We start from the raw sequence: 57,671 nt of genomic DNA on the forward strand, positions 1-57,671 counted from the left end.
TTGACAGCACCACAACGCGATGCCCCTGCTCCCTCAGCTTATGCATGATCTCAATAACTTCCGGGCGCAGCGCAACAAAGACAGCCTGCCAGCCGTGCGAGAACTGCTCGTAGCTCAGCGGTAGATCCATTTCACGACATAACGCCTCGGCGAAAGCCTCATCGGTGATCTCGCCCCGCTCATGCTGATGGAACGTGTCGCCCATCGCAAACGTCTGCTTCAACGTTGCCAGCGGTACACGGCTAAAATCGCTCCATGCCCCCAGCACACGGTTGAAGTCGATATCGACAATCACATTACCCAAATCAAAGATATAGAGCATTTTTGTCTCCTTTCGCGCCGTGGAGGAATAACTGTAGCGGGAAAGGCGAGGTTTGACTATGGGGTTATAAGGATTTGTAAACGCCCACAAACATGTGGGCGCGCCACGAAAAATCAGCAGGAAGGCTCCGCGTTAAACGCCCACCGACTTTCAATTACTAACGGCTTATCCGGGCTCACAAAGTGCGGATCGCGGTTAATAGCATTCGGCGCCTGAGAAAGCGGGTTGACGCAGGTTGCATCAGGCTGTTTATCAAAGACGACTAATGAAGGGGCTGGAGACGTCATTTCCATCCTCAGTTTGCCGGGCCAGTTCAGCGTGGCATGAACGCCACGAGTGAAACCGAAACAGTCATCCCACGGGCCTGGTTGCGGCGCGATTTTTTTGCCAGTGGGGAGTTCGTCATCCCCCGGCTCTTCCTGCCAGTCCGCCGTAAACGCAACGCAGAGTTCCTGTTCATCGCGATCTGGACCAAGCTTTTTGTTAAACCAGGGATGCCATCCAGCCGAGGCCGGAAAAGTCGCTTTTGCCGAATGGATTTCCAGTCTGAGGAGGATCGTGTCGCCCTCAAGCGTGATTATCTGGCAGACATCTCCCTGCCACGGCCAGGGGCTATCCAGTTGTGACCGAAGTATAACGCTATTGTTTGTCTGTTTTAGCACCTCCCATGAGGAATAGCAGGCCATGCCGTGTAACGCATGAGGCGGTTTATTGGCTGGTAACGCGTACTGGTTGTTGCCTACCGTCAGTGTCGCATTACCGAGACGGCCCGCCCACGGCACCATGGGAAAGCAGCCGTACTGAAAGGCCCGTCGCTCGGGGTGCCACGGCCTGAGGACATCAAAACCAAACGCGCAAAGCGACACAATGCGCGCACCATCCTGCGGATCGATCAGCAGGCGCAGATTGTCATTTTTGAGGATGACCGACTCACCGGAAGGCCCGGGCCATGGAGTATCAAATGCCTGCTGCAGTGCCAGTCGGTGCGCATTATTCCTTTCAATGTTCATTAGATTGCTCCCTGATAAAGCGATAAGAATGTTGTACGTTCTCTTGCGGTTGATGCGGCTCAATAAACCAGACGCAGATAAATGAAATGGTTGAAATAGCGAATAAAAAAGAGGCGACATACCACGGTTTTCCGTCGCCCAGCGCCAGCAGACTTGAGGCAATAAGAGGACTTAATCCTCCAAGAATGGCGGAAAACTGATAAGCAAAAGAGAGGCCGGTATAGCGCACCTGCGTTCCAAACATGCGCGTAAATAGCGTTGGCTGGACGGCAAACATCATGGTAGGGCCGAGGTTGTAGCCGAGGATCATGCTGCACCAGATGATGAGTGTGCTTTTCGTTCCCAGCAGCAGAAAAAAGGGAAATGCAAACAGCATGCAAAATCCGGCACCTAATAAGTATATTTTTCGTTGTCCGACGCGATCTGAAATCCACCCCATTAAAGGGCAACAAAAAATACCGATGGCCGACGCAATCAACATCCCGGTCAGGGGGATATCACGGGAGAGTATAAGCTGACTGGAAATATACACAATGCCAAACGCGTTAATGATATTGGAGGAGACGCTTTCTGCCAGTCTGGCTCCCAGCGCCAGAAAGGTATTGCGCGGGTGGTTACGAAACAGCTCAAACAAAGGGAGCGGCGCTTTTTTCGGCTTTCCTGCCTGACGCTGTTTTTTGAAATCGAGCGTTTCCTCTGTATGCAGCCGTATAAACATACCGACAATCAGCATGACCGCAGAGAGCCAGAAGGGAATACGCCAGCCCCATGAGAGAAATTGCTCCTGGGTCAGAAAATGGTTACAAAGTGCAAACACGCCGGTCGCCAGCATGATGCCCACCGACGCCGCCGTCTGCGGCAACGCGCCAAGAAAACCTCGTTTTGCTTCTGGCGCTGACTCAATGGTCATCAGCGCCGCGCCACCATACTCACCTCCCAGCCCGAATCCCTGAATCAGACGCAGCACCATAAGGATCAGAGGAGCCCAGAGACCAATATCATGATAAACAGGAATAAAGCCGATTAAAAAAGTGGAGGTGCCTACAATTGCCAGTGTCCAGATTAGCGTAATTTTACGACCTACTTTATCGCCAAAATGTCCAAAAACAATGCCGCCTAAGGGCCGTGTCAGGAAGCCAACGCCGAAGGTCGCGAATGAGGCAATCAGCCCTATCCACGGATCGCTGTCCGGAAAAAACAGCGGCGCAAATACAAGGCCGGCGGCAGTACCAAAAATGAAAAAGTCATACCATTCCAGCAGTGCGCCAGCAAAACTGCCTATTATTACGCGGCGCATTGCTTTACCAGATAATGTTTCACTCGGTTCACGTAATCTTTCAGACATAATTTCTTCTCCATTACGGTGAGAAGGTTTACTTTGCGCGTCGATACGTGCCGACGCGCATTATTTTATTTTTCCAGTTCCGTCAGTACCTGAGCATCCTCAGCGTCCACATTGGCACCGAGAGGTTCCCACTTGATCAGCACACAGGTGATGAATCCCAGGAAGGGAACGATGGCCAGCCAGAAGAAGGCGTCTGTTTTTAACGCCCCCCATAACATCGGCCAGAAGATAAGACCTGCAATGGCACCGGTGCGCATTATTGCCCTCGCGAATCCCACGCCGGTGGGACGAATAACCGGAGGATATGAAAGTGTTGCAATGGTCATCCCCAGCCCACCCGGTCCTGCCGAATGGAAGAAAATAATCGCCCCCAGTAACCCCAGAGACAGCCAGGGATTGGTGGTCGCCAGCGCGCCCAGTGCTAATAGCGCCAGCGTAACGAAAGCAAAGCCATACATGGATTGCAGGCGCGTGCCAAAACGCTGGAGAATAAGCGAACCAATCAAACCGCCGGAGATTCCGCACAGCGCATTGACGACGGCCGATCCTGAAAGCGCTCCCGCCAGCCCACCACTCAATATACCCGCGAGCGTTAGCGGCAGATAAACCCCCACCGCATTGTATTGCCAGGCCTGCATCGTCGCGACAACGCAGCCAAGCACGGTACGTCTGCGATAACGAGAATTAAACAGGATGCCGTAACCGCCGTGAAATTTATGTTCCTGTTTTTCAGCGGATTGCACAGAAGAGGGTGATACCACGCTGGCATCCACCCCATAACGCTTTTTAAGGATATGGCAGGCTTCCTCATAACGGCCCACGCGCGCCGCCCACATCGCAGATTCACCAATAAAGAAGTAGCGCAGGATCATGATGATGACGGCAAACACAGCGCCAATGAAAATGCCATAGCGCCAGAGCTGCTCTTCCGCAATACCGGACAGGAGGAGCGGTAACAACACCAGATAGACCACGGTTGTCGATACATACCACGCCATTTGCCAGAGGTTAACCGATGAACCGGTTTTCTTTGAGGTTGAACCGCGCAGTTCGGCTACCGCATTTGTCGCCAACGGGAAATCGATACCTAATCCGAATCCCATGATGACGCGGCAGACCAGGACCCACCAGATATCGGGCGCAACCGCCACCAGCGCAGCGCCGAGAGTACATAATGTCATACCTATCAGGAACGCATAACGCTGACCAAAACGGTTAATTACGCGGTTAGCCAGTAAGCCGCCAATCAATGCCGCCACCAGCACGGAGGCATTGACGGTCGCCGCGAGACCGGGAGAAATACCAAACTGGGCGGCAATGTATTTATTACCAAACCCCACCATCGCGGCCTGATAAGCATCAATCAGAATGCCGCCCAGAGCGATAAAGATGACGCCAACGTTAGCGTTCAACGCGGCATTTTTATTAACGATGTCGATAACATCCTGGGGACGACCTATCGTGTAGGGTGCAGGACTGGTGATGTCGCTCATCGCAGTATCCTTTTTCATTGTTGTAGAGCGGCGCTGCCAGGCAGCGCCAGACAGAGGTTGTTTACGCTTACACTTCTGAAAATTGCAGCATGACTTTTATTGAGTCATTTTGCTGCGCACGTTCAAAGGCGGCGGCGGCGTCGCTAACGGGATAGAGATCCGTTACCAGCTCGCGGGTATCAAAGCGTCCATCGGCCAGCCACTGGATGACCTCATCAAAATCCTCAGGGATATACATGCCGGAGTTGAGTAAATCACGTTCAAAGCGCTGCATCATTGGCAGAGGAATTTCACGCGGGCCACCGGGAACGCCCATGCAGACTACCGTTCCACCCGCATAGACGCGTGTACATGCCTCGTTGAGCGTTACCTGCGCGGCCACAACGTCAATCACGCCGGTAAATCTCGCCTCTTCTGACAGTTCACCTGGCGCAAAAACGGCCCCTGCTCCCAGTTTCAACGCTAAGTCGCGTTTTGCCTTGTCGGGTTCAATGACTGTGATCTTGCCCGCGCCCATAATGCGCAGCGCCTGAACGATAGACAAACCGATGGTCCCGGCACCAATGACCAGAACCTCTTCCAGCGAGGCTTCTGGCATCCGGTTAACACAATGCCTGGCGCAGGCGGCAGGCTCTGCAAATGCCAGCACTTTCAGCGGTAGCGAGGCGGGTGCCACATGACAGTTGCGGGCAGGGACGATGTGCTGCGAACGGGCAAAGCCCGGTGCGCGGAAGCCCGCCACCTGCGGTGGTTCACAAAGATTAAAGCGTCCGGCTTTGCATGCGCGGCACTCCATACACGCCATAATCGGATCGACAACAACGTGATCGCCGACCTTAACCGTGGTGACCTCGCTTCCCACTTCTGTTACGCGAGCGGCAATTTCATGTCCCGGTACAACCGGTGGTTTTGCAAAAGGATGCCCGCCTTTCAGAACGTGCAGATCGGAGCCGCAAATGCCAAAAAAGGCGGGGGCGATTCGGACTTCGTGCGCGTTAAGCGCCTGATGCGGCTGTTCAAGATATTGCGTGGTCACTTTGCCAATATCTGAAAATAAAACTTGGGTGATTTTATCCATCACTGTTCTCCGGATAGGTTTTATCAGCCATTAACGCTGAGCAATGCCTTCGTCGACAATTTCCGCCAGCCGCTGAAGACGCGGAACAGAAACATCGCGCAACATGGTCTGTGGATCCTGGGCACCGATGACGGAAGCCCATACGGCGCGCCCGGCAAGAAAACCAGAAGCCCCGCCTTTCATCGCAATGCGTACCGCGCGACCGAAAATATCGGCGTCCACGCCAGAGGAGAGGATCACCCACGGCATCTTCATCTGATCGTTAAGCTTCTGGCACGCTGCCAGCAGCGTTTTCTCATCACCTTTGCCGCCGTGAGGCATTTCGGCTTTGTACAGATCGGCTTGCGTATTACCCAATTCAGCCGCTGCCGCGACAATAGCCGCTTCACGATCGAACGCCCATCCACGGCGAGGCGGCCTGACCACCGGTTCAATAATGCTGACCAGCCCCGCGCTGCGGCAACGCTCAACGAATGACCTGACCATCGCCAGACGTTGCTCTGCCGGTTCGTCTTCACGCCATAGCACAAGAAGTTTCATTGCCTTAGCGCCCATCGCCCGTGCTTTATGGGGATCAACAGAGGTGTCAATTTCAACGCTGTCTACCGGGATGCCATTGCCCGGCACAAAAAGGTCGGCAGCAACAATCAGTCCGCAGGTATCAGCCACAGCGCGCTGCTCGACAATCTGGTCCAGGCAGAATTGTTTATCGGCAAGAACCGCCGAGGCATAGGGCGAAAGAATACGGGTGGCTGCAACTTTAAACCCGGTGAGTACATTGTCCGCTACCGGCTTTGGCTGGCCCGCCGCCATAAACATCAACCGCATTGCTTCACGCTGATCGACCGCCAGCATGGCAAAACCACCGGACGGACGGGCGATATCTTTCAGGGTATAAGGGGTATTCATAATTGCTCCTGTCACTATTTACTTGTTTACGGTTTCAACCAGACCGGCCTGCTGACGCATGTCGAGTAGTAATGCGCTCCAGTCCTGTCGGCCACGTCCACTGTCACTGGCTGACTGGTAATAGGTTTCCGCAACCTGCCCCATACCCAGTGGAACACCGGTTTGCTGTGCCACATCAACCGCGATACGCAGATCTTTCAGGGCCAGATCGACCATAAAGGCGGGTGAGACATCGCCTTTCAGCACCTTGCCCGGCCAGGAGGTGGTGAAATGGCCTTTTCCCGCCGCCGTGCCGCTCATGACGTTAATCGCCACCGCTAAATCCAGGCCAAGCGATTCACACAGCACTGCGGCTTCGCCAGAGAGCGCGTTCAGTGCAATGCTCATATAGTTATTAATCAGCTTCACGCGGATCCCCATACCCGGACCGCCCGCCTCAACCAGTTCCGAGCCCATGCACATCAGTACTGGCCGCGCACGCTCAACGTGTTCTGGGGTCCCGCCCGCCAGAATCAGCAAGGTGCCGTCTTTTGCGTTATCAGACGTTCTGCCGACCGGGGCATCCATCATGGCAAACCCTTTTTGCTGCATTTCCTTGATCAATGCATCAGTCTGTAAGGGATGGATGGTAGACATATCAATCACCAGCGCCGCCGGAGAAAGGGTTTCAGTCACGCCGTTTTCACCCATAAGCACCTGACGAACAATGTCTCCATTGGGCAGCATGGTAATAACAATGTCTGCTCCCCTGGCCGCGTCTGCTGGCGTTTTAGCGGCGGTGGCCCCTTTATCGACAAGCCGATTGACGGCATCGGCACTCACATCGAAAACGTGCAGTTGATGGCCCTTTAAAAGTAAGTTAGTGGCCATAGGGCTTCCCATTTGACCAAGGCCAAGAAAAGCGATAGTTGTCATGACTGTCTCCTGCATCCTCTGGATGGCTATAAAGTTACACATCAAAAATCATTTCCGTCTGTTTTTGAGCATATTTGTAATTTAAGGTTAAAAACTCGACACAGATCACTAATTAGATCATTTGTGTCATTAAAATGAGCATATGATGACAAACACAAAGGGAATAGACGGATATGACCAAAATCGCCTGTGTGGGAATTGCTGTTCAGGATCGGATTTACGCAATCAATGCGCTTCCTGAAGGGGGAGGAAAATATCAGTCAGAAGGCTATATCGAGGTGGGCGGCGGCCCGGCAGCAACGGCTGCGGTCGCGATTGCCCGGCTGGGCGGCGAGGTCGATTTTATCGGGCGCGTTGGCGATGACAGCTGCGGTACTGCCTTATTGGCAGAGCTTCAGTCGTGGGGCGTGAATACGCAATACTGTCGCCAGTATCCGGAGGCGCGTTCATCACAGTCGGCTATTTTAGTTGATAAGCAGGGCGAAAGAATAATTATCAATTATCCAAGCCCGGATTTACCGGACGACGCACAGTGGCTTGAAACAATTGATTTTTCGCAATATGACATGGTGCTGGCCGATGTACGCTGGCATGACGGCACGTTAAAAGCATTTAAGCTGGCTCGCGCCGTAAACGTCCCTACTTTGCTGGATGCTGACATGACACCGCAGGACATCACGCCACTGGTAGCGCTCGCCAGCCATGCCGTTTTCTCGGCCCCGGGGTTGCAAAAGATGACGGGACGAAATGATGATACTCTGGCACAGCTTAAAAGCGCCGCATCTTGTACCGATGCACAGGTCTATGTGACGCAGGGAAGTGAAGGTTCATACTGGCTTAGTCATGATCGTTTGTGTCATTTCCCTGCCTTTTCTGTTGATGTCGTTGATACCACCGGCGCAGGTGATGTCTTCCACGGTGCAATAGCCTTTGCGCTTGCCAAAAAAATGCCGCAAGATCGCGCTATTCGCTTCGCCAGCGCCGTTGCTGCCCTTAAATGCACTCAACCTGGCGGACGTGCCGGTATTCCTGATAGTGAGCAAACCGAGTCATTTTTGTCACGTTACAGGTAAACCTGAGGCGATAATTTACGGAAAATAACAGGAGAGATCATGAGCGTTATCGAACTGACCGGTAATCCGCGACACGATCAGCTCGTTCAGTATATTGCTGAGCGCGGGTATATGAATATTGATGAGCTGGCGCAGTTACTTGATGTTTCAACGCAAACCGTGCGCCGTGATATTCGTAAATTAAGCGAGCAGGGCCTTATCACTCGCCACCACGGCGGCGCTGGCCGCGTATCCAGCATAATGAACACGTCCTTTGAGCAGCGTGAGTTATCTTTAACGCATGAAAAACGGGCAATGGCTGAGGCCATTGCCGACTACCTGCCCGAACGCTGTACGGTGTTTATTACCATCGGGACGACCGTGGAAGCTGTCGCCAGAGCGCTGGCAGGACGGCGCGATCTGCGTATTATTACTAACAGTTTGCGGGTAGCTCAGATTCTCTATAAGAATCAGGATATTGAAGTCATGGTGCCTGGCGGCACCCTGCGTGCGCACAACGGCGGCATTGTGGGTCCGGCAGCGGTCAGTTTTGTTGAGGGATTCAGAGCGGACTATGCGATCACCAGTATAGGTGCGATCGAAAACGACGGCACGCTACTGGAATTCGATGTTAATGAAGCGACCATAGCCAGAACCATGATGGCCCATTCCCGCCATACGCTACTGGTTGCCGACCATACCAAATTTCATGCTTCAGCGGCCGTTTCCATTGGCAATGCGCGCAGGGTAAAAGCTTTCTTCACGGATACCCAGCCACCTGCCACGTTTAGTCAGCTTCTGGAGCAGGAAAAAGTCGAACTGGTGATTGCAGAAGAGGAAGCCTCCTGAAGGAGGCTTCTTTAAAACGGCAAGCGTGTACTTCCTCGCGGCATGATCTCAAAGCCCACATCAATAATTTCACCAGGATACTGCTTGTCCTGGCTCATTTTGAGCATCATTTCCGCCGTTTTTTCTGCAATTTTATTCGCATTCCAGTTCACACTGGATAGGGAAACCGGTGCCAGCCAGGCGCTGGAGGGAAAATCGCCAAAGCCCAAAATACTCAGTTGATCGGGAACGGTGATCCCTCTCGCCTGTGTTTCCATCAGTAACGCTGTAGCAATGGAATCGCTGGTACAAAAAATGCCGTCAATGTCACGCGCTTTCACCAGCGTCTTGATAAGAATTTCGCGGCTCGCCTGCCAGATATTTTCTGTTTGCGGGATGTCCACCAGCAACGCTTTCTTTCCTGCTTCTTCAAGCGCACGACAAAACCCTGCGTAGCGAATACGAGCGCGAATATCGTCGTGAAAACGCGTCGTAAAATAGGCCAAATGCGAACATCCTGTATCCAGCAAATAACGCGCAGCCGTATAGCCAATATGATCCTGATTATTACCGACCTGGGCGCTAAACACGCTGCCATCCACCTGCCACATTTGAACAACGGGTACCCCGCTGTTCTGTAACATTTTAAGGGTCGCAGGTTTATGATCGGCCCCGGCGATGGCAATAACGGCAGGGGACCACTGTAGAATGGCCCGTATTTGCTCTTCTTCTTTATCCAGACAATGATCGTGGGAGGCTATCGACAACTGGAAACCGTGTTCGCTTACGGTAGATTCTATACGTTGAATAACATGGCTGAAGGTCACATTAGCCAGTGAAGGCAGCACTACCGCCATATTACAGCTTTGCCCCCCGGTAAACTGGCTGGCAATCTTGTTATGGACATACCCTAAATCGTCAATTGCTGTCTGGATTTTTTTACCCGTTTTTGCCGAAACGCGGTCTGGCTGGCGGATATACAGGGATACCGTAGAGGGGGATACCCCGGCCTGCTGTGCAACATCATCAAGTTTTACGATTTGGCGTGACCTCTGGCGCATTCCTCTCCCTTCTGGTGATGACCACGAACTAACCTGACGATCAGTACCACGGCACCGAGCCAAATCAGCGCTAACAGAAGGTAAAAACTATCAGTAATACCCTCTCTGGACGCCAGCGCCAGCGGAGACAATGTGATAAATATACTGATCAAAGCCGCCATCATAATAACACTTGCCGGCGCTGCATATCGCCATTTTTCCATAGGAATATCGGGAGCGTGATGAGCGACAGGTCGTCTGTTCGAAGGTTGCCATAAGCCAATCAGTAGCATCATTGCCACTTCAATAACAAACAGAATGCCCATGACGTGAATGAAATGAAACGGGATCCACGCATCCAGCCCGGCAAAAGTATACAAACCATAAGCAACAATATGAAAAGCCAGTATCCATTTTGCGGCCAGCGCCGGTACAGCGCGAGTTAAAAACCCTACCAGAACAATTGCAATAATGGGGATATTATAAAAACCAGTAAAACGCCGCATTAAGTCAAAGATGCCATTCGGGCTCCATAACAGCAACGGAGCAATCACCACAGAAATGAGGGATATTACCACTGATGCCCTCTTACCTGTCCGCACCAGTTTTTTTTCGTCCTTGCAGCCGGTCAGAGGGGCGTATAAATCAATAACAAACAGCGTTGCGCCAGAGTTGACCACCGAATTGAAATGGCTAATGACCGTACCAAAGATGGCGGCGGCGAACATACCGACCAGCCACCAGGGAACCACGGCTTTCACTAACGCAGGATAGGCATAATCGACATGGGGGAAGACAGGGCCAAACATATTGAAAGCAATCAGACCGGGTAGAACCATTCCCAGCGGCACCAGCAGCTTTATACCGCCTGCCAGTAATACGCCCTTTTGACTTTCTGCAAGCGATTTGGCACCCAGTGTCCGCTGAATAATCATCTGATTGGTGCACCAGTAAAACATATTTGCACATAGCATACCGGTGAAAATAGTACTAAATGGCACGGAGGAGGTTGACGATCCTATCGCATTTAACTGCTCCGGATGTTCCAGTAAGAGAGTGCCACCGGCCAAAAAAGAGCCCTTTCCAAGCGCAAAAAGTCCCAGCACAGGCACCAGCATAGCGGCAACTAACAGAATAAGCCCACTGATGGTATCTGAAATCGCTACGGCTTTCAGGCCGCCTAACGTGGCATACAATCCCCCGGTAATCCCCATTACCAGTGAGAGCGTCCCAATCGCTCCCCAGTCAGAAAAGTGCATTATCTGCTGAAAATCGAACATTTCATTCATGGTGATTGCGCCAAGATAAAGACTGCAGGGATTAGCCATCACCGCATATCCCACCAGCAGCATAATGCTGACGATTCGCCGGGTGCTGCTATCGAAGCGCTCTTCAAGAAATTGCGGCAGAGTGGTAATGCCTCGTTGCAAAAAACGCGGCAGAAAAAAGAGAGCCATCATCACCGTCGCAATCGCGGCGGTACTTTCCCATGCCAGTCCGCTGATGTCGAAGCGGTAAGCGTTACCGTTTAGTCCAACCAGCTGCTCGGCGGACAAGTTAGAAAGCAGGAGCGATCCGGCGATAAAATAACCGCTCAATCCTCTCCCTGCCAGAAAAAAACCCACGACACCAGATTCAGAAACCCCTTTTGTTTTTCGATAGGAATATAGCGCTACGAAAACAAGAAAAAGGAAAAACGTCCCAATAGAAAATAGCATTTCCATATCATAAACCTTCTAAAAAATTGGCAAGGCGTACTATGTCACTGGAGATATGCTGTGATAAGGCCATGTCACTCTGAAACTTGACGTCGCAAACAAAAACCACACTGATGATGGGTGAAATGTGCATCAGATCACATAACGTGTTTCTACCCTCTTGAATATCGTAGCGCTACGATATTACCGTAAAAGCATGTTCAATACAGGATTAACAGTTATGTTTAATCAGGAATGCTTAACACGGCGAGATATCACGGAGCTACGAAGCCAGCGCTGGTACGCCCCACAGACCATCCGGGCATTTGCCCACCGTCAACGTACCCAGCAAATGGGATTTGCGCGCGAAGAGTTCTTAGGCAAACCGGTTATCGGCATTATCAACACCTGGAGCGATATGAGCGCCTGCCATTCACATTTGCGTGAACGGGCAGAAGCGGTAAAACGCGGCGTTTGGGCTGCAGGCGGATTCCCGGTGGAATTACCCGCCCTGTCGATGGGTGAAGTCATGGTGAAACCCACCACCATGCTCTATCGTAATTTTCTCGCCATGGAGACTGAAGAGTTGTTACGCCAGCATCCCATCGATGGTGTGGTCTTGCTGGGCGGTTGCGATAAATCCACGCCAGCCCTGTTGATGGGCGCCCTCTCTATGGATATCCCCACTCTTTTCTGCCCGGCAGGCCCGATGACTACCGGCAAATGGCACGGTCAGGTCACTGGCGCAGGCACACACACGAAAAAATACTGGGATCAGCTACGGCTGGGCGCCATCACTCAGCATGACTGGATTGAACTTGAGGGCGCGATGACACGGTCAATCGGTACCTGCAATACCATGGGTACCGCATCCACGATGACCTCTATTGCCGACGCCATGGGTTTTACCCTCCCCGGCGCCAGTTCCATTCCGGCAGCGGATTGTCGTCACCCGCAGATGGCGGCACAGTGCGGCCGTACCATTGTCGATATGGTGTGGTATGACCATAAGCCGTCCCGTTGGCTGACAAAAGAAAATGTGATTAACGGCGTTATCGCTTACATGTCACTCGGTGGGTCAACCAATGCTGCAATCCATCTTATTGCGATGGCTAACCGCGCCTCTATTTCACTCACGCTGAAAGAAATGGAAGCCATTGCCCGCAAGATACCGGTACTGGCAAATCTTTTTCCTTCCGGCCGGGCGCTTATGGACGATTTCTTCTTTGCCGGCGGCCTGATGGCGCAAATGAAAAAGCTCTCCGGCTTTTTACATCTCAACGCGCGTGGCGTACTCAATACGCCCGTCAGCGACTGGATCGAAAACGCGCAATGTTTCGACGATGACATTATTCGTGACATAGATAACCCGGTGATCCCGCTTTCACAGGGCTGCGCATTGACCGTTTTACACGGCAACCTTTGCCCGAATGGTGCCGTGATGAAATCCTCCGCCGCCAGCCCTCAGTTTCACCGGCATCAGGGGCCTGCGCTGGTATTTGACAACCATCAGGCGCTGTCTGACGCCATTGACGATCCGGATCTAAAGGTAACTAAAGATACCGTAATTATCCTGCGCAATGCGGGGCCGGTGGGCGGGCCGGGAATGCCGGAATGGGGCAATTTGCCTGTTCCTAAAAAACTGTTACAGCAGGGTGTGACGGATATGGTGCGCATTTCCGATGCCCGAATGTCCGGCACCCACTATGGTACCTGTATTCTGCATGTCGCGCCGGAGGCAGCCGTTGGCGGCCCCCTCGCGCTGGTACAAACCGGCGATATCATTGAACTGAATATTGAGGCCGGTACGCTCAATATGCAGGTCGATGACGCTGAATTAAAGCGCCGCCGATCCGCACTACAACCCCGGCATCCCGTTTTTGGCCGTTCCTGGGCCGCACTCTATCAACAACACGTTACGCAGGCTGATGAAGGGTGTGATTTCGACTTCCTCCAGTCCGGCAGCGACGTTCCTGAACCTCCCATTTTTTAAGGTGAAAAATGAATAATTTTAAGCAAGCTATTCTGGCAGGCCAGCGGATGCTGGGTACATGGATGATGACCGGCAGCGATACTGTCGCGGAGGCAATGGCTACGGTTGGATTCGATTTTTTAGTACTGGATCAAGAACATGTCGCCGTCGATACGCTGGAAGCCATTCGCATCGATCGCGCAATTCGTAGCGTTAATCCGCTGACGACGCCCCTTTACCGTCTGGCGGGGAACGAAGTGGTGCTGCTCAAGCGCGCGCTTGATGGTGGAGCGATGTCATTAATGATCCCATTTATTAATACGGTTGAGGATGCGCGTAAAGCCGTGGAGTCTGCTTACTATCCTCCTTATGGCAAGCGCGGTTTTGCCGCCATGCATCGGGCATCGGGCTGGGGAGGTAATGCGCAATTCGTCAGAGAAGCTCGTGAAGATCTGTGCCTGATTTTACAGCTCGAAACACCTGAAGCCATTGCTAACGTCGGAGCGATGGCTGAAATCGAAGGGATAACCGGCTTCTTCATCGGTCCCGGCGATTTATCCTCTGCGATGGGCCATCCGGGTAACCCTTCGCATCCTGACGTGCAGGCCATGATAAAACGCGGCCTGGATGCCTGTAAGCAGCTCGGTAAGCCATGCGGGATCGTTGGCGGTAATCCTGAACTGGTGAACCGCTACCAGCAAATGGGCTTTACATTTGTGGCCCTGGCGTCCGATATGAGTTTTCTGATCTCCCGCGCAAAAGAGCAATTGGGCGCTATTCGTGGAGAAGACGTACAGATTCGTGGCGGCGAGGTCTATTGATATGACCCGGCTTATTGAGCGCACTCTGGGTGCGCTTACCTTCACCGTAGCACCTGAGCTGGGCGGAGCGCTTGCCAGTCTGCGCTGGAAAGGACACGACATTCTCAGACCGCGCGATCCTCATGGCGAACAACGCGCTAACCAGTGCGCCAGCTATCCCTTAATTCCCTGGTCTAACCGTATTGCTGATGGACGTTTCTTCTTTGCCGGAAAAGCGCGGCAGGTGGCAAAAAATTTCGGCGATCATCCTCACGCCATTCACGGTCAGGGCTGGTTATCACCCTGGTCAGTCGCAGAAGAGAGCGATTGCCGGATTGTCCTGACGCTGGATATGCCAGCGTCCCCCGGCTGGCCATGGCCGTGGCGAGGCGTTCAGACATTTGATGCCACACAAGAGCGTTTATCAGTCACCCTTTGTTACCACAATCTTGCGGGGGAAGCCGTACCTGCAGGGCTGGGATTTCATCCCTTCTTCGCTCAGGCAGATGCCTGTGAGCTATTTTTTTCAGCTCCTCGCGTGTGGATCAATAACGAAGAAAGTCTTCCGGTTGAAGAGCTGGCGACACCGCCCGGGTGGAATTATTCGTCTTTCCGTACGCCTGTTGCTGGTTCCGTCGATAATTGTTTTTGCGGCTGGTCTGGCGAAGCAACGGTCCGCTGGCCGCAAAAAAATATCCGCGCGACCCTGACCTGCCACGATACCGAATGCGCCGTGCTTTTTATTCCTGGCGCAGGACGCAATGTCGTTGCAATTGAACCGGTCAGCCATATTAACAATGCCATTAATTTATTTTCCTGTGATGGTGATAAGCGTGCGATGGATATCGTCGCAGCTGGCGATTCTTTATATCTTGGCATGACGATAAGGATGTCGGACGATGAATAATCTCTCGGTATTATTTGATTATCAGGGCGAACTTCCGGAATGCCCGACCTGGGATGCTGACAGCCAGACGCTGTTCTGGACAGATATCCTCCAGAAACAGATCCATAGCTTTCACGTAATCACCCGACGCCACGAAATACTTTCCTTTCCTGAGGAAGTCGGCTGTTTCGCCCTGCGCCATGATGGTGGTTTTATTGTCGCTATGCGCTCAGGAATCTGGCTTACCGATGCAGACGGGACGCTGGTGAAGAAAGTGTGCGACAACCCTAACAATCCCCAACTGGCCCGATTTAACGATGGCGGCACCGATCCCCTCGGTCGCTTTTGGGCGGGGACCTACTGGGGGCCGCGTGATTATAACGGTGCACTGCTCGTCCGCGTGGACAACAACCTGAAGGTTTCAGTGGTACAAAGCGACATTCTGGGCGCTAACGGCCTGGCGTTTTCTCCAGATAATCGCTGGATGTACACCAGCGATACACCTAATCACACGATTTACAAAACGCCCCTCGACATCCGCGGCGAACCAGGACTGCGCGAGAAATGGAAGACCTTCCCTCATGGCCACGGTCGTCCTGATGGCGCGGCAATGGATAGTGAAGGTTGCTACTGGAGCGCTTTATTCGATGGCTTTCGTATTGCCCGCTTTTCCCCCCAGGGCGAGCTACTGGAAGAACACTCGCTTCCTGTTCGTTGCCCGACGATGGTGTGTTTTGGTGGTGACGATATGAAAACATTATTCATCACCACCACCCGAGAAAATATGACGGCGGATGAGATTGCCCTGCGCCCCCTGTCAGGAGCCATTTTTACGCTGCCGGTTACCGTTGCAGGGGTTTCTAAACCACGATTTAAAGAACAACCAAATAAGGATCAATAACATGAATTATAGCCAATCTGTTTCTTATCACTCCCTCAAAAATAAAATCGTTGCAATTACAGGCGGTGCCAGCGGCATCGGTGAAGAACTGGTGCGCGCCTATGTGAATCAGGGCGCAAAGGTCGCTTTTTTAGATTACGATCGGGCGGCGGGTGAAAAACTTGCCGCAGAGCTTAATTGCCGCTTTCTGTTTTGCGATGTCACCGATATTCCACAACTCAAAAACTGTTTTTTAACTATTGAGCAGGAATTAGGGGCTGTCGATATTCTTATTAATAACGCAGGAAGTGACGACCATCATAATATTGATGACTTAAGCGAAGAATATTTTAATAATCGGATTAATGTGAACTTGCGCCACCAGCTATTTGCGATTCAGGCCGTTATTCCTGGTATGACTACGAAAGGCGAAGGTAGCATTATTAATATGGGCTCAATCAACTGGATGCGTGGTCGTCCGGGGCGCGTATGTTACTCGCTATCAAAGGCGGCCATTCACGGCTTTACCCGTACACTCTGCCAGGAGCTGGGACCACGAGGTATTCGGGTTAACAGTCTGGTCCCTGGGGCAATAAAAACCGCTAAGCAAGAAGCTATGTGGGCCAAACTCGATCCGTCCGCCGTGAATCAATTTATGGATCTGCAGGCGTTAAAAGTGCGGCTGGATGGAACCCATTGCGCCCGAATGGCGCTGTTCCTCGGTTCAGGGGAATCATGCGGCTGTACCGGTCAGAACTTTATTGTCGATGCCGGGCTATCGGTTAATTAAGGATGCTCCATGGAATTCTTCAATCTCTTTACGCCTGACGGCGCAGCGCTTGATACTACAGCGATGCTTATCGTCATTGCCGTTATGTTTCTCTACACCTTCGTTGGCATCTGCGCGGGATTTGGCGGCGGTTTAACATCCATGCCGCTGATTACCATGGTATTACCACTTAAGATGGCCGCGCCGATGTCGGTTATGGTTGGTACTGCTACCGCCCTGTACGCCACGTGGTTATCGCGCAAGGAAACGGACTGGAAATCAGCGCTGGTTCTCATTCTTTTTTCGTTTGCCGGGATCCCCGTCGGCCTTTATGCGCTGTCATTTTTACCCGACCATATTATGAAAATAGGTCTGGGCGGTTTTATTATTCTGTACTCATTCTATAGCCTGTTCATACCTCGCCTGCCGGTATACGATCGCCGCTGGATTGCCGCACCGATGGGCGCAATTGCAGGAGCGCTGGGGGCTGCATTCTCAACGAATGGACCGCCGGTAGTAATGTACGGAATGTTACGTAACCTCGCGCCCGCCGCATTTCGCGGTACGCTGAATGCTTTTTTTACGGCGAATAATATCGCCATCATCGGTGGGCTTGCGACCAGTGGGATACTCACGATATCTACGGTAAAACTGGTGATATTTTGCGTGCCTACCATGATCTTAGGCTCCATTGTCGGGCAATATGTTCACAAGCGAATTTCCGTCAACGTGTTTCGAATCATGGTTTTTTTACTGCTTATCGCCTCCGGTGCCATGTTGATTAAAGGGGCTACGGGAATTTCTGCCCTGAGCGCATTATTACCGGTATTCGCTATCTTGATCGTTATGCAATTACTATTCGGCAAGAAAGTTGCCGCTATCCGCGCAGCGGATGAAGCGGCAAGAGCACAGTAATCGACATTGTAATTTTCTCAGATATGAAAAAAGCCGCTGAATAATCAGCGGCTTTTATTTATCACTTTTGACGTCAGATCGCGTTAATTACGCTTCTTTCGGACCACGGTTCGCACGTTTACGGTCGTTTTCCGTCAGGTGACGTTTACGAATACGTACGGAAACCGGGGTAACCTCTACCAGTTCGTCGTCATCAATGAACTCCAGAGCTTGCTCCAGGGTCATTTTCTGTGCCGGAACCAGCGTCGTGGCTTCGTCAGTACCGGAAGCACGCATGTTGGTCAGTTTCTTACCGGTCAGGCAGTTTACCGTCAGGTCGTTAGAACGGCTGTGAATACCGATGATCTGGCCTTCATACACTTCCGCACCGTGACCCAGGAACAGCTTACCGCGATCCTGCAGACCGAACAGCGCAAACGCAACCGCTTTACCCTGACCGTTGGAGATCAGTACGCCGTTCTGACGCTGGCCCACATCACCCGCACGAACGTCGTCGTAGTGGCTGAAGGTGGAGTACAGCAGACCGGTACCGGAGGTCATGGTCATGAACTCTGAACGGAAGCCGATCAGACCACGGCTTGGGATCACGTAGTCGAGACGTACGCGGCCTTTGCCATCCGGATTCATGTTTTTCAGGTCGCCTTTACGCTCGCCCAGTGCCTGCATGACAGACCCCTGGTGCTGCTCTTCGACGTCCAGCGTTACGTTTTCGAACGGCTCTTGCTTGCGGCCGTCGATTTCGCGGAAGATAACTTTCGGACGGGAAACCGCCATCTCGAAACCTTCACGACGCATGTTTTCAATCAGAACGGACAGGTGCAGTTCACCACGGCCAGAAACGCGGAATGCATCAGCATCTTCGGTTTCTTCAACGCGCAGCGCCACGTTGTGCACCAGCTCTTTGTTCAGGCGGTCAAGGATCTGACGAGAGGTAACGTACTTACCTTCTTTACCGCAGAACGGAGAGGTGTTAACGCAGAAGAACATGGTTACGGTCGGCTCATCAACAGACAGTGCCGGCAGCGCTTCGACATTCTGCGGATCGCAGATGGTGTCGGAGATGTTCAGCTCGCCCAGACCGGTAATCGCGATGATGTCACCAGCTTCTGCAACGTCGCTTTCAATACGTTCCAGACCCAGGTGGGTCAGCACTTTACCGACTTTACCGTTACGGGTTTTGCCTTCGCTATCAATGATAGTGATCTGCTGGTTCGGCTTCACTTTACCGCGCTTGATACGACCGATGCCGATGACGCCAACGTAGTTGTTGTAATCCAGCTGGGAGATCTGCATCTGCAGCGGACCATCAAGGTCAACGTTCGGTGCCGGTACGCGATCGACGATAGTCTGATACAGCGGCGTCATATCTTCAGCCATATCTTCGTGATCCAGACCCGCGATACCGTTCAGCGCTGACGCGTAAACGATCGGGAAGTCCAGCTGTTCGTCGGTAGCGTCGAGGTTAACGAACAGGTCAAATACCTGATCGACAACCCAGTCAGGACGCGCACCCGGACGGTCAACTTTGTTGATAACAACGATAGGCTTCAGGCCATGAGCAAAGGCTTTTTTGGTCACGAAGCGCGTCTGCGGCATCGGACCATCCATTGCATCAACGACCAGCAGCACGGAGTCTACCATGGACATTACGCGCTCAACTTCACCACCGAAGTCGGCGTGCCCAGGGGTATCAACGATGTTGATACGGTAGTCATTCCATTTGATAGCGGTGTTTTTAGCGAGGATGGTAATCCCACGCTCTTTCTCCAAATCGTTGGAGTCCATCACACGCTCTTGAGTTTCGGCACGCTCACCGAAAGTACCAGATTGTTGCAGCAGCTTATCAACCAGGGTCGTTTTACCATGGTCAACGTGAGCAATGATGGCGATGTTACGCAAATTTTCGATCACAACTTTGCCTCAGGCATTAGAAATAGCGCGTTATTGTACACGGATTAATCGCACTACAAAACAGGATCACAAAGATCCTCCGCAAACAAGTATTGCAGAGTTTGTTTGTGATCGCTTTCACGAAGCGAAATCAGGGCACCCTAACGCAAATTGCACCAATATGGTGCTTAATGTTTACATAGAAGCACTATACTGGTGCAGCGTGACGTTAATGGTGCAGCCCTTTTGCACTATGGTGCGCATGATAGCGCCTTTTGGGGGGAATTTGAAAGTTGGCACAGATTTCGCTTTATCTTTTTTAACACGATAACGCCAGTCAGGCCGTTTGAATACCTCGTTACCACGACGACAATGACCGAATCCGGGGAGAGTTAAAGTATGTCCGCTGAACACGTTTTGACGATGCTGAATGAACATGAAGTGAAGTTTGTCGATCTGCGCTTCACCGATACCAAAGGTAAAGAACAGCACGTCACGATTCCTGCGCATCAGGTAAATGCCGAATTCTTTGAAGAAGGCAAAATGTTTGATGGCTCCTCGATTGGTGGCTGGAAAGGCATTAACGAATCAGACATGGTGCTGATGCCGGATTCCTCTACCGCGCTCATTGACCCGTTCTACGAAGAATCCACCCTGATTATTCGCTGCGATATTCTGGAGCCGGGCACGCTGCAAGGTTATGACCGCGACCCGCGTTCCATCGCCAAACGCGCGGAAGAGTACCTGCGCTCTACCGGCATCGCAGATACCGTGCTGTTTGGGCCAGAACCTGAGTTCTTCCTGTTTGATGACATCCGCTTTGGCGCGTCGATTTCCGGTTCCCACGTCGCTATCGATGATATCGAAGGCGCATGGAACTCCACCACCAAATACGAAGGTGGTAACAAAGGCCATCGTCCTGGCGTGAAAGGCGGCTATTTCCCGGTTCCTCCAGTAGATTCTTCACAGGACATCCGCTCTACCATGTGTTTGATCATGGAAGAGCTGGGTCTGGTGGTTGAAGCGCATCACCACGAAGTGGCTACCGCTGGTCAGAACGAAATCGCCACCCGCTTTAACACCATGACCAAAAAAGCGGACGAAATTCAGATCTACAAATACGTTGTGCATAACGTCGCGCACCGTTTCGGTAAAACCGCGACCTTTATGCCAAAACCGATGTTCGGCGATAACGGTTCCGGTATGCACTGCCACATGTCGCTGTCTAAAAACGGCACCAACCTGTTCTCCGGCGACAAATATGCCGGTCTGTCCGAGCAGGCGCTGTTCTACATCGGTGGCGTAATTAAACACGCGAAAGCGATCAACGCCCTGTCCAACCCGACGACCAACTCCTATAAGCGTCTGGTCCCGGGCTATGAAGCACCGGTTATGCTGGCTTACTCCGCCCGTAACCGTTCTGCTTCTATCCGTATTCCGGTGGTTGCCTCTCCGAAAGCGCGTCGTATCGAAGTGCGTTTCCCGGACCCGGCAGCTAACCCGTACCTGTGCTTCGCTGCCCTGCTGATGGCGGGTCTTGACGGTATCAAGAACAAGATCCACCCTGGCGAAGCCATGGACAAAAACCTGTACGACCTGCCGCCGGAAGAAGCGAAAGAGATCCCACAGGTTGCTGGCTCGCTGGAAGAAGCCCTCAACGAACTGGATCTGGACCGCGAGTTCCTGACCGCCGGTGGTGTTTTCACCGACGAAGCCATCGATGCCTATATCGCGCTGCGCCGTGAAGAAAATGACCGCGTTCGCATGACGCCGCACCCGGTAGAGTTTGAGCTGTACTACAGCGTGTAATCTGACGCTTATTTGTTAGTTGCCGTGGAAACTTTTAGCCCATCTCCAGATGGGCTTTTTTCTCCACCAAAAACACCCGTTTTATCCACTTGTGCTTATACTGCACTCATTTGGTGCATACTAAGGAGACTGCTACATGGCAACTGGCGTGCTGCCCGATGCTGGGCAGATCCTCAACTCATTAATTAATAGCATTCTGCTGGTCGATGACGATCTGGCGGTCCATTACGCCAATCCGGCGGCGCAGCAGCTGCTGGCACAAAGTTCGCGTAAATTATTCGGTACGCCGCTGCCGGAGCTGTTGAGCTATTTTTCTCTCAATGTCGGGCTGATGCAGGAAAGTTTGCATGCCGGGCAGGGTTTTACCGATAACGAAGTGACGCTGGTGATCGACGGACGCTCGCATATTCTCTCGCTGACCGCCCAGCGCCTGCCGGATGGCATGATCCTGCTGGAGATGGCGCCTATGGATAACCAGCGCCGTCTGAGCCAGGAGCAGCTACAGCACGCCCAGCAGGTCGCCGCTCGCGATCTGGTTCGGGGGCTGGCCCATGAGATTAAAAACCCGTTAGGCGGGCTGCGCGGGGCGGCGCAATTGCTGAGTAAAGCGCTGCCCGATCCGTCACTCACGGAATATACCAATGTCATTATTGAGCAGGCCGACCGCCTGCGTAATCTGGTGGATCGTCTGCTGGGGCCGCAGCAGCCTGGATTGCACGTCACTGAAAGCATTCACAAAGTCGCCGAGCGCGTAGTGAAACTGGTCTCAATGGAGCTGCCGGATAACGTCAGGCTGGTGCGTGATTACGATCCCAGCCTGCCGGAGCTGCCGCACGACCCCGACCAGATTGAACAGGTACTTTTGAACGTGGTACGTAACGCGCTACAGGCGCTGGGTCCGCAGGGCGGTGAAATTGTCCTGCGCACGCGTACGGCTTTCCAGTTGACGCTGCACGGCGTGCGTTATCGTCTGGCGGCGCGGATTGATGTGGAAGATAACGGTCCCGGTATTCCCTCGCATCTGCAGGACACGCTGTTTTATCCGATGGTCAGCGGACGTGAGGGCGGAACGGGGCTGGGCTTATCGATTGCCCGCAGTTTGATTGATCAGCATTGTGGAAAAATTGAATTTACCAGTTGGCCGGGTCATACCGAGTTTTCGGTTTACCTGCCGATCAAAAAATAGAGGCGTGAGTTTATGCAACGAGGGATAGTCTGGGTAGTCGATGACGATAGCTCCATCCGTTGGGTGCTTGAACGCGCGCTGACCGGTGCCGGGTTAAGCTGCATCACCTATGAAAGCGGCAGTGAGGTACTGGACGCGCTGGCAACCAAAACGCCGGACGTTCTGCTGTCCGATATCCGCATGCCGGGTATGGACGGGCTGGCGCTGTTAAAACAGATTAAACAGCGCCACCCGATGCTTCCGGTCATCATAATGACCGCTCACTCCGACCTGGACGCTGCGGTGAGTGCCTATCAGCAAGGGGCGTTTGATTACCTGCCCAAACCGTTTGATATTGACGAAGCGGTGGCGCTGGTCGAGCGCGCCATCAGTCATTATCAGGAACAGCAGCAGCCGCGTAACGTGCAGGTGAACGGCCCGACAACCGATATTATCGGCGAAGCCCCGGCGATGCAGGACGTGTTTCGTATTATCGGACGTCTCTCCCGGTCATCAATAAGCGTGCTGATTAATGGCGAGTCGGGGACCGGGAAAGAGCTGGTCGCTCATGCCCTGCATCGCCATAGTCCGAGGGCAAAAGCGCCGTTTATCGCGCTGAATATGGCGGCGATCCCGAAAGATTTGATCGAGTCTGAACTGTTTGGTCACGAAAAAGGCGCGTTTACCGGCGCGAATACTATTCGTCAGGGGCGCTTTGAACAGGCAGACGGCGGGACGTTGTTCCTTGATGAAATCGGCGATATGCCGCTGGATGTACAGACCCGCCTGTTACGCGTGCTGGCGGACGGGCAGTTTTACCGGGTCGGCGGTTACGCGCCGGTAAAAGTGGACGTGCGGATTATCGCGGCGACGCATCAGAACCTGGAACTGCGCGTGCAGGAGGGGAAATTTCGTGAGGATCTGTTCCACCGCCTGAACGTGATCCGCGTGCATCTGCCGCCGCTACGCGAGCGGCGGGAAGATATCCCGCGTCTGGCGCGTCACTTCCTCCAGGTCGCCGCGCGCGAACTGGGGGTAGAGACCAAACAGCTTCATCCGGAAACGGAAGCCGCGCTAACGCGGCTGGCCTGGCAGGGTAACGTGCGCCAGCTGGAAAATACCTGCCGCTGGCTGACCGTCATGGCCGCCGGGCAGGAGGTGCTGATCCAGGATCTGCCGGGTGAACTCTTTGAAACCAGCGTTCCGGATAGCCCGTCACAAACGCACCCGGATAGCTGGGCAACATTGCTGGCGCAGTGGGCCGATCGCGCCCTGCGTTCCGGGCATCAGGATCTGCTTTCCGAAGCGCAGCCTGAACTGGAGCGCACGCTGTTAACGACCGCGCTGCGCCATACGCAGGGGCACAAACAGGAAGCAGCGCGGCTGCTTGGCTGGGGGCGCAATACCCTGACCCGCAAGCTGAAAGAGCTGGGCATGGAATAGTCGCCCGACGCTGTGTAAAAATGCAACATATCGCGCAAATTGCTGCATTTTTGTACTTTACTGTGCTTATGAGTTGAGTATGATCTGACCCGGTAACACGGGAGAGCCATCATGCTGGAATCATTAATTCATATTGTGTCGGGCAGCGTCGAAGCTGGCGCAGCGGCAAGCCATTCGCCCCAGACGGCGATTGCGGCGGTGCTGTGCGCGGCGCTGGTGAATTTCTTAAGTTAATTTCTGAACGCCTTCCTCTTCTCTTTTGAGGAAGGCGTCAGATTGCTGGCAAGCGTCATACCGTGGAATTATGCCAGGCGGCGCTGCGCTTGCACTGGCCTGTGAATTACTGAAGACTCCTCTCGCCCTTCTCTTTGTCTCTCTGCGCAAAATCAATAACGCAAATCATTCTTACTCATATTGGTAATTGCGAAAATTTTTGCGTCTGGTCAAACAACAAATCAATTACTGAACGGATCGTTTACTAATTAGTTTTTGCGCGATAACGTTACCGCCATGAGCCGTTTTCCTGTCGAAAATCGCTCAGCCCTATCACAAGGAGTACAAGGTAATGTTGGATTCAGAACAGCTTAATCAGGGATCTCTCCCCCTCAGTTTTCAGTACGGTAAAGCGCCCGAAGAGGTGACCGACCGCGAAATTAAAGTCACCGGTTCCGCGCGAGCGAAAAAACTACTCGACGATTATTACGAAGCGAAAGTATCGCTGGATACCGAGTTTACGTACTGGTACACCCAGAAATGGATCGAAGCGGAAGGCCATCATCCGATGCTGCGCCGCTCCATGGCGCTGAAGTGCGGCTTCGAGCACCTTACGCCGATGATCACCCGCGGCGAACTGCTGGCGATGCAGAAAACCCGCTACGTGCGCGGGGCCTATATTATGCCGTGGACCTCTAACCGCTACCCGCTCAATAGCGCGGAGCAGATGGAAACCGAATCCGCGAAAGCCGCGACAAAAAGCCTGGAAGAGGTAACTATCGTGGCGGAAGGCGGCGGCAACGTCACCGAAAGCGTGGGCAACGTGCTGTCGATTTCTAAACGCTTTGGCGTACGCCGCGAAGAATATCCGGTCATCGTTGAGCTGTGCCGATACTGGAAAAATAAATCCGTTGAGGACTCATCGTTTATGTGGGCGGCCATGCACCCGCGTTTCGAACAGTACCTCAATATGAAAAAAGCGGTGCTGATGTGTTCCGACCTGGAAACATCGGTGCGCCATGGGCGCAACGTGGTGAACTTCCAGTATCCACTGCAGATCGGTTTCAAAGGCATGCTGGAAAAATGCCGTCGGAAAATTGCTGAAAACACCGGTGGCTCGCCGGACAGCCTCGCCTTCTGGCAGGGCACCATTCTGGTGATTGAAGGCGTGCAGGCATGGATCGCCAGTTACGCCAAAGAAGCGCAGCGTATGGCGGCGATTGAGCAGGACGCCACGGTACGCCAGGAGCTGACCGATATGGCCGCACGGCTGGCGTGGATCGTTGAGAATCCGCCGCGCACCTTCCTCGAAGCCACCCAACTGATGTGGACCTGCCATATCGCGGTGTTAAACGAAATTCAGGGTTCCGGGATCTCGCCGGGGCGTATCGGCCAGATACTCTACCCGTTCTGGGAGAAAGACATTAAAGAGGGCCGCATCACCCGCGAAGAGACGCTGGAAATTCTCGAATGTATGCGCGTCAAATTCACCGGTATCGACCTGGCAATGGCGGTCGGCACCATCGGTCTGTTGGCCGGTAGCACCTTTAACAACGTCGGCATCGGCGGCCTGAAGCCGAACGGCGCTTCCGCAGAGAACGAGCTTGAAGAGCTGATTATGGAAGCAGCGATGCGCTGCTCCACCCCGCAGCCAACGCTGTCCATGCTCTACGATAGCAAGCTCAGCGATAAATTCGTGCTGAAAGCGGTCGAGTGTAATAAGACCGGCTCCGGCTTTCCGGCATGGGTGAATAACCGCGTCGCCATCGAATATCTGATGAAAACCTTCGGCGAGGAAAAAATTTCCCTTGAGGATGCGCGTGCCTGGACCATCGGCGGCTGCCTGGAAATTCAGCCCGGCGCGCTGGTTAACGGCGAGTTCGGCGCAGGCTCTTACAGCTCTACCGGCGTCGGCTTTATCAATATGCCGAAAATCCTCGAGCTGGTGCTGTGGGACGGCGTCGATCCGCGCACCGGAACCCGTGTATTTGAGGCTCACGGTCTGCCGCTGGACAGCTTTGAGCAGGTGATGCGCCAGTTTAAGCACTATTTCCGCGAAGTGGTGGTGCTGTTTGAAGAGATGTTTAACATCAAGTCGGCCTCCACATACGATGTGGACAACCCGATTTTCTACTCCGCGTTAATGGCCGATTGTATTGAGTCCGGCCTGGATATCGACCGCGGCGGCAGCCGTTATAACCGCTGCTTTACCACCTGGATCTCCGGCCAGGTCAATCTGACCAACTCGCTGGCCTCCATTAAGCGCAATATTTTCGACGAGCAGAAATTTACGCTGGGCGATCTGAAAACCGCGCTGGAGCATAACTTTGGCTATCAGAGCGTGGCGGAAACCGGCAACTATTCGATGTTCGATCAAAAACGCGTCAGCAATGAATGGGCCCGTATTCACTCCCTGTGCATGAGCGCGCCGAAGTTCGGTAACGATGAGCCTTATGTCGATGATATCTACCAGGACATCGTGGAATATTTCCGCGATATCGTGCCGGAAGTGAACGATATCTTTGGCCGTCCGTGGGTGCCATGTATGTTGTCCGTCACTACCCACGGTCCGTTGGGGCAAGCCTGTGTCGCCTCGCCGGACGGTCGTCTGACCGGCCTGACGCTGGCCGACGGCGCCCAGTCGCCCTATCCGGGCACCGACGTGAGCGGTCCGTATGCCGTCTTTAACTCGGCGACCTGTATCGATCACTCCGACTTTATGAACACCCAGCTGAATACCAAGATCCATCCGTCGGCGATTAAAGGCGTGCAGGGGTCGAAAAAACTTCAGGAGCTGATCCGTGCCTATATGGACAAGGGCGGCTATCACATCCAGTTCAATATCGTCGATTCGCGGATGCTGAAAGATGCCCAGGAGAACCCCGGCAACTATCGCGATCTGATGGTGCGCGTCGCCGGCTTTACGCAGTACTGGGTTGAGTTATCCAAACCTATTCAGGATGAAATCATTTCCCGCACCGAATATGAGGAAATTTAAATGACCATGGAATATACCTGCAACGACTGCCAGAAATGTGCGCCGTTTGACGTGTTTAAAGGTACCTGCGAACACTCCCAGCAACGCATTCTGCTGGATTCGCCAGTGAATGGCTGTAAAACCTTTGTACGCAAAAATCAGTGCAAATTCTGCCAGAACTACTGCGTGAAAGCCGGAACGGAATTCGTCGGCCAGTGCCATGAGAAAATGGTCTATCCGACGATGAACGCCTGCGAGAAATTCCAGCCGCTGCGCTAAACCCTGTGCGGGGCCGAAAACGGCCCCGCTTGCCACGGACGACCACAGCCATGAAAACCAATGAAGACGTCGCGCTGATTTTTGATATTCAGGGTTTTTCCGTTCACGATGGTCCGGGCGGAAGGACGCTGATTTTTTTTAAAGGTTGCCCGCTGAGCTGTACCTGGTGCAGCAACCCGGAGGGAGAGTGCCGCAACCGGGAGGTGATGTTCCGCGAGGATAGCTGTCAGCGCTGCTATAACTGCGTGGAGCAGTGCCCGGAACAAGCCATTACTCTTGCGCAGGACGGCGCGATAACCTTCGATCGCGCGCGCTGTCAGCAGTGTGAATCGCTGCGTTGCGTGGAGTATTGTTATGACTCTGCGCTGGGTATCGCCGGGAAGTATTACACCCAGCAAGCGCTGATGCGCAAAATCGAACGCGACCGCCGCTTCTGGGGCAGCGGCGGCGGTATCACCCTCGGCGGCGGCGAAATGATGACCCAGTATAAATTCGCCGCCCGCTTTCTTGAACAGTGCCACCGTAACTACATCCACACGGCCATAGAGACCTCCGGCTACGCGTCATGGAGCCATTATCAGGAGGTGCTTAAACACACCGACTGGGTCTTTGTCGATATCAAACATATGGACGACGCCCGCCACCGTGAAGGCACCGGCGTATCCAATACGCTGATCCTCGAAAACATCGTGAAGATGGCGCAGCATCGCGACGCGTTTCGCCTGATCCCACGCGTGCCGGTCATTCCTGGCTTTAACGATGATGACCAGAACATGCAGGCCACCGCGTGTTTTCTGCAACAGGCTGGCCTGACGGAAGTGAATTTATTACCGTTTCATCGACTGGGCGCATCAAAATATACCCAGTTAAGCCGTCAGTATGAGTTTGCGCACACCGGGTCACTCACCCAGAATGCGCTGCTGGCAATGAAAGCGCATTTTGAGGCGAAGGCAATTCGTTGCTACGTGGGCAGCGATACCCCTTTCTGATCCCCTCCCGCTTTCTTATACTCACTGGCAAAACGAAAGCGGGGAAAACGACGTGCAAATAAAACGAGGCCGCAGGCGGGACGACAGCGTGCGGATTTCCATTCTCACTGCCATGCTGGCGCTGGTGGAAGACGGCGTCAGCTTCGCCCGTATCAACGTTGAACAGTTAGCTCGCCAGGCGGGCGTCAGCAAAACCACCATTTACAAATGGTGGCCGGGCAAAGAGGCGATTTTCTGCGAGGCCTTTCTGCGTCACGCCAGCGAAGCGCTTCCGGTGCTGGAATACGATGCCGGGAACCAGCGCGACTTTTACGCGCAGTTTATTGCCCGCGTGATTGAGATGGGAAAATTTCACCGCACCGCCGTCGCCAGAGTGATGATTGGCCTGGCGCTGGAACATCCAGACATTTCCACTCAGCTAAACGAAAAACACCAGCAGCCGCGCTATCAGGCGATGCGCACTATTTTCGAAAGCTGGTTTCTGGAACATGCAACAAAAGAAGACATCGCCTTTTTTCTGGAAATGAGTTTTTCGCTTATCTACAACTTTTCCGCCGCCAGACGTGATGAAGACATCGTGGCGTTAATTCGTCGGTTGTTCCGCACCGTATTCCCTGACTATGCGGAACTCGACTTAAATTACCCGTGAGAATTGCTGCATACGCGCTTTCTGGCGCAGATAAGCGTCAAAGCACATGCAGATATTACGGATCAGCAGGCGGCCCCTGGCGGTGACCTGAATGGCCTTTTCATTAACGTCCACCAGCCCATCCTTCGCCAGCGGGGCCAGCAGCTTAAGGTCTTCGGCAAAGTAGTCGTTAAAGTCGAGATCCCACTGGGCTTCGACGGCTTGCGTATCCAGGCGGAAATTACAAATCAGCGTCTTAATGACATCGCGGCGGATGCAATCATCACGCGTTAAGGCAATGCCGCGCCACAGCGCATTGCCCTGTTCATCGACCTGCTGATAATAGCGTTTCAGCTCTTTCTGGTTCTGCGCGTAGCAGTCGCCGATCATGCTGATGGCCGAAACGCCTATCCCCAGCAAATCGGTATCACCCTGGGTGGTATAGCCCTGGAAGTTACGATGCAGAATGCCCTCACGCTGGGCGACCGCCAGTTCGTTATCGGGACGGGCAAAATGATCCATGCCGATAAACTGGTAGCCGTCATCGGTCAGCGAGGCGATGGTTTCCTGCAAAATATCCAGCTTCTGCTGTGCTGTCGGCAGGTCGGCATCTTTGATTTTGCGCTGGGCAGCAAACAGGGTCGGCAGATGGGCATAGTTAAATACGCTAAGCCGGTCAGGGTTAAGCTCGGCCACACGCTTAAGCGTAAAAGCGAAGCTTTCCGGCGTTTGTTTTGGCAGGCCGTAGATTAAGTCGATATTGGTCGAGGTAAAACCGATATCCCGCGCATGGTTGAGCAGCGCAAAGATAAAATCTTCATCCTGCTCGCGGTTCACCAGCCGCTGAACCTCTTTGTTGAAGTCCTGCACGCCCATGCTCAGACGGTTAAAGCCTTCGGCGCGTAAATGATCGAGCACATCCAGCGCAATTTCACGGGGATCGACTTCGATCGAGATTTCTGCGCCGTTATTGAAGGCAAAATTGGTCCGCAACAGCGTCATCAAACGGCTAATTTGCGCTTTATTCAGGTAAGTTGGCGTGCCGCCGCCCCAGTGCAGCTGACTAACGTGTCGACCGGCGAACAGCGGCGCACGATGCAGAATTTCCTGCTCCAGCGCGTCAAGGTACTGATCGGCTTTATGCTGCTGGCGGGTGACGATTTTATTGCAGCCGCAGAAATAGCAGAGCTTATGGCAAAAAGGGATATGGACATAGAGCGACAGCGGCCGCTCAGGATAGCGCGCCACGGCGCTGAGAAACTCCGCCTCGCCAAAGTCTTCTGAAAACTCCAGCGCGGTGGGATAAGAGGTATAACGCGGCCCGGAATAGTTATATTTTTGGATCAGGGCCAGATCCCAGTCGATTAACTGCTCAGACATGCTCACTCCTTCCGATGATGCCGACGGCGGGTACGGTATACCGGCCGGACACCGTTTTTCGTTACCAGCCGGTTGCGCAGCCAACGTTGACGCCGCGACAACCGCTGTAGTTTAACGAATAACCACCCCAGATAACATATGACCGGAAGGAGTAGAAGCAGGACGGGCAAGCCGACCTGATGCAAACGTTACTTTCCGCCTTTCAGCAGGCGCATCATATCTTCCTGTTTTTCTTCCTCTTCCTCATCTTCGTCGTCATCGTAAGAAAGGCCGAGTTTTTGCATCAGTTCATCAATACGATCCAGTTTGGCATCGACCCAGGATTGCTCTTCAGCAGTCAGGGCTTCTCCCTCTTCAAGACGTTCCAGCAGCGCGTCCAGGCGCTCATCGTTCTCCAGCATATCCAGCTCATCCTGCGGTGAAAGCATAGGTTTCTCGCTCTTCGGTTTGTGCTGCCTGGTGACTGGCGCGTCGGTAACGCCCAGTGGAATCGGTGTTTTACTGCCAATACGCGGATCTTTTTGCTGCTTTTGGCCTTTAGCGCCAGAAGCGCCTTCACTGCCGGACGCACGGCTACCCGCCGAATGGCCGCGGTGCTTTTTCTTGCGCTTGAGCGCACGCGCTTCCTGGTTCAACTCTTCGCGAGTTTTGCGGCGAACTTTACTACGCGGTGCCGATGCTGGTTTTTTCATAATGTGAGATCTTTAAGCCGTTTTCTTTAGTATAGAATTGAGGCGGAATCTATCAGAAAGCAAGCAAAGAAAAAAGGCGACAGATTACTCTGTCGCCTTTTTTCCTGACTCACACCCTCAAGGGGCTCCACTTTCCCTGTTTGCTTACAACCAACCCTGTTTATCCCTTAGCTGGAACAATCCTTGTTGCAGTTCCCTTTCCTTGTAAAACGTCTCCGGACGTTTGTCTTCCTGACAATCCTGCGTCTTCGCCTCCTGGCGCTCCTGACCCTCATCCTGAGTCATCAATCCTGCTGGCGTCCTCGCCTGTGAGTCACACTTTACCGTACTGTGATGGGTATACAAGATATAGCGAGACGCGAAAAAGGGTAATCGGAAAAAGCTTAAAAACTAACCCTATGATTTACGTAGATAAAAAAATTTAGCTTAGGGATACGCGCCAGCAATTTCCCATAAGGATTATGGTCAATGTCTCACAAAGCGTATGGCTTTTACTTACATGACCGCCGTCCAGCCGAAAAAACAGTCTTTTTCCGTTGATCGGGTATAATCGCCGCCAACGCCTGAATTAACGGAGACGGCCATTTTGACAAGTTTTAATTACCAACAAACGCACTTTGTCACCAGTGCACCGGATATTCGCCATCTTCCTGGTGATACCGGCATAGAAGTGGCTTTCGCTGGCCGCTCCAATGCGGGCAAATCGAGCGCCCTGAATACGCTGACCAACCAGAAAAACCTTGCGCGGACGTCCAAAACGCCGGGGCGCACCCAGTTGATTAACCTGTTTGAGGTGGCTGAGGGTAAGCGCCTGGTTGACCTTCCGGGCTATGGCTATGCCGAAGTTCCTGAAGAGATGAAAATTAAGTGGCAGCGCGCGCTCGGCGAATATCTGGAAAAGCGCCAGTGTTTGCAGGGCGTGGTGATCCTGATGGATATCCGCCATCCGCTTAAAGATCTCGATCAGCAGATGATTCAGTGGGCCGTGGAGAGCAATATTCAGGTGCTGGTGCTGCTGACCAAAGCAGATAAACTGGCCAGCGGCGCACGTAAAGCGCAGCTCAATATGGTTCGCGAAGCGGTGCTGGCCTTTAACGGCGATGTGCAGGTTGAAGCGTTTTCGTCGCTGAAGAAGCTGGGCGTGGATAAACTGCGGCAGAAGCTGGATAGCTGGTTTAGCGACCTCCCTCCGGTCACGGAAGAAGAAGACGCTGAATAAAACAGGCGCGGCATAGTCCGCGTTTTTTGTTTCGCCCAATAAAAAACGCCCCGGTCATTACTGACCGGGGCGGCTAAATATTCAGCCAAATCCGATTACGTGAAGTAAAAGGTCTGAAAGATAGAACATCTTACCTCTGTACCCTACGCGAATAACTCTACTCTTTTTTTAGCCACCTGCGAAGCCCTTTTTGTAATTTTTTTTCACTCTTTACATACCGAATTCTAATGTTCATCACAAAACACGATAAGTTATGTTGCTCACTTACGAAAAAGCGCTTATTACAGCCAAATCTTAGTGAGCCTGATCCCAGTTTTCACCGCTATCCACTTCCACCAGCAACGGCACGTCAAGCTGGGTACAGTTTTCCATCAGTTCATGGATTTTTTTCGACACGGTTGCGACGTCATCTTTGTGCACTTCAAACACCAGTTCATCGTGTACCTGCATGATCATCCGCACGCGCGGTTTTTCCGTTTCCAGCCATTCATCGACCGCAATCATCGCCCGTTTAATAATATCCGCCGCGGTACCCTGCATCGGGGCGTTGATGGCCGCACGTTCAGCGCCCGCCCGCCGTGCCGCGTTGCTGGATTTGATATCCGGCAGGTAAAGACGGCGGCCATCCAGGGTTTCCACGTAGCCTTTCTCTTTCGCCTGCGCGCGGGTGCGCTCCATATACTCCATTACGCCAGGGTAGCGCTCGAAGTAGAGGTCCATATATTTCTGCGACTCTTTACGCGGAATATTGAGCTGGCGCGACAGGCCGAAAGCGCTCATCCCGTAGATCAGGCCAAAGTTAATCGCTTTCGCGCTGCGGCGCTGCTCGTTTGTCACGCGATCCAGCGGCAGGCCAAACACCTCCGCCGCCGTAGCGCGGTGAATGTCTTTCCCTTCAGCAAACGCTGTCAGCAGTCCTTTATCACGCGACAGGTGCGCCATGATGCGCAGCTCGATTTGCGAGTAGTCGGCGGAGACGATGACGTAATCCTCCGGCGCGATAAAGGCCTGGCGGATGCGACGGCCTTCGTCATTACGCACCGGAATATTTTGCAGGTTAGGATCGGTTGAAGAAAGCCGTCCCGTGGCCGTGACCGCCTGATGATAGGAAGTATGTACGCGACCGGTTTTCGGGTTAATCATCAGCGGCAGCTTATCGGTATAGGTCGATTTCAGCTTCGCCAGGCCGCGATATTCCAGGATGACTTTCGGCAGCGGATAATCCAGCGCCAGCTCCTCCAGCACCTCTTCCGAGGTAGACGGCGCGCCGCCAGGCGTTTTCTTCAGCGGCTTGATGCCCTGCTTCTCAAACAGGATCGTTTGCAGCTGTTTGGTCGAGGAGAGATTAAACGGCTCGCCCGCGATGTCGTGCGCCTTCTGCTCAAGTTCGGTCAGACGTAGCGCAATTTCACCGGAGTGTTTATGCAATACCGCCGGATCGATTTTAACGCCGTTGCGCTCAATACGGGAAATTACCGGCACCAGCGGCATTTCAATGTTCTGGAAGATATTAAGCGGACCCGCGTGCTGTTGCAGTTCCGGCCACATTTTCAGGTGCAGTTGCAGCGTAACGTCGGCATCTTCCGCCGCATAGTGCCCGGCCTCTTCCAGCGCGATCTGGTTGAAGGTGAGCTGGTTTTTTCCTTTACCGGCAATCTCTTCAAAGGAAACGGTCTTATGCTTCAGCCAGCGATCGGACAGAGAATCCATATCGTGACGGCCCACCACACTGTCCAGGGTGTAGGATTCCAGCATGGTATCAAAGGCGATGCCGCGCAGTTCGATGCCGTAGTTCTGCAGGATACCGCGATCGAACTTCAGGTTTTGCCCAACCTTCAAAAGCGTTTCATCTTCCAGCAGCGGTTTGAGCAATTCGAGCGCTCGCTCGCGGGAAATTTGATCCGGTGCATCAAGGTAGTCATGCGCGACAGGGATATAGGCGGCAACGCCCGGCTCGGTAGCGAAAGAAATGCCAACCAGGTTAGCGCTGATATTATCCAGGCTGTCGGTTTCGGTATCGAACGCAAATACCGGCGTCTTCTTCAGCGTGGCAATCCAGCTTTGCAGGGTTTCTTCATCAAGAATAGTGACGTACTGCTCTGATGACAGGGTGGCAACCGTTGGCGTTACGTCCGCCTCCACCACCAGCGTCTCCTGAGATTTTGCTGCCGGTCTCGCTCCCTTCGCCTGTAGCCATTTGCCCGCTTCAACGTCGGTAAACCAGCGCTTAAATTCGTATTTTTTGAATAGCGCCAGCAGCTCTTCAACCGCAGGCGGCTGTACTTCAAGCTGATCGCAGGTCAGTTCCAGCTCAACGTCCGTTTTGATGGTCGCCAGCTGATAGGAGAGGTAAGCCACCTCTTTATTTTGCTCCAGCTTCGCGGCCATGGTTTTCGCGCCGCGGAAAGAGAGGCCTGCAATTTTTTCCGGCTCGGCATAAAGCGTATCAAGACCGCCCAGCCCCTGTAACAATGCCTGCGCGGTTTTCTCTCCGACGCCCGGCACGCCAGGGATGTTATCCGACGAATCGCCCATCAGGGCGAGGAAATCAATGATCAGTTCTGGCGGCACGCCGTATTTGGTCGCCACTTCTTCCGGCCCCAGAATGGTATTGGTCATGGTGTTGATAAGCGTGATATTTGGCGTCACCAGCTGCGCCATGTCTTTATCGCCGGTACTGATCAGTACCGGACGCCCCGCTTTATCTGCTTCACGCGCCAGCGTACCAATAACGTCATCCGCCTCAACGCCGGACACCGCCGTCAGCGGCAGGCCCATTGCTTTTACCATCGCATGCAGCGGCTCGATCTGCGCACGCAGATCGTCCGGCATTGGCGGGCGGTGGGATTTGTAATGCTCAAACAGCTCGTCGCGGAAAGTTTTGCCTTTAGCGTCAAAGACCACGACCGCATGAGTAGGCTGATACTGCATGATCAGACTACGCAGCATGTTGAGCACGCCGTACATCGCGCCCGTCGGTTCTCCGGCACTATTGGTCAGAGGAGGAAACGCATGATAGGCCCGGTAAAGATAGGATGAGCCATCAACCAGGATGAGTGGGTTTTCTGAGATCTGAACCATAATTTCCATGCCTGTTTATCAGTTTATGGTTAAAGGATGCCACAGACCGGATAAAAACTTGAATTTTTCCCTTAAATTGATCGAAAAGAATCTCCGATCATGAGGATCGCTCGCAGAGTTATCCTGTGGATAACTTTGTGTATAGATTTTTATGCTCGTATAACAAGAAGAAAACGCGGCACATCTACGATCATAAATTTCTTTATATTCATGGAATTATTTAAGATCCGCGATTATTTCAGGATCAATGCTGGTAATTTAACCGATGTGGATATAAGTACTATTTTTTAGTAGCCGGGTGTGGGTATTGTCACATTTTGTGCATTCGCTCAGACTATCCGTGCCCGTAGCCTGAGCGAAGCATTAAAACTGATTAATGAAGAGAGCCAAGCCGACCATATTGCTGGCGGAATTCCTCGACGGTCATTTTCTTACCGTTGAGAGTAATGTAGCCCTGGCTATATCGCACGTCTATTTTAACCGTATTATTTTCCAGGGTAATAAGCTTAAACATGCTGCCCAGCCCCACCAGACCGTTAACGCCCTGAGTTGCCTTAGCTTTCGCACTTTCTTCAGATTTATGATCTGCGATCATTAAACCCTTTTTACCCACTTCAATAGCCATATCCACGGGCAGAACCAGCTTACCCGAAACATATTTCAGCTGACTATCCAGAACCGCCGTTTTACTTGCGCTGTCATCTAATGTCTTATGGGTATCAGCAGCCTGATAATCCAGATTTAACGCGGCTTCGCCTTTCTCATTTTTCCAGCTGATAAGCCACTTCACTTCCGGCTCGCCTTTTTTCAGTTTGCTGGCATGCGCCGCTATCAACGCTTTTAACTTGTTAAGGATATAAATTGAATCTTCTTGCTGAGCAGGCGTACTCGCGACAAATTCTTTACTGAGCTGCTGGTAATCTTTCATGAAATCAGCGAAGGCAACAGCATCTAATGAGGCGAGATCCAAAGTGATTTTACCTCCACCGAAATCCTGCCCCAGAACACTCAGCGAGGCGACTGCATATTCGCCTTTAGCATTCAGCTTTTTATTGTCAGCGGAAAGATCGGCATTAGCACTAAAGCTCAGGCCATCTAATCGGGCGAATGGTTTGCCAGCCGTGGTAATACGTATGCTTTCAAAATCGAGCCGTTGATCGCCCGTCATAAAGTCAAACGGCGTCTTGTTTAGATGACCCGAAAACGTCATGCCCGGTATAACCATTTCAATGTTATTTTTGCCTGAGACAGTGATTTTTTTACTTTTACCCTCATAGCTAAAGGCGTTCATGGATGCATTAGCATCGACATGGTATGACGCGCCTTCGAACGTTAAGGAACTGTTTTGGTACTTATATTTAGCCGGTACCAGGGTAATGTCAGATGAAGTACTACCGTCCCAGGCAAAATTGACGATGGCTTCTACCGGACTTTTCCCTTTTGCACCATCAAATGCCGGTTTGGTCAGTTCATTGTTAACTAATGACAGTTTGGCTGAGGCCATCGCAGGCAGAATATTTCCTGAGCCAAGACGAGCCAGAGGGAAAGGTCCATGATCAACATCGATATTTAATTGTAAGCTCTGGTTAGATTTTATCCCGTCAATGTTGATACCTTTTACTGGCGCGATATCAAGAATAAAATGGCTACTAAACAAACCGCGATGAAAATCTTTAACGGTTGAATGGATTTCGGCACCCAGTTTTTTACTGGTGTCGGCTGTTAACTTGTTAACCACTACGTCAACATTCTTCTCCAGCTGTTTTCCGGTGTACCATGCGCTACCAGTCCATACCACGCCAAGCGCAATAATTACGCCTACGGCGATCGTTGATTTTTTCATATTCATCATCCTTAATAAAATAGCTCCATCAATTCACAGGATTTATAATTAATGCAATAAAAACAGATGGTTACAATTGACAATACTATCGTTTGTTATGCGCACGTTGTCCAGCTTTTGCGCTATTTTTTATTGCAGGCAAAAAAAACGCCTGAGCTATTCACTCAGGCGTTTTTAAGATTTAAAGCAGCGTTATTTTTTCTCAACCAGCTGTTTCACGGTGTTTGCGTACTGCTGGATAAAGACATCCATATTACTGGTGTCCATACCCTGCGGATTAAGCTGGTATTTACCGTTTACATACATTGCCGGTACACCCTGAAGTTGCAGATCGGCAGCCGCTTTTTCCTGCTGAGCGACCAGCGATTTCACTACAAAGCTGTTCCATGCAGCATCGTATTCTTCACCCTTAACGCCTGCATCCACGAATACCTTACGAATATCGGCAACGGACTGCACCGATTGTGTTTTTTGTACTGCATTAAACATCGGAGCGGTGATTTTGTCTTCCACACCCAATGCCACAGCAACTGCCCATGCCTGGGTCATCTCTTTGCCCAAAGGACCAAGGAATTCAACGTGGTATTTTGTCATCTTAGTGCCTTGTGGCAGCTTCTGTTTAACCGTATCAGAAACGTGCAGCACCTGTTCAAACTCATAGCAGTGCGGGCAATAAAATGAGAAAAACTCCAGCACCTGAGGCTCACCGGCGACCGGTTTATCAAGCGTGATATATTCCTTGCCATCAGTGATTTGTGCCGCTGATGCGCTAAATGCCAGAATCATACCTGCCAGTGCCAGCCAAATTTTTTTCATTGGTAACTCTCTCCTGAATATAGTCATTAATACATTGGCGTTAATTGTAGAGGGGGTTCTTGTAGAACCCGAATCTGTTCGGTGAATATTTGTTTTTGTCTGTACCAGTAATCTTCCTCGGCAAGCCAGGGGAAGTTTGCCGGAAAAGCAGGGTCGTCCCAGCGACGGATCAACCATGCCAGATAATAAACCAGCCTCATGGCACGTAAAGGCTCAATCAGTCCTAATTCATCGGAATTAAACTCACTGAATTCCTCATAGGCTTCAATGATGGTCTCCAGTTGCATGCGCTGCTCAGCCTTATCTCCGTTTAGCAGCATCCATAAATCCTGAATGGCCGGGCCACTGCGCGCATCGTCCAAATCCACAAACAGCGGACCGTCGCGCCAGAGAATATTGCCGGCATGACAGTCGCCGTGTAAACGTAGCGACGTAAAGCGATTATGCCATTGACCATTAACAGCGTCGATCAGCGCATCGGTGGTCTGCAAAAACGCCTCTTTTTGCCTGGCAGGGATCAGGGTGCAGTTTTCTAATATCTGCCGTGGTGCGATCAGGTATTCCTGAACACCTATCGCCGGACGGAACTGAAAGGGGTGTTTACGACCTGTCTGGTGCAGACGCCCAAGATAGCGCCCGACCCACTCCATCTGATCAAGATTATCCGCTTCGAACTGACGACCACCCATGCTCGGGAATATCGCATAGAAAAATCCCTGATGAGTCAGCAGGGTCCGATCGTTAAATTTTAGCGGCGCGGCAACGGGGACATCATCATGCTGAAGCTCCAGTGCAAACTGATGCTCTTCCTGTATCTGCTCAGCCGACCAGCGTTCAGGGCGGTAGAACTTAACCACAAAGCGGCGGCGATCTTCATCCTGAAACTGGTAGACACGGTTTTCATAGCTATTGAGCGGCGTAAGCCCGGAATCCACCCGAATACCCTGGTCGAACAGCGCATCCATGATGGTATCCGGATGTAATGTCTGGAATGTGAAAGCCTTGTCGTTCATCCTGGCATCCGAAAAAATACGAATGATTCAGGATATCATTTCATAGCGCTTTCGGAGGCTCCGCTTACAAGGTTTTACTCTTTAATTACGCCGCGTGCGCGAAGGAGCGCGGTTTTAAAGTCCTCTTCATAATCTTTCTGAATCCCTGGAATAACGGCATCTTTTGATGAGCCGCGCATTTTCAGGTGATAGATCAGGATATCGTCAGAAAGGTCGGCGAGATCGCCTTCGTATCCTGACTCCGTAGCCAGTTTCTGTAAAAATTGAATAAGGTTCAGCTCCGGCTCGTTCTGCCAGGCAGGCTGAAGAAGTTCAATCACTTCGTTAAGACGTTTACACTTCATAGCGTGACTCCTTACTTTTCGTTAAGACACGTTAGCAGGGTCAATCCCACAATAAAAGAGGCGATATCAGTGGATCAGGATAGTGCAGTAACGGGCGTCGTGCTGGCTGGAGGGAGATCGACCCGGATGGGGGGCAGAGATAAGGGGCTTATTGAGCTCCACGGGCGACCGTTGTGGAAGTGGGTGGCCGGGACACTGTCTTCTCAGGTAGAGAACGTGGTAATCAGCGCTAATCGTAATCTCGATAGTTATCAGGCCAGCGGACTTCCGGTGATAGAGGATTCGCTGGCGGATTTCCCGGGTCCCCTGGCGGGGATACTTTCCGTGATGCAGCAGGTTAACAGCGAATGGTTTCTTTTTTGCCCCTGCGATACGCCCGCTATCCCGGACGATCTATTATTACGTTTTAAAGCAGAGATAGAGGGAGCCGCCGCTGTATGGGCGCATGATGGCGAACGCGATCATCCGGCAATTGCGCTGCTGCACAGGCGTCTTATTCCATCGCTACAGGATTATCTTCAGGCCGGTGAGCGCCGCGTAATGGTGTTTCTGCGACAGAGCGGGGGGCATTCTGTTGATTTCAGCGATCGCCCGGCGGCGTTTGTGAATGTGAATACGCCTGAACAACTGGCGCACTGGCAGGAGAAACAATGATCCCTGTACTGGCAATTGCGGCATGGAGCGGCACTGGCAAGACAACGCTGCTTAAGAAACTGATCCCGGCACTGTGTGAACGAGGTATCCGGCCCGGCCTGATTAAGCATACGCATCATAATATGGATATCGATAAGCCCGGAAAGGACAGTTATGAATTACGTAAGGCGGGAGCCGCACAAACGGTAGTAGCCAGTCAGCAGCGCTGGGCGCTTATGACGGAAACGCCAGAAGCGAAAACCCTGGATCTGGCTTATCTGGTCAGCCGGATGGATCATTCCACCCTGGATCTGGTGTTGGTAGAAGGATTTAAGCAGGAGAGTATCGCAAAGATCCTGCTTTTCAGAGCCGGTGCGGGGCATGAACCGGGCGAATTAGCGCTGGATACGCATGTGGTTGCTGTTGCCAGCGATGTTCTTCTGACGCTGGATGTACCTGTACTGAATTTGAATGACGTCGGGGAAATAGTGGCGTTTATTGAGATGTGGATGGCGGGGCAGGAGACACTATAGACTTCGTTTTGCCCGGTTGCGCAGCGCTTACCGGGCCAGGAGACGGGGATACCGTATTGCTGGCAGGATCAGGCAGAACGCAAAAAGCCCATCCGTCAGGATGGGCTTCTCACTTGTTTGATGCCTGGCAGTTCCCTACTCTCGCATGGGGAGACCCCACACTACCATCGGCGCTACGGCGTTTCACTTCTGAGTTCGGCATGGGGTCAGGTGGGACCACCGCGCTGTTGCCGCCAGGCAAATTCTGTTTACCAGGGTGCATTCCGCACACTGATTAATCTGGTTCAGGCTGAAAATCTCTCTCAAATCCGCCAAAACAGCTTCGGCGTTGTAAGGTTAAGCCTCACGGTTCATTAGTACCGGTTAGCTCAACGCATCGCTGCGCTTACACACCCGGCCTATCAACGTCGTCGTCTTCAACGTTCCTTCAGGAGACTTAAAGTCTCAGGGAGAACTCATCTCGGGGCAAGTTTCGTGCTTAGATGCTTTCAGCACTTATCTCTTCCGCATTTAGCTACCGGGCAGTGCCATTGGCATGACAACCCGAACACCAGTGATGCGTCCACTCCGGTCCTCTCGTACTAGGAGCAGCCCCCCTCAGTTCTCCAGCGCCCACGGCAGATAGGGACCGAACTGTCTCACGACGTTCTAAACCCAGCTCGCGTACCACTTTAAATGGCGAACAGCCATACCCTTGGGACCTACTTCAGCCCCAGGATGTGATGAGCCGACATCGAGGTGCCAAACACCGCCGTCGATATGAACTCTTGGGCGGTATCAGCCTGTTATCCCCGGAGTACCTTTTATCCGTTGAGCGATGGCCCTTCCATTCAGAACCACCGGATCACTATGACCTGCTTTCGCACCTGCTCGCGCCGTCACGCTCGCAGTCAAGCCAGCTTATGCCATTGCACTAACCTCCTGATGTCCGACCAGGATTAGCTGACCTTCGTGCTCCTCCGTTACGCTTTAGGAGGAGACCGCCCCAGTCAAACTACCCACCAGACACTGTCCGCAACCCGGATTACGGGCCCACGTTAGAACACCAGCCATTAAAGGGTGGTATTTCAAGGACGGCTCCATGCAGACTGGCGTCCACACTTCAAAGCCTCCCACCTATCCTACACATCAAGGACCAGTGTTCAGTGTCAAGCTATAGTAAAGGTTCACGGGGTCTTTCCGTCTTGCCGCGGGTACACTGCATCTTCACAGCGAGTTCAATTTCACTGAGTCCCGGGTGGAGACAGCCTGGCCATCATTACGCCATTCGTGCAGGTCGGAACTTACCCGACAAGGAATTTCGCTACCTTAGGACCGTTATAGTTACGGCCGCCGTTTACCGGGGCTTCGATCAGGAGCTTCTCTTGCGATAACCCCATCAATTAACCTTCCGGCACCGGGCAGGCGTCACACCGTATACGTCCACTTTCGTGTTTGCACAGTGCTGTGTTTTTAATAAACAGTTGCAGCCAGCTGGTATCTTCGACTGGTTTCAGCTCCGTGAGCAAGTCACTTCACCTACGCACCAGCGTGCCTTCTCCCGAAGTTACGGCACCATTTTGCCTAGTTCCTTCACCCGGGTTCTCTCAAGCGCCTTGGTATTCTCTACCTGACCACCTGTGTCGGTTTGGGGTACGATTTCGTGTTACCTGATGCTTAGAGGCTTTTCCTGGAAGCAGGGCATTTGTCACTTCAGCACCGTAGTGCCTCGTCATCACGCCTCAGTGTTAATGCGCAACCGGATTTACCTGGTCGCACCACCTTCACGCTTAAACCGGGACAACCGTCGCCCGGCCGACATAGCCTTCTCCGTCCCCCCTTCGCAGTAACACCAAGTACGGGAATATTAACCCGTTTCCCATCGACTACGCCTTTCGGCCTCGCCTTAGGGGTCGACTCACCCTGCCCCGATTAACGTTGGACAGGAACCCTTGGTCTTCCGGCGTGCGGGTTTTTCACCCGCATTATCGTTACTTATGTCAGCATTCGCACTTCTGATACCTCCAGCAGCCCTCACAGGCCACCTTCAACGGCTTACAGAACGCTCCCCTACCCAACAACGCATAAGCGTCGCTGCCGCAGCTTCGGTGCATGGTTTAGCCCCGTTACATCTTCCGCGCAGGCCGACTCGACCAGTGAGCTATTACGCTTTCTTTAAATGATGGCTGCTTCTAAGCCAACATCCTGGCTGTCTGGGCCTTCCCACATCGTTTCCCACTTAACCATGACTTTGGGACCTTAGCTGGCGGTCTGGGTTGTTTCCCTCTTCACGACGGACGTTAGCACCCGCCGTGTGTCTCCCGTGATAACATTCTTCGGTATTCGCAGTTTGCATCGGATCGGTAAGTCGGGATGACCCCCTGGCCGAAACAGTGCTCTACCCCCGAAGATGAGTTCACGAGGCGCTACCTAAATAGCTTTCGGGGAGAACCAGCTATCTCCCGGTTTGATTGGCCTTTCACCCCCAGCCACAGGTCATCCGCTAATTTTTCAACATTAGTCGGTTCGGTCCTCCAGTTAGTGTTACCCAACCTTCAACCTGCCCATGGCTAGATCACCGGGTTTCGGGTCTATACCCTGCAACTTAACGCCCAATTAAGACTCGGTTTCCCTCCGGCTCCCCTATACGGTTAACCTTGCTACAGAATATAAGTCGCTGACCCATTATACAAAAGGTACGCAGTCACCCCACAAGGAGGCTCCCACTGCTTGTACGTACACGGTTTCAGGTTCTTTTTCACTCCCCTCGCCGGGGTTCTTTTCGCCTTTCCCTCACGGTACTGGTTCACTATCGGTCAGTCAGGAGTATTTAGCCTTGGAGGATGGTCCCCCCATATTCAGACAGGATACCACGTGTCCCGCCCTACTCTTCGAGTTCACAGCATGTGTGATTTTGTGTACGGGACTATCACCCTGTACCGCCGGACTTTCCAGACCGTTCCACTACCACACACGCTGATTCAGACTCCGGGCTCCTCCCCGTTCGCTCGCCGCTACTGGGGGAATCTCGGTTGATTTCTTTTCCTCGGGGTACTTAGATGTTTCAGTTCCCCCGGTTCGCCTCGTTAAGCTATGTATTCACTTAACGATAGTGCAACGGATTGCACTGGGTTTCCCCATTCGGGTATCGCCGGGTATAACGGTTCATATCACCTTACCGGCGCTTATCGCAGATTAGCACGCCCTTCATCGCCTCTGACTGCCAGGGCATCCACCGTGTACGCTTAGTCGCTTAACCTCACAACCCGAAGCTGTTTCACTTCGTGTTGCGAAAATTTGAGAGACCCACGAACAACTCGCGTTGTTCAGTGTTTTTCAATTTTCAGCTTGATCCAGATTTTTAAAGAGCAAATATCTCAAACGTGACTCGTGAGTCAGTTTTGAGATACGTTTGGTTGTGCCTTTCACCCACAGCCAGCAAGTGGCGTCCCCTAGGGGATTCGAACCCCTGTTGCCGCCGTGAAAGGGCGGAGTCCTAACCGCTAGACGAAGGGGACACGGAGTGTCGCGACTTCGCAGCCGTCTTGCTCGTTACTTTTCATCAGACAATCTGTGTGAGCACTTCAAAGGCAGGTTCTTTAAGGTAAGGAGGTGATCCAACCGCAGGTTCCCCTACGGTTACCTTGTTACGACTTCACCCCAGTCATGAATCACAAAGTGGTAAGCGCCCTCCCGAAGGTTAAGCTACCTACTTCTTTTGCAACCCACTCCCATGGTGTGACGGGCGGTGTGTACAAGGCCCGGGAACGTATTCACCGTGGCATTCTGATCCACGATTACTAGCGATTCCGACTTCACGGAGTCGAGTTGCAGACTCCGATCCGGACTACGACATACTTTATGAGGTCCGCTTGCTCTCGCGAGGTCGCTTCTCTTTGTATATGCCATTGTAGCACGTGTGTAGCCCTGGTCGTAAGGGCCATGATGACTTGACGTCATCCCCACCTTCCTCCAGTTTATCACTGGCAGTCTCCTTTGAGTTCCCGGCCGGACCGCTGGCAACAAAGGATAAGGGTTGCGCTCGTTGCGGGACTTAACCCAACATTTCACAACACGAGCTGACGACAGCCATGCAGCACCTGTCTCACGGTTCCCGAAGGCACAAATCCATCTCTGGATTCTTCCGTGGATGTCAAGACCAGGTAAGGTTCTTCGCGTTGCATCGAATTAAACCACATGCTCCACCGCTTGTGCGGGCCCCCGTCAATTCATTTGAGTTTTAACCTTGCGGCCGTACTCCCCAGGCGGTCGACTTAACGCGTTAGCTCCGGAAGCCACGCCTCAAGGGCACAACCTCCAAGTCGACATCGTTTACGGCGTGGACTACCAGGGTATCTAATCCTGTTTGCTCCCCACGCTTTCGCACCTGAGCGTCAGTCTTTGTCCAGGGGGCCGCCTTCGCCACCGGTATTCCTCCAGATCTCTACGCATTTCACCGCTACACCTGGAATTCTACCCCCCTCTACAAGACTCCAGTCTGACAGTTTCGAATGCAGTTCCCGGGTTGAGCCCGGGGATTTCACATCCGACTTGTCAGACCGCCTGCGTGCGCTTTACGCCCAGTAATTCCGATTAACGCTTGCACCCTCCGTATTACCGCGGCTGCTGGCACGGAGTTAGCCGGTGCTTCTTCTGCGGGTAACGTCAATCAACGTGGTTATTAACCACATCGCCTTCCTCCCCGCTGAAAGTACTTTACAACCCGAAGGCCTTCTTCATACACGCGGCATGGCTGCATCAGGCTTGCGCCCATTGTGCAATATTCCCCACTGCTGCCTCCCGTAGGAGTCTGGACCGTGTCTCAGTTCCAGTGTGGCTGGTCATCCTCTCAGACCAGCTAGGGATCGTCGCCTTGGTGAGCCGTTACCCCACCAACCAGCTAATCCCATCTGGGCACATCCGATGGCAAGAGGCCCGAAGGTCCCCCTCTTTGGTCCGAAGACGTTATGCGGTATTAGCTACCGTTTCCAGTAGTTATCCCCCTCCATCAGGCAGTTTCCCAGACATTACTCACCCGTCCGCCACTCGTCAGCGAAGCAGCAAGCTGCTTCCTGTTACCGTTCGACTTGCATGTGTTAGGCCTGCCGCCAGCGTTCAATCTGAGCCATGATCAAACTCTTCAATTTAAGTTTGATGCTCAAAGAATTAAACTTCGTAATGAATTACGTGTTCACTCTGAGACTTGGTATTTCTTTTTGCCTTTCGGCATTTAAGAATCCGTATCTTCGAGTGCCCACACAGATTGTCTGATAAATTGTTAAAGAGCAGTGCCGCTTCGTTTTTCGCTGCGGCGCGGGGTGTGCATATTACGCTTTCCCGCTTCAGAGTCAAGCGTTAATTTCGCTTTTCTCCGCTGAAGTTCCCGGAGGAGCCTCGCTAACCGGTCGGCTTGTTTGCCGTTGTTCCGTGTCAGTGGAGGCGCATTATAGGGAGTTATTCCGGGCTGACAAGCATAAATTTAAAATAATTTACCAGGCGCGCTTTTTTTCACCAAATTGCTGCCAGATACGCCAGATAATCCTTCAAATGCTGTTTTTACCACCGACATCAGCCACAAATGGCATACTAGAACGCGTGAAAAAGATTAAGGAACGGCATTTATGAAGCTAAGCGCACAGCAGCTGGCTGCTCAAAAGAACCTTTCATATGTGCTGGCCGAGAAACTGGCGCAGAAAATCTTGCAGGGTGTGTATGCCCCGGAGAGTATCCTGCCCGGTGAAATAGAGCTGGGCGAACAATACGGCGTAAGTCGTACCGCAGTGCGAGAGGCAATAAAAACCCTGACAGCAAAAGGAATGGTTTTACCCCGTCCGCGCATCGGCACGCGAGTCATGCCGCAAAGCGACTGGAACTTTCTGGATAAAGAGCTGCTCTCGTGGTGGATGACGGAAGATAACTTTCAGGGCGTGGTACAGCACTTCCTTATTATGCGCAGCAGCCTGGAACCTCAGGCGTGCCTGTTGGCAGCAACGCGTGGAAGCGCTGAGCAAAAAGCGCAGTTGAATACCTTGATGGAGGAGATGGTCTTACTGAAGCAGCACTTTCAACGCGAGCGATGGATCGAGGTGGATATGGCCTGGCATGAACACATCTATAAGATGAGCGGTAATCCTTTCCTGACCTCTTTCGCCACCTTGTTTCAGTCGGTCTACCATATTTACTTCACCTCTATTACACACAATGAAGTGATTAAACTCGATTTACATCAGGCTATCGTTGATGCCATTCAGGATAGCAATGGTCATCAGGCGCTGGCAGCCTGTCAGGCACTATTAAACGCGCCGGATCACATGCCAGCAACGAAGGAGTAAGCATGACGAAGAAAAAAGGAATTAGCATGGCCGGTTTGCCGTGGATTGCGGCAATGGCTTTTTTTATGCAGGCGCTGGATGCCACCATACTGAACACCGCTCTCCCCGCCATCGCACAAAGTCTTGATCGTTCCCCCCTGGCCATGCAATCGGCCATTATCAGCTATACCCTGACGGTCGCCATGCTCATCCCGGTCAGCGGCTGGCTGGCGGATCGCTTCGGGACTCGCCTGGTCTTTATGACGGCGGTCAGCCTGTTTACGCTTGGCTCTCTGGCTTGCGCACTTTCCGGCTCTCTCATGGCGCTGGTAATTTTCCGCGTGATTCAGGGTATTGGCGGCGCAATGATGATGCCGGTTGCCCGCCTGGCCTTATTACGCGCCTATCCCCGCAGCGAACTGTTGCCGGTGCTCAACTTTGTGACTATGCCCGGCCTGGTCGGGCCGATACTCGGTCCGCTGCTCGGGGGCGTGCTGGTAACGTGGGCGAGCTGGCACTGGATCTTCCTGATTAATATTCCCATTGGCATTGCGGGGCTGTTATACGCCCGCAAATATATGCCAAACTTCACCACGCCCCGTCGCGGCTTCGATATGAGCGGTTTCCTGCTCTTTGGTCTTGGGCTGGTACTTTTCTCCAGCGGGATGGAATTGTTTGGCGAGAAGATCGTAGCGACGTGGATCGCGCTGGCTATTATTGCGTTAAGCATTGTTTTACTGCTTGGCTATATTCGCCATGCCCGCCGTCATCCGAATCCGCTTATTGCCCTGCCGATGTTTAAAACGCGAACTTTTTCCGTAGGCATCGCCGGAAACCTGGCAACGCGCCTGGGAACCGGCTGCGTTCCCTTTCTGATGCCGCTGATGTTGCAGGTCGGCTTTGGCTACCCGGCGCTGATAGCCGGTTGCATGATGGCCCCGACGGCGATTGGTTCTATTCTGGCGAAGTCGATGGTAACGCAGGTGCTTCGACGACTGGGCTATCGCCGCACGCTGGTTGGCGTTACCGTGTTTATCGGGCTGATGATTGCGCAGTTCTCGCTGCAATCGCCAGCGTATCCCATCTGGTTGATGCTCATTCCGCTATTTATTCTTGGGATGGCCATGTCGACGCAGTTTACCTCAATGAATACCATCACCCTCGCTGACCTGACCGATGAAAACGCCAGTAGCGGCAATAGTATGCTGGCAGTGACCCAGCAATTATCGATCAGTCTGGGGGTCGCCATTAGCGCGGCGGTCCTGCGATTTTATGAAGGTTTTGATAACGCGAATACCGTGGAGCAATTCCACTATACCTTTATTACGATGGGCGCATTAACGGTGCTCTCCGCCGCGGTGTTTATGCTGCTACGACCAAAAGACGGAAGGAACCTGATAAAAGAACGTCATTAACCGCGTGTCGAGCCGCGAACCACCAGCTCCGGCGTCAACTGAACACGCTGCTGTTGCTGATCGGGCTGGGCCATACGATGAATAAGCACATCAATGGCCAGCTCGCCCAGTTCATCTTTCGGTTGATGAACGGTGGTCAGCGGCGGGGTCATATAGCGTGCCAGCTCAATATCATCGTATCCCACGATCCCCATATCCTCAGGAACACGCTTGCCCGCCTGATAAAGCGCCTGATAAGCCCCCACGGCCATCGCATCATTTCCGGCGAATACGGCCTCGGGGGGAACAGAATGTTCAAGCAACTGCTGCATCGCGGCAAAACCACCGCCAAACTCAAAATTTCCGGTAATTTCGTATCCGTCTGGAATGGCAAGGCCAGCCCGGCGCATAGCTTTACGGTATCCCTCAAGACGCAGGCGAGCAGGGGTTTTATCCAGCGGCCCCGTCAGACAGCCAATGCGGGTATAGCCCCGGTCGATCAAATGCTGCGTCGCTAAATCGCCACCCAGTAGCGAGTTATCCTGAATCAGATCGCTGTCACCATCGAAGGGAGCCCAGTCCATCATTACGGTAGGCACGGAAGGATAACGCTGCATAATTTCTTGTGAGGGCTGATGCGTTTCGGTACACAGCAACAGTAGCCCATCGACGCGTTTTTGCATCAGCGTTTCAAGGTTCTGATTCATCCGCTGTTCGTCGCCTTCGGTATTACACAGTACCAGGCTGTAGCCGCGTTCAAAACAGCTGCGCTCAACGCCGCGCACCAGCTCCGAGTAAAACGGGTTGGTACTGGCGGTAATCAGCATTCCGATAGTCCGGGTCTGATTCAGTTTGAGGCTGCGCGCCAGTGCGGATGGCGCATAGTTGAGGGTTTTAATGGCGGCAGCCACTTTGTCAGTGATGGCCTCGCTGACAAAGCGATCTTTATTAATGACGTGAGACACCGTTGAGGTGGAAACGCCCGCCAGGCGGGCAACGTCCTTCATGGTAGCCAATGTTTACCCCTGCTGACGTAAAAACAGGTCGATCTCATCACGCCACGGTACCGACGGCTGCGCGCCTTTCCGGGTGACCGCGATCGCCGCCGCCGCATGGGCAAAACGGATGGCGTCCGCCAGCGGTTTTTCTTCCAGCAGTGCCGTGATCAACGCACCGTTAAAGGTGTCTCCTGCCGCGATGGTATCGACCGCTTCGACGTTGAAACCGGGAACACGCTGGCCTTTACCGTCTACACTGGCCCAGACGCCACGACTGCCCAGCGTAATAATGACCGTTTTGATGCCTTTATTATGCAGCGCCTGCGCCGCTTTTGCCGCATCGTCATCGTTTTTAACCGCGATACCGGTCAGCTTCTCCGCTTCGGTTTCGTTCGGCGTAATAATATCCACCAGCGTCAGCAGTTCATCCGGCAACTCGCGCGCAGGCGCAGGATTTAGCGCAACCATCGTTTGATGCTGATGGGCGATTTTCGCGGCCGCCAGCACGCTCTCAATCGGCGACTCCAGCTGCATCAGCAATGCCGAAGCCTGAGCAATGCGCTCCTGCTGCGCCTCGACCAGTGCAGGAGAAAGCGCGGCGTTAGCGCCAGCATGAATCCCGATCACATTCTCGCCTTCACCGTTAACGAAGATCAGCGCCACACCGGTAGATTCGCCAGCGATGGTGCTGACAGGCTCAACATCAATATTATCGCTGACCAGCTGCTTACGGATACGCTCACCCGTGTCATCATCACCGGTACAGGCAATAAAGGCGATGCTGGCACCGCTGCGCCCGGCTGCTACGGCCTGGTTCGCGCCCTTACCGCCAAATGCAACCTGATACTGATTGCCGGTAACGGTTTCTCCCGGTGCCGGAAAGGCATGGAGATTAAGAATGTGATCGGCATTGATGCTGCCGAGGACGACGAGATAGCCTGCGTTTTTCATATCCAGAGTGTCCCTTTAAGTGCGCCACCGGAACCGGTGGCGCGTGCCCTGCTTTTCTTTTTAATATTACTGTTTAATAACCAGTTTCAGATCAACCGGGTATTTCGCCTGAACTTTCTCGCCTTTCAACACTTTGTCAGCCGTTTCGACACCTTTCGCGCCGATCTGCTCCGGCAACTGAGCAATGGTCGCGGCCAGTTTGCCATCGTTTACCGCTTTTTCGCCATCCGGCGTACCGTCAAATCCGACCACCATCACATCTGTTTTACCGGCGGTTTGCAGCGCGCGCAGTGCACCCAGCGCCATTTCGTCGTTCTGGGCAAAGACAGCTTTAACATCCGGATGGGCCGTGAGCAGGTTCTGCATCACGTTCAGGCCCTTAGTACGATCAAAGTCTGCCGGCTGGCTGGCCAGCACGTTAAATTTGTGAGCCGCCACCGCCTGCTGGAAGCCTTCACCACGTTCACGCGCAGCGGAAGTACCGGCAATACCCTGAAGCTCAATCACTTTCGCGCCTTCACCCGCTTTTTTAGCGATATAGTCGCCAGCAATTTTGCCGCCCAGCACGTTGTCAGACGCGATGTGGCTGACAACGTCGCCTTTCGATGCCTGACGGTCCAGCGTAATCACCGGGATATTGGCCTGGTTCGCCATCTTCACGGCGTTACCCACCGCATCAGAGTCGGTCGGGTTGATCAGCAAGATTTTGGTGCCGCGAACCGTTAAATCCTGAACGTTCGCCAGCTCTTTCGCCGGGTTATTCTGCGAATCCAGAACCACCAGGTTGTAGCCCAGTTTATCCGCTTCTTTTTGCGCGCCGTCCTTCAGGGAAACGAAGAATGGGTTATTGAGCGTGGAAACCACCAGCGCAATGGTGTCTTTCGCCATTGCGTTCGCGCTGACCGTAGCACTCAGTGCAACAGCAGAAACCAGAGTAGCCAGTTTTTTCATGTTCATATTTAAGATGTCCTGTAGTGTCGTTATTACTGCTTTTTGTTGTCTACCAGCACCGCCAGCAAAATCACCACCGCTTTAACGATCATCTGGTAATAGGAGGAAACACCTAACAAATTCAGGCCATTATTCAGGAAGCCGAGAATTAATGCGCCGATCAACGTCCCAACTATGCGACCTTTACCGCCCGCCAGGCTTGTCCCGCCCAGCACTACCGCTGCGATGGCATCCAGTTCATAGCCGGTGCCTGCGGTGGGCTGTGCAGAAGAGAGACGCGCGACTTCGATAATCCCTGCCAGCGACGCCAGCAGGCCGCTCAGGGAATAGACGATAACTTTGATTTTATTAACGCTAATGCCGGACAGACGCGTCGCCGCCTCGTTACCGCCCAGCGCATAGATATAGCGGCCCAGACGGGTGTGGTGCAGCATATACCAGGCAGCGAGGAAGACGATTCCCATGATCCACACCGGCGTTGGTACGCCCAGCGGACGGCCAATACCAAACCAGCCAAACAGATCGGCGTTATCGGTAAAGCCGGTATTCACCGGGCTGCCGTTGGTGTACACCATCGTTACGCCGCGAAGAAGAAGCATCATCACCAGGGTGGCGATAAATGCCTGCACACGGCCTTTTGCAACGATCACTCCCGTAACGCCACCAATGGCCGCCCCTAACGCCAGCGAGGCAGCAACGGCTACCAGCGCGTTAACTTCTACCCCAACGATTGACGCCGCCACTGCGCCCGTAAGCGCCATCAGGGAACCCACGGACAAGTCGATACCTGATGTCAGGATCACCAGCGTCATCCCCACCGCCATAATGGCGTTAACCGAGGTTTGCTGAAGAATGTTGAACAGATTATTAACGGTAAAAAAGTTCGGACTCATGGTGGAGACAATCGCGATCAGCACCAGCAGAGCGATCAGCGATTTTTGTTCCATCAGCCACGCTTTGGTGAAATAACGGCGACCAGAAATAGTCTGGGTAGTCATTGTATTACTCCTGATTCACGCGATTAAGCTTGCCGACGGCGGCAGCCATTAACACTTCCTGAGTGGCCTGCTCGCGAGTGAACTCACCGCCGTTGTGGCCTTCGTGCATAACAATAATGCGATCGCTCATCCCTAAAACCTCTGGCATCTCGGAGGAGACCAGAATGATGCTCAGGCCTTCAGCCTTAAACTGGTTGATGAGCTGATAAATCTCTTTCTTGGCACCGACGTCCACGCCGCGCGTTGGCTCGTCCAGAATCAGGACTTTTGGCCGCGTCATCAGGCCGCGGGCAATCGCCACTTTCTGCTGGTTACCGCCGGAAAGCAGGCCGATTGCCTGTTCCATGGATGGCGTTTTGACGTTAAACAGGCGAATAAAATCGCCTACCGCCTGCTGTTCTTCTTTATGCTTCAGGCTACCGCCCGCCCGGCTAAAGTAGCGCAGTGCGGTGAGAGACATGTTTTCTTTTACCGACATGCCCAGCACCAGGCCGTCGCGTTTGCGGTCTTCGGAGATATAGACGATGCCGTTCGCCAGCCCGTCCTGCGGCGTGCGCGTCACCACTTCACGTCCATCCAGCGTAACGTAGCCGCTGGTGCGCGGCAGCGCGCCGTACAGCACTTTCATTAATTCGGTGCGGCCTGCGCCCATTAGCCCGGCGACGCCAAGGATTTCCCCTTTACGCAGGGTAAAAGACACGCCATTTACGCCGGGACCGCACAGATTATCGACCTTGAGACGAATATCGCCCGCCGCTTTGTCGAGGCGCGGATACTGATCTTCCAGTTTACGTCCGACCATCATCTCAATCAGCGTATCTTCGCTCAGGCTGGCCACTTCGCGCTCGGCGATAAACTGCCCGTCACGAAAGACAGTAACGTCATCGCAAATTTCGAAGATCTCTTTCATACGGTGGGAGATGTAAACAATCCCGCGCCCCTGCGCTTTTAATTCGCGGATCACGCGGAACAGAGATTCTGTTTCGGTATCGGTGAGCGCATCGGTGGGTTCATCCATGATGATGACTTTCGACTCAAAGCTCAGCACCTTAGCGATTTCAACCATCTGCTGATCGCCGATCGACAGTTCGCCCACCAGCCGATCGCTCTTAAAGCGCAGATTAAGCTTTGCCAGCAGCGAGTCCGCCTCGGCATACATTCTTTTCCAGTCAATCTTGCCAAAGCGGTTAACAAATTCACGGCCGAGGAAAATATTTTCCGCGATGCTCAACTGCGGGATCAGATTCAGTTCCTGATGAATAATACCGATGCCCGCATCCTGCGAGGATTTCGGTCCGTTAAACGTCGTTTCCTGGCCCAGCCATAGCAGCGATCCGGCATCGCGGGTATAGATGCCGGTCAGGACTTTCATCATCGTGGATTTGCCCGCGCCGTTTTCCCCTACCAGAGCCATGACGCGGCCCGGATAGACGTTTAGCGCCGCGCCGGAGAGGGCTTTTACGCCAGGGAACGCTTTGTCGATCCCTTTGAGTTGCAGTAATGCGTCCATGATGGCCTCAGAACGTCACGCCAGCACAGAGAATAATATTCGCATACGGGGAACACTCCCCGCTGCGAATCACCGCCTGACTGTCTGCGGTTTGTTTTTTGAAGTCCTCATGCGAGATGTAATGGACTTCTATGGTGTTTCCCTGGTGTTGTTGCAGTTGTTCAATATGATTGAGCAACGTTTCGTGGAGCTGCGGATTATGCTGTTTAATTTCCGTCGCGAGGATCGCCGCTTCGACCTGCATCTCACTGGTGACCACATCCAGTACCTGCATAAAGCCAGGTACACCCTGGGTTAATGCCATATCAATACGCGACGTGCTGGCCGGGATGGGTAAGCCCGCATCACAGACCACCAGCGTATCGGTATGTCCCAGTAGAGAGATCGCCGATGACATTGCAGAATTCAGCACCGTACCTTTTTTCATTTTTTGCTCCACTAGCGAAACGTTTCGCTGATAAGGAGTGTAGCGCGGCGGGTGATGAGAAAACCATCACATCGTTGCAGAAATGTGATCGCCGTCGAAACGTTTCGCTAAGGTAAATGTAGAGGATGTTGTGGCGGGAAACAGACAATAGATACCGGGTGAGCAAACGCGTCACCCGGTATATTCAACGTATTAAATCTCGACCTGCGTCCCCAGCTCAATCACCCGGTTAGGCGGGATCTCAAACTGGTCTGGCGCACGCAGCGCATTGCGCTGAAGCAGCAGGAATAGCTTGCCGCGTAGCCGCAGATAGAGCGGTCGTTTGCCAATGATCAGCGACTCGTGCGACATAAAGAACGAGGTTTCCATCATTCGACAGCTCAGGCCTTCCAGACCACAGCGGTGGAAGACCTCTTCCACATTCGGCGTTTCGCGCCAGCCGTAGCTCGCCACCACCCGCCAGAAAGTCGGCGAAAGCTGCTCGATCTGCACCCGCTTCACGTTATGAACGTAAGGCGCATCTTCCGTGCGCAGAGTCAGCAGGATCACGCGCTCGTGCAGCACCTTGTTATGCTTGAGGTTATGCATCAGCGCAAAGGGGATCACGTTCAGGGCGCGGGACATATAGACCGCGGTGCCCGGTACGCGAACCGGCGGCGATTTCTCTAATGAGGCGATCATCGCCTCCAGCGAATTGCCGTGCTCGTGCATACGGCGCAGCAGACGAAAACGCTCGCTTTTCCAGGTGGTCATGATGGTGAACATGATCAGCCCCAGACTTAACGGCAGCCAGCCGCCGGAGACGATTTTATCCAGGTTCGCCGAGAACAGCGGGATATCGATACACAGGAATGCCACCAGAATGAATGCCACAAGAAACTTATTCCAGTGCCAGTTTTTACGCGCCACGGTCGTGGAGAGGAAAGAGGTTAATACCATCGTCCCGGTGACCGCGATTCCATAAGCCGCCGCCAGATTACTGGAATGCTCGAAGCTGACGATGACAATGACCACCGAGGCATACAGCAGCCAGTTGACGAACGGGATATAAATCTGCCCGGACTCCATTTCAGAGGTATGGATGATCCGCATCGGTGACAGATAGCCGAGCCGTACCGCCTGGCGGGTCAGCGAGAAGACGCCGGAAATCACCGCCTGCGAGGCGATAACCGTCGCCAGCGCGGCAACAATCAGCAGCGGGATCAGCGCCCAGTCCGGTGCCAGCAGAAAGAAGGGGTTTTTAATCGCTTCCGGATGGCGCAGCAACAGTGCGCCCTGGCCGAAATAGTTAAGCACCAGCGATGGCAGCACGACCGAAAACCATGCCAGCCGGATCGGCAGCTTGCCGAAATGCCCCATATCCGCATACAGCGCTTCAACGCCGGTAATGGAAAGTACCACCGCGCCGAGGGCGACAAATGAGATGATTTTATACTCAAGGAAGAAATGCACCGCCCACATCGGATTCAGAGCATGCAGGACGTCCGGGTTGGCAATGATGCTGCGCAGGCCGAGTACCGCCAGAATCAGGAACCAAATCAGCATAATGGGCGCAAAAAGTTTGCCCACCATCCCGGTGCCGTGCTTCTGGATCATAAACAGCAGCGTCAGAACAATAATAGAGAGCGGCACCACCCACGTATCGAGTTGCGGCGCGACGATTTCCAGCCCCTCAATCGCCGACATTACCGAGATCGCAGGCGTGATGACCACTTCCCCATAGAAGAAGCTGCCGCCAATCAGTCCCATGATGACCAGAACCGAGGTCATTCTGGCAGAGGTATTGCGCCCCGCCAGCGACATCAGCGTCAGGATCCCGCCTTCACCGGCGTTGTCCGCCCGCATGACAAAGGTCAGGTACTTAATCGACACGACAAAAATCAGCAGCCAGAAAATCAGCGATAAAAAACCGAACACGGCGTCGCGCTCTACGCCAAAACCGAACTGTCCGGACAGACATTCACGAAGTGTATAAAGTGGGCTGGTGCCAATATCACCGTAGACAACCCCAATGGCTGCGAGCGTTATCGCAGGCAATGATTGCTTATTATCAGTGCTCATAGACAAATCTTACGTTGGAATAAGGAATGTGCGCGTAGTCCCTTGGCCCACAAAAAACGCACAGTATGCATGATAAATGGCAAAATCGTACCCCTAAGTGAACTCGGGTTAACCTGGCTCAAAGAAAGTGAGTCGGCGCTTCAGTCTGGCACAGGCCTTATGTTAAAACGCTATACTCGCTTTTTACCGCCGCAGAAAGGCAAAAGGACGCAACTTGATTATGGCTCAATCACATCTGTTAGCAGAAAGAATTTCCCGCCTGAGCAATGCTCTGGAAAAAGGACTTTATGAGCGTAGCCACGCCATTCGCCTGTGTCTGCTGGCAGCGCTAAGCGGTGAAAGCGTTTTCCTGTTAGGCCCGCCGGGGATTGCCAAAAGCCTGATTGCGCGCCGCTTAAAATATGCGTTTCAACATGCGCGGGCGTTTGAATATTTAATGACCCGTTTTTCTACCCCGGAAGAGGTTTTCGGCCCGCTCTCCATTCAGGCGCTAAAAGATGAAGGGCGCTATGAGCGTCTCACGGCGGGCTACCTACCGGAAGCGGAAATCGTCTTTCTGGATGAGATCTGGAAAGCGGGCCCGGCGATCCTCAATACGCTGCTGACCGCCATCAACGAACGCCATTTTCGCAACGGTGCGCATGAGGAGAAAATCCCCATGCGCCTGCTGGTCGCGGCCTCTAACGAACTGCCAGAGGCGGACAGTAGCCTTGAAGCGCTTTACGACCGTATGTTAATCCGCCTGTGGCTGGATAAAGTTCAGGAAAAAGGCAACTTCCGCGCCATGCTGACCAGCCACCAGGAAGAAGGCGAGAATCCGGTCGCCGCCGGTTTGCAGGTCACTGATGAAGAGTTTGCCCAGTGGCAGATTGATATCGGTAACGTCAAATTGCCGGACGCCGTTTTCGAGCTCATCTACCTGCTGCGCCAGCAGCTTGATAATCTGCCCGCCGCGCCGTATGTCTCCGATCGCCGCTGGAAAAAAGCGATCCGCCTGCTTCAGGCCAGTGCCTTTTTCAGTGGCCGTGACGCCATCGCGCCCATTGATGTGATCCTGCTGAAAGATTGCCTGTGGCACGATGCGGAAAGTAAAAATCTGATGCAGCAGCAGCTCGACATATTGATGACCGGACACGCCTGGCAGCAGCAATCCATGCTGACACGTCTGGGTGCGATTACCCAGCGCCGCATTCAACTACAACAGCAGCAAAGCGATAAAACCGCGCTGAAAGT

47 protein-coding genes, 1 tRNA gene and 3 rRNA genes (2 of these 51 cut by a window edge) are annotated in these 57,671 nt (G+C 53.0%); 22 read left to right on the plus strand and 29 right to left on the minus strand.

Going from position 1 to position 57,671, the window contains the following annotated elements; translation table 11 throughout:
- From yihX to yihU, 7 genes are all read right to left on the minus strand, one after another.
- On the minus strand, positions 1-322 hold the 5' portion of the coding sequence (yihX, locus tag P0H77_RS22725) for a glucose-1-phosphatase (protein ID WP_276160164.1). 275 nt of this gene lie to the left of the window's left edge; only the first 322 of its 597 coding nucleotides appear in the window; the start codon lies at positions 320-322; its stop codon lies off the left edge, out of view.
- 113 nt (positions 323-435) lie between these two features.
- A complete protein-coding gene (locus P0H77_RS22730; RefSeq protein WP_276160165.1) occupies positions 436-1,332 on the minus strand; it encodes an aldose 1-epimerase in 897 nt (298 codons plus the stop codon).
- The gene (locus P0H77_RS22735) at positions 1,322-2,677 is read right to left on the minus strand and encodes an MFS transporter (protein ID WP_276160173.1); all 1,356 of its coding nucleotides are present in this window, start codon (positions 2,675-2,677) and stop codon (positions 1,322-1,324) included. Before P0H77_RS22735 ends, P0H77_RS22730 begins: the two co-directional genes overlap by 11 nt.
- Before the next feature lie 65 nt (positions 2,678-2,742).
- Positions 2,743-4,170, minus strand: coding sequence for an MFS transporter (locus tag P0H77_RS22740; protein WP_276160175.1), 1,428 nt, complete (start codon positions 4,168-4,170; stop codon positions 2,743-2,745).
- 67 nt (positions 4,171-4,237) lie between these two features.
- On the minus strand, positions 4,238-5,248 hold the full coding sequence (locus P0H77_RS22745) for an alcohol dehydrogenase catalytic domain-containing protein (RefSeq protein WP_276160180.1): 1,011 nt from the start codon (positions 5,246-5,248) through the stop codon (positions 4,238-4,240).
- A gap of 30 nt (positions 5,249-5,278) precedes the next feature.
- Complete coding sequence (locus P0H77_RS22750; RefSeq protein WP_276160185.1) at positions 5,279-6,157, minus strand: aldolase; 879 nt, start codon at positions 6,155-6,157, stop codon at positions 5,279-5,281.
- Between the two features lie 18 nt (positions 6,158-6,175).
- On the minus strand, positions 6,176-7,072 hold the full coding sequence (yihU, locus tag P0H77_RS22755; protein WP_276160191.1) for a sulfolactaldehyde 3-reductase: 897 nt from the start codon (positions 7,070-7,072) through the stop codon (positions 6,176-6,178).
- Between the two features lie 173 nt (positions 7,073-7,245).
- On the opposite strand from yihU, the gene P0H77_RS22760 reads away from it, so the two are divergent.
- Together P0H77_RS22760 and P0H77_RS22765 are read left to right on the plus strand one after the other, a co-directional pair.
- Positions 7,246-8,145, plus strand: coding sequence for a sugar kinase (locus tag P0H77_RS22760; protein ID WP_276160196.1), 900 nt, complete (start codon positions 7,246-7,248; stop codon positions 8,143-8,145).
- Between the two features lie 39 nt (positions 8,146-8,184).
- Entirely contained in the window at positions 8,185-8,973 is a 789-nt protein-coding gene (locus tag P0H77_RS22765) for a DeoR/GlpR family DNA-binding transcription regulator (protein WP_276160201.1), read from the plus strand.
- An 11-nt stretch (positions 8,974-8,984) separates the two neighbouring features.
- On the opposite strand, the gene P0H77_RS22770 is transcribed toward P0H77_RS22765, so the two are convergent.
- Complete coding sequence (locus P0H77_RS22770) at positions 8,985-10,013, minus strand: LacI family DNA-binding transcriptional regulator (RefSeq protein ID WP_276160206.1); 1,029 nt, start codon at positions 10,011-10,013, stop codon at positions 8,985-8,987.
- Complete coding sequence (locus P0H77_RS22775; RefSeq protein ID WP_276160213.1) at positions 9,986-11,716, minus strand: solute:sodium symporter family transporter; 1,731 nt, start codon at positions 11,714-11,716, stop codon at positions 9,986-9,988. Before P0H77_RS22775 ends, P0H77_RS22770 begins: the two co-directional genes overlap by 28 nt.
- 214 nt (positions 11,717-11,930) lie before the next feature.
- Here P0H77_RS22775 and araD point away from each other — a divergent pair, with 214 nt between their 5' ends.
- From araD to P0H77_RS22805, 6 genes are read left to right on the plus strand one after another with little or no spacing between them, the layout of a single operon-like run.
- Positions 11,931-13,682 (plus strand): L-arabinonate dehydratase, encoded by a 1,752-nt coding sequence (araD, locus tag P0H77_RS22780; protein WP_276160221.1) that lies wholly within the window; start codon positions 11,931-11,933, stop codon positions 13,680-13,682.
- A gap of 8 nt (positions 13,683-13,690) precedes the next feature.
- Positions 13,691-14,482, plus strand: coding sequence for an aldolase/citrate lyase family protein (locus P0H77_RS22785; protein ID WP_276160238.1), 792 nt, complete (start codon positions 13,691-13,693; stop codon positions 14,480-14,482).
- Position 14,483: 1 nt separating this feature from the next.
- The gene (locus tag P0H77_RS22790; protein WP_276160246.1) at positions 14,484-15,368 is read left to right on the plus strand and encodes an aldose 1-epimerase; all 885 of its coding nucleotides are present in this window, start codon (positions 14,484-14,486) and stop codon (positions 15,366-15,368) included.
- Entirely contained in the window at positions 15,361-16,248 is an 888-nt protein-coding gene (locus P0H77_RS22795; RefSeq protein ID WP_276160253.1) for an SMP-30/gluconolactonase/LRE family protein, read from the plus strand. Before P0H77_RS22790 ends, P0H77_RS22795 begins: the two co-directional genes overlap by 8 nt.
- Entirely contained in the window at positions 16,196-17,017 is an 822-nt protein-coding gene (locus tag P0H77_RS22800; protein WP_276160260.1) for an SDR family oxidoreductase, read from the plus strand. The genes P0H77_RS22795 and P0H77_RS22800 overlap by 53 nt, the downstream gene beginning before the upstream one ends.
- 9 nt (positions 17,018-17,026) lie before the next feature.
- Positions 17,027-17,911 carry a sulfite exporter TauE/SafE family protein gene (locus P0H77_RS22805; RefSeq protein ID WP_276160266.1) on the plus strand — a complete coding sequence of 295 codons (885 nt, stop codon included), beginning with the start codon at positions 17,027-17,029 and terminating at the stop codon, positions 17,909-17,911.
- 87 nt (positions 17,912-17,998) lie between these two features.
- Here the strand turns inward: P0H77_RS22805 and typA are convergent, their stop codons facing one another.
- Positions 17,999-19,822 carry a ribosome-dependent GTPase TypA gene (gene typA / locus P0H77_RS22810; protein ID WP_103676764.1) on the minus strand — a complete coding sequence of 608 codons (1,824 nt, stop codon included), beginning with the start codon at positions 19,820-19,822 and terminating at the stop codon, positions 17,999-18,001.
- Between the two features lie 378 nt (positions 19,823-20,200).
- Between typA and glnA the strand changes: the two genes are divergently transcribed.
- The 8 genes from glnA to P0H77_RS22850 all read left to right on the plus strand — a co-directional run bounded on the left by glnA (position 20,201) and on the right by P0H77_RS22850 (position 29,325).
- Positions 20,201-21,610, plus strand: coding sequence for a glutamate--ammonia ligase (gene glnA / locus P0H77_RS22815; RefSeq protein WP_103750909.1), 1,410 nt, complete (start codon positions 20,201-20,203; stop codon positions 21,608-21,610).
- Positions 21,611-21,746: 136 nt separating this feature from the next.
- Positions 21,747-22,796, plus strand: coding sequence for a nitrogen regulation protein NR(II) (glnL, locus tag P0H77_RS22820; protein WP_276160281.1), 1,050 nt, complete (start codon positions 21,747-21,749; stop codon positions 22,794-22,796).
- A gap of 12 nt (positions 22,797-22,808) precedes the next feature.
- Positions 22,809-24,218 (plus strand): nitrogen regulation protein NR(I), encoded by a 1,410-nt coding sequence (gene glnG, locus P0H77_RS22825; protein ID WP_176919582.1) that lies wholly within the window; start codon positions 22,809-22,811, stop codon positions 24,216-24,218.
- Positions 24,219-24,329: 111 nt separating this feature from the next.
- On the plus strand, positions 24,330-24,452 hold the full coding sequence (locus P0H77_RS22830; RefSeq protein WP_139156240.1) for a YshB family small membrane protein: 123 nt from the start codon (positions 24,330-24,332) through the stop codon (positions 24,450-24,452).
- Between the two features lie 331 nt (positions 24,453-24,783).
- Positions 24,784-27,429: a pyruvate formate lyase family protein gene (locus P0H77_RS22835; protein ID WP_276160286.1), complete on the plus strand. Its 2,646-nt coding sequence runs from the start codon at positions 24,784-24,786 to the stop codon at positions 27,427-27,429.
- On the plus strand, positions 27,430-27,687 hold the full coding sequence (locus tag P0H77_RS22840; protein WP_276160287.1) for a hypothetical protein: 258 nt from the start codon (positions 27,430-27,432) through the stop codon (positions 27,685-27,687).
- A 50-nt stretch (positions 27,688-27,737) separates the two neighbouring features.
- The gene (locus P0H77_RS22845; protein WP_276160292.1) at positions 27,738-28,676 is read left to right on the plus strand and encodes a glycyl-radical enzyme activating protein; all 939 of its coding nucleotides are present in this window, start codon (positions 27,738-27,740) and stop codon (positions 28,674-28,676) included.
- Between the two features lie 52 nt (positions 28,677-28,728).
- Positions 28,729-29,325, plus strand: coding sequence for a TetR/AcrR family transcriptional regulator (locus P0H77_RS22850; RefSeq protein ID WP_276160300.1), 597 nt, complete (start codon positions 28,729-28,731; stop codon positions 29,323-29,325).
- Here P0H77_RS22850 and hemN read toward each other — a convergent pair.
- From hemN to P0H77_RS22865, 3 genes are all read right to left on the minus strand, one after another.
- Entirely contained in the window at positions 29,311-30,684 is a 1,374-nt protein-coding gene (gene hemN, locus P0H77_RS22855) for an oxygen-independent coproporphyrinogen III oxidase (protein ID WP_276160301.1), read from the minus strand. The genes P0H77_RS22850 and hemN overlap by 15 nt on opposite strands.
- A 188-nt stretch (positions 30,685-30,872) precedes the next feature.
- Complete coding sequence (gene yihI, locus P0H77_RS22860) at positions 30,873-31,376, minus strand: Der GTPase-activating protein YihI (RefSeq protein WP_276160302.1); 504 nt, start codon at positions 31,374-31,376, stop codon at positions 30,873-30,875.
- Between the two features lie 144 nt (positions 31,377-31,520).
- Positions 31,521-31,661: a hypothetical protein gene (locus P0H77_RS22865; RefSeq protein WP_276160309.1), complete on the minus strand. Its 141-nt coding sequence runs from the start codon at positions 31,659-31,661 to the stop codon at positions 31,521-31,523.
- A gap of 301 nt (positions 31,662-31,962) precedes the next feature.
- Between P0H77_RS22865 and yihA the strand changes: the two genes are divergently transcribed.
- Positions 31,963-32,595 (plus strand): ribosome biogenesis GTP-binding protein YihA/YsxC, encoded by a 633-nt coding sequence (yihA, locus tag P0H77_RS22870; RefSeq protein WP_176919575.1) that lies wholly within the window; start codon positions 31,963-31,965, stop codon positions 32,593-32,595.
- Between the two features lie 294 nt (positions 32,596-32,889).
- Here yihA and polA read toward each other — a convergent pair whose 3' ends face one another.
- The 5 genes from polA to P0H77_RS22895 form a co-directional block, all read right to left on the minus strand.
- Positions 32,890-35,676 (minus strand): DNA polymerase I, encoded by a 2,787-nt coding sequence (polA, locus tag P0H77_RS22875; RefSeq protein WP_276160327.1) that lies wholly within the window; start codon positions 35,674-35,676, stop codon positions 32,890-32,892.
- Between the two features lie 373 nt (positions 35,677-36,049).
- On the minus strand, positions 36,050-37,519 hold the full coding sequence (locus P0H77_RS22880; RefSeq protein ID WP_276160335.1) for a YdgA family protein: 1,470 nt from the start codon (positions 37,517-37,519) through the stop codon (positions 36,050-36,052).
- A gap of 192 nt (positions 37,520-37,711) precedes the next feature.
- Positions 37,712-38,335 carry a thiol:disulfide interchange protein DsbA gene (dsbA, locus tag P0H77_RS22885; protein ID WP_276160338.1) on the minus strand — a complete coding sequence of 208 codons (624 nt, stop codon included), beginning with the start codon at positions 38,333-38,335 and terminating at the stop codon, positions 37,712-37,714.
- A gap of 26 nt (positions 38,336-38,361) precedes the next feature.
- Entirely contained in the window at positions 38,362-39,348 is a 987-nt protein-coding gene (locus P0H77_RS22890; RefSeq protein ID WP_276160339.1) for a serine/threonine protein kinase, read from the minus strand.
- A gap of 74 nt (positions 39,349-39,422) precedes the next feature.
- On the minus strand, positions 39,423-39,692 hold the full coding sequence (locus P0H77_RS22895) for a YihD family protein (RefSeq protein WP_276160340.1): 270 nt from the start codon (positions 39,690-39,692) through the stop codon (positions 39,423-39,425).
- Between the two features lie 69 nt (positions 39,693-39,761).
- Between P0H77_RS22895 and mobA the strand changes: the two genes are divergently transcribed.
- Complete coding sequence (gene mobA, locus P0H77_RS22900; protein ID WP_276160341.1) at positions 39,762-40,346, plus strand: molybdenum cofactor guanylyltransferase MobA; 585 nt, start codon at positions 39,762-39,764, stop codon at positions 40,344-40,346.
- Complete coding sequence (gene mobB, locus P0H77_RS22905; RefSeq protein WP_276165205.1) at positions 40,328-40,858, plus strand: molybdopterin-guanine dinucleotide biosynthesis protein MobB; 531 nt, start codon at positions 40,328-40,330, stop codon at positions 40,856-40,858. The genes mobA and mobB overlap by 19 nt, the downstream gene beginning before the upstream one ends.
- A gap of 122 nt (positions 40,859-40,980) precedes the next feature.
- On the opposite strand, the gene rrf is transcribed toward mobB, so the two are convergent.
- From rrf to P0H77_RS22925, 4 genes are all read right to left on the minus strand, one after another.
- Positions 40,981-41,096 (minus strand): 5S ribosomal RNA (gene rrf, locus P0H77_RS22910).
- 94 nt (positions 41,097-41,190) lie between these two features.
- A 23S ribosomal RNA gene (locus P0H77_RS22915) occupies positions 41,191-44,096 on the minus strand.
- Between the two features lie 184 nt (positions 44,097-44,280).
- Positions 44,281-44,355, minus strand: a tRNA-Glu gene (locus P0H77_RS22920).
- 87 nt (positions 44,356-44,442) lie between these two features.
- Positions 44,443-45,984: ribosomal RNA gene (locus tag P0H77_RS22925) — 16S ribosomal RNA — on the minus strand.
- Together the 16S, 23S and 5S rRNA genes with 1 tRNA gene alongside form the textbook arrangement of a ribosomal RNA operon.
- A 474-nt stretch (positions 45,985-46,458) precedes the next feature.
- Here P0H77_RS22925 and P0H77_RS22930 point away from each other — a divergent pair.
- Both P0H77_RS22930 and mdtD read left to right on the plus strand, forming a co-directional pair.
- A complete protein-coding gene (locus P0H77_RS22930; protein ID WP_276160342.1) occupies positions 46,459-47,169 on the plus strand; it encodes a FadR/GntR family transcriptional regulator in 711 nt (236 codons plus the stop codon).
- Between the two features lie 2 nt (positions 47,170-47,171).
- The gene (mdtD, locus tag P0H77_RS22935) at positions 47,172-48,563 is read left to right on the plus strand and encodes a multidrug transporter subunit MdtD (protein ID WP_276160343.1); all 1,392 of its coding nucleotides are present in this window, start codon (positions 47,172-47,174) and stop codon (positions 48,561-48,563) included.
- Here the strand turns inward: mdtD and rbsR are convergent.
- From rbsR to kup, 7 genes are all read right to left on the minus strand, one after another.
- Positions 48,560-49,558, minus strand: a complete 999-nt coding sequence (rbsR, locus tag P0H77_RS22940) for a ribose operon transcriptional repressor RbsR (protein ID WP_276160344.1) — start codon at positions 49,556-49,558, stop codon at positions 48,560-48,562. The genes mdtD and rbsR overlap by 4 nt on opposite strands.
- 3 nt (positions 49,559-49,561) lie before the next feature.
- Positions 49,562-50,491 carry a ribokinase gene (gene rbsK, locus P0H77_RS22945; RefSeq protein WP_276160345.1) on the minus strand — a complete coding sequence of 310 codons (930 nt, stop codon included), beginning with the start codon at positions 50,489-50,491 and terminating at the stop codon, positions 49,562-49,564.
- A gap of 66 nt (positions 50,492-50,557) precedes the next feature.
- Positions 50,558-51,448 (minus strand): ribose ABC transporter substrate-binding protein RbsB, encoded by an 891-nt coding sequence (gene rbsB, locus P0H77_RS22950; RefSeq protein ID WP_276160346.1) that lies wholly within the window; start codon positions 51,446-51,448, stop codon positions 50,558-50,560.
- Between the two features lie 26 nt (positions 51,449-51,474).
- Positions 51,475-52,440 (minus strand): ribose ABC transporter permease, encoded by a 966-nt coding sequence (gene rbsC, locus P0H77_RS22955; RefSeq protein ID WP_276160351.1) that lies wholly within the window; start codon positions 52,438-52,440, stop codon positions 51,475-51,477.
- Positions 52,441-52,444: 4 nt separating this feature from the next.
- Entirely contained in the window at positions 52,445-53,950 is a 1,506-nt protein-coding gene (rbsA, locus tag P0H77_RS22960; protein ID WP_276160357.1) for a ribose ABC transporter ATP-binding protein RbsA, read from the minus strand.
- A 7-nt stretch (positions 53,951-53,957) separates the two neighbouring features.
- Entirely contained in the window at positions 53,958-54,377 is a 420-nt protein-coding gene (gene rbsD, locus P0H77_RS22965) for a D-ribose pyranase (protein ID WP_276160361.1), read from the minus strand.
- Positions 54,378-54,569: 192 nt separating this feature from the next.
- Complete coding sequence (gene kup, locus P0H77_RS22970; RefSeq protein WP_276160367.1) at positions 54,570-56,438, minus strand: low affinity potassium transporter Kup; 1,869 nt, start codon at positions 56,436-56,438, stop codon at positions 54,570-54,572.
- 220 nt (positions 56,439-56,658) lie between these two features.
- On the opposite strand from kup, the gene ravA reads away from it, so the two are divergent.
- Positions 56,659-57,671: the 5' portion of an ATPase RavA gene (gene ravA / locus P0H77_RS22975; protein ID WP_276160368.1), read on the plus strand. 484 nt of this gene lie beyond the right edge of the window; only the first 1,013 of its 1,497 coding nucleotides appear in the window; it begins with the start codon at positions 56,659-56,661; its stop codon lies beyond the right edge, outside the window.

Source organism: Superficieibacter sp. HKU1, from assembly GCF_029319185.1.
Classification (GTDB): Bacteria; Pseudomonadota; Gammaproteobacteria; order Enterobacterales; family Enterobacteriaceae; genus Superficieibacter.

Coding starts and splice junctions, on each gene's coding strand:
- P0H77_RS22730 (WP_276160165.1), bottom strand. CDS start 1,332: ATGAACATTGAAAGGAATAATGCGCACCGACTGGCACTGCAGCAGGCA.
- P0H77_RS22735 (WP_276160173.1), bottom strand. CDS start 2,677: ATGTCTGAAAGATTACGTGAACCGAGTGAAACATTATCTGGTAAAGCA.
- P0H77_RS22740 (WP_276160175.1), bottom strand. CDS start 4,170: ATGAGCGACATCACCAGTCCTGCACCCTACACGATAGGTCGTCCCCAG.
- P0H77_RS22745 (WP_276160180.1), bottom strand. CDS start 5,248: ATGGATAAAATCACCCAAGTTTTATTTTCAGATATTGGCAAAGTGACC.
- P0H77_RS22750 (WP_276160185.1), bottom strand. CDS start 6,157: ATGAATACCCCTTATACCCTGAAAGATATCGCCCGTCCGTCCGGTGGT.
- yihU (WP_276160191.1), bottom strand. CDS start 7,072: ATGACAACTATCGCTTTTCTTGGCCTTGGTCAAATGGGAAGCCCTATG.
- P0H77_RS22760 (WP_276160196.1), top strand. CDS start 7,246: ATGACCAAAATCGCCTGTGTGGGAATTGCTGTTCAGGATCGGATTTAC.
- P0H77_RS22765 (WP_276160201.1), top strand. CDS start 8,185: ATGAGCGTTATCGAACTGACCGGTAATCCGCGACACGATCAGCTCGTT.
- P0H77_RS22770 (WP_276160206.1), bottom strand. CDS start 10,013: ATGCGCCAGAGGTCACGCCAAATCGTAAAACTTGATGATGTTGCACAG.
- P0H77_RS22775 (WP_276160213.1), bottom strand. CDS start 11,716: ATGGAAATGCTATTTTCTATTGGGACGTTTTTCCTTTTTCTTGTTTTC.
- araD (WP_276160221.1), top strand. CDS start 11,931: ATGTTTAATCAGGAATGCTTAACACGGCGAGATATCACGGAGCTACGA.
- P0H77_RS22785 (WP_276160238.1), top strand. CDS start 13,691: ATGAATAATTTTAAGCAAGCTATTCTGGCAGGCCAGCGGATGCTGGGT.
- P0H77_RS22790 (WP_276160246.1), top strand. CDS start 14,484: ATGACCCGGCTTATTGAGCGCACTCTGGGTGCGCTTACCTTCACCGTA.
- P0H77_RS22795 (WP_276160253.1), top strand. CDS start 15,361: ATGAATAATCTCTCGGTATTATTTGATTATCAGGGCGAACTTCCGGAA.
- P0H77_RS22805 (WP_276160266.1), top strand. CDS start 17,027: ATGGAATTCTTCAATCTCTTTACGCCTGACGGCGCAGCGCTTGATACT.
- glnA (WP_103750909.1), top strand. CDS start 20,201: ATGTCCGCTGAACACGTTTTGACGATGCTGAATGAACATGAAGTGAAG.
- glnL (WP_276160281.1), top strand. CDS start 21,747: ATGGCAACTGGCGTGCTGCCCGATGCTGGGCAGATCCTCAACTCATTA.
- glnG (WP_176919582.1), top strand. CDS start 22,809: ATGCAACGAGGGATAGTCTGGGTAGTCGATGACGATAGCTCCATCCGT.
- P0H77_RS22830 (WP_139156240.1), top strand. CDS start 24,330: ATGCTGGAATCATTAATTCATATTGTGTCGGGCAGCGTCGAAGCTGGC.
- P0H77_RS22835 (WP_276160286.1), top strand. CDS start 24,784: ATGTTGGATTCAGAACAGCTTAATCAGGGATCTCTCCCCCTCAGTTTT.
- P0H77_RS22840 (WP_276160287.1), top strand. CDS start 27,430: ATGACCATGGAATATACCTGCAACGACTGCCAGAAATGTGCGCCGTTT.
- P0H77_RS22845 (WP_276160292.1), top strand. CDS start 27,738: ATGAAAACCAATGAAGACGTCGCGCTGATTTTTGATATTCAGGGTTTT.
- hemN (WP_276160301.1), bottom strand. CDS start 30,684: ATGTCTGAGCAGTTAATCGACTGGGATCTGGCCCTGATCCAAAAATAT.
- yihI (WP_276160302.1), bottom strand. CDS start 31,376: ATGAAAAAACCAGCATCGGCACCGCGTAGTAAAGTTCGCCGCAAAACT.
- P0H77_RS22865 (WP_276160309.1), bottom strand. CDS start 31,661: ATGACTCAGGATGAGGGTCAGGAGCGCCAGGAGGCGAAGACGCAGGAT.
- polA (WP_276160327.1), bottom strand. CDS start 35,676: ATGGTTCAGATCTCAGAAAACCCACTCATCCTGGTTGATGGCTCATCC.
- P0H77_RS22880 (WP_276160335.1), bottom strand. CDS start 37,519: ATGAAAAAATCAACGATCGCCGTAGGCGTAATTATTGCGCTTGGCGTG.
- dsbA (WP_276160338.1), bottom strand. CDS start 38,335: ATGAAAAAAATTTGGCTGGCACTGGCAGGTATGATTCTGGCATTTAGC.
- P0H77_RS22890 (WP_276160339.1), bottom strand. CDS start 39,348: ATGAACGACAAGGCTTTCACATTCCAGACATTACATCCGGATACCATC.
- P0H77_RS22895 (WP_276160340.1), bottom strand. CDS start 39,692: ATGAAGTGTAAACGTCTTAACGAAGTGATTGAACTTCTTCAGCCTGCC.
- P0H77_RS22930 (WP_276160342.1), top strand. CDS start 46,459: ATGAAGCTAAGCGCACAGCAGCTGGCTGCTCAAAAGAACCTTTCATAT.
- mdtD (WP_276160343.1), top strand. CDS start 47,172: ATGACGAAGAAAAAAGGAATTAGCATGGCCGGTTTGCCGTGGATTGCG.
- rbsK (WP_276160345.1), bottom strand. CDS start 50,491: ATGAAAAACGCAGGCTATCTCGTCGTCCTCGGCAGCATCAATGCCGAT.
- rbsB (WP_276160346.1), bottom strand. CDS start 51,448: ATGAACATGAAAAAACTGGCTACTCTGGTTTCTGCTGTTGCACTGAGT.
- rbsC (WP_276160351.1), bottom strand. CDS start 52,440: ATGACTACCCAGACTATTTCTGGTCGCCGTTATTTCACCAAAGCGTGG.
- rbsA (WP_276160357.1), bottom strand. CDS start 53,950: ATGGACGCATTACTGCAACTCAAAGGGATCGACAAAGCGTTCCCTGGC.
- rbsD (WP_276160361.1), bottom strand. CDS start 54,377: ATGAAAAAAGGTACGGTGCTGAATTCTGCAATGTCATCGGCGATCTCT.
- kup (WP_276160367.1), bottom strand. CDS start 56,438: ATGAGCACTGATAATAAGCAATCATTGCCTGCGATAACGCTCGCAGCC.